This window comes from Nocardia aurantiaca (assembly GCF_009708175.1).
GTDB classification, from domain to species: Bacteria; Actinomycetota; Actinomycetes; order Mycobacteriales; family Mycobacteriaceae; genus Nocardia; species Nocardia aurantiaca.
Map to the genome: position 1 here is coordinate 1 of NZ_WMBB01000015.1, position 57,038 is coordinate 57,038.

Sequence of the window (57,038 nt, forward strand, 5' to 3'; positions counted from 1 at the left end):
GCGCAGCAGCCGCTCCTCCGGAGTCAGCTCGGTCTCACCCTTCGGGGTGACCTTGCCGACCAGGATGTCACCGTCACGGACCTCCGCGCCGATGCGCACGATGCCGCGCTCGTCGAGATCGGCGAGGACCTCGTCGGAGACGTTCGGGATGTCCCGGGTGATCTCCTCGGCACCGAGCTTGGTGTCACGAGCGTCGATCTCGTGCTCCTCGATGTGGATCGAGGTCAGCACGTCGTCCTCCACGAGACGCTGCGACAGGATGATCGCGTCCTCGTAGTTGTGACCCTCCCACGGCATGATCGCCACGAGCAGGTTCTTACCCAGCGCCATCTCACCGTTCTCGGTGCAGGGGCCGTCGGCGAGCACATGCCCGGCCTCCACGCGCATGCCCTCGTCCACGATCGGACGCTGGTTGGCGCAGGTGCCCTGGTTCGAACGCTCGAACTTACGCAGCCGGTAGCTGCGACGGGTGCCGTCATCATGCATAACGGTGATGAAGTCGGCCGAAACCTCTTCCACCACACCGGGTTTCTGGTTCACGACCACGTCGCCGGCGTCGACGGCGGCGCGCAGCTCCATGCCGGTGCCGACCAGCGGCGACTCGGAACGGATCAGCGGCACGGCCTGACGCTGCATGTTCGCGCCCATGAGGGCACGGTTGGCGTCGTCGTGCTCGAGGAACGGAATCATGGCGGTCGCGACCGACACCATCTGGCGCGGCGAGACGTCCATGAAGGTCACCTCGGTCGGCGAGACGTACTCCATCTCCTCGTTGCCGCGGCGCGCGAGCACCCGGTCCTCGAGGAAGTTGCCGTCGGCGTCGATCGGCGAGTTGGCCTGCGCCCGGACGTGGCGGTCCTCCTCATCGGCGGTCAGGTACTTGACCTCGTCGGTGACGCGGCCGTTCTCGACCCGGCGGTACGGGGTCTCGATGAAACCGAACGGGTTGACCCGCGCGTACACCGACAGCGAGCCGATCAGACCGATGTTGGGGCCTTCCGGGGTCTCGATCGGGCACATGCGGCCGTAGTGCGAGGGGTGGACGTCGCGGACTTCCAGGCCGGCGCGCTCACGGGACAGACCACCCGGACCCAGCGCCGACAGACGACGCTTGTGGGTCAGACCCGACAGCGGGTTGTTCTGGTCCATGAACTGCGACAGCTGCGAGGTGCCGAAGAACTCCTTGATCGCCGCCACGACCGGGCGGATGTTGATCAGGGTCTGCGGGGTGATGGCCTCGACGTCCTGGGTGGTCATGCGCTCACGCACGACGCGCTCCATGCGGGACAGGCCGACGCGGATCTGGTTCTGGATCAGCTCGCCAACCGTCCGCAGACGACGGTTGCCGAAGTGGTCGATGTCGTCGACCTCGACCGGAACCTCGACGCCGCCGGGGACGGTCATCAGCTTGTCGCCCTGGTGCAGGCGGACCAGGTACTCGATCGTCGCGACGATGTCTTCCTTGGTCAGCACCGAACCCTGGACGGGCACGCCGGCATTGACGCCCAGCTTCTTGTTGACCTTGTAGCGGCCGACGCGGGCCAGGTCGTAGCGCTTCTCCTTGAAGAACAGGTTCTCCAGCAGGGTCTGCGCGGACTCCTTGGTCGGCGGCTCGCCCGGACGCAGCTTGCGGTAGATGTCCAGCAGCGCCTCGTCCTGACCCGGGGTCGAGTCCTTCTCGAGGGTGGACATCATGATCTCGGAGAAGCCGAAGCGCTCGGTGATCTCCTCGGTCGTCAGGCCCAGCGCCTTCAGCAGCACGGTGACCGGCTGACGACGCTTGCGGTCGATGCGGACGCCGACGGTGTCGCGCTTGTCCACGTCGAACTCCAGCCACGCGCCGCGCGACGGGATGACGCGCACGGAGTGCAGCGTCTTCTCGGTGGACTTGTCGATGGACTCGTCGAAGTACACGCCCGGCGAACGGACCAGCTGCGACACGACGACGCGCTCGGTGCCGTTGATGATGAACGTGCCCTTGTCGGTCATCATCGGGAAGTCACCCATGAAGACCGTCTGAGACTTGATCTCACCGGTGTTGTTGTTGATGAACTCCGCGGTCACGAACAGCGGCGCCGCGTAGGTCATGTCCTTGTCCTTGCACTCTTCGATGGAGGCCTTGACCTCTTCGAAGCGCGGGTCGGAGAAGGACAGCGACATGGAGCCGGAGAAGTCCTCGATCGGAGACAGCTCCTCGAGCACCTCCTCGAGGCCCCCGACAGGGTTGGTGACGTCGCCGCGCGCGGTGGCACGCTCACGCCAGTCTGCTGAACCGACCAGCCAGGCGAACGATTCGGTTTGTAGATCGAGAAGTCCGGGAACCTCCAGGGGCTCACGAATCTTCGCGAAAGACACCCGCTTCGGGGCTCCGGGGATACCGGCCTTGGTCTGGGTGGAGACTGCCAAGATGCGTCCTTCCAGCACCTCACGCGCGTCGCGTGGTGGTCCGCGACCGTCGCTTGTCTGCTACGAATTCCGCTGGTTACGACCCGAACGAAACCCAAACAGCGAACAACGGAAGTAACACCTGAGGGTGGAACTTTCGTGATGCGATCGAGGTATGGACAGGAGGCAGCCAGCGCAACGTCCAAAACTACACCCAAACCTACGGGGGTGTCAAAGTACCACCCGTGGTGATCCGTGGGCGGCAACTTCGCCCTGGTGTGTCTGTGTCGATATCCGGGCGATCAGAGCGCCGATACCAGCACAGCCGAGTGACGGTCTCCACACGGATTTCCGGCTGGGCCGCAGAGTCCGCTGGCTGCGTTCACAAGGCCCTCGCCGGCGTTCTGTCCCTGTGACAGCCGCCGCTGTTGTGAATAGCGTGACGGGTCGGACGAAACTCGTCAAGTGGCGGTCCGAGTTGACAAATCGCGAGATCGCCTGTCCCGCTACAAGATCACTGTGCTCACCTGCCCTTCGCTTCGCTCCGGGCTGTTCGCGGCCCCTTCGGGCCTCGATTCCTCCCTCCGCTCCGCCGAGGCGCGGGTCTATGCAGACCCGTCTCGCTTCGGGGCGCAGGTCCATCGACCGCGGTCCGGGATCGAGGCGGGGCCGCGAACTCCGTGGTCGGTGCGTCCGAGGGGTGGAGGACTCGGGCTATTTGTCGGTGATCTCCGCAGCGAGCCAGTGGCCGTCGACCTTCTGCATGCGCAGCACGATCGGTCCCGAGGCGAGGGGCTCGGGCTTGCCGTCCTTGACCGAGGAGATGTTCAGGTTGACCAGTAGCTCGGCGCGGTCGCCGGTGAGAAGGGTCACGCCGATCGGGTCGGTTTTCACGTCGGTGTCGGTCTGGGTCTGCTTGATGGTGTCGACCGTGGTGTCGACGTACTTGGCGAAATCCTTCTGCATCTTGTCGGTGAGCACCGAGTTGACCGCGGCCTTCCACTTGTCGATCTCGGCGGCCTTGTAGCCGTAGAGCGTGGTGAGGGCGTGGTCGGCGGCGGCCTTGACCTCGTCGGTGGCCTTGTTGTCGACGTAGGCGAGATTGCCCGAATCCGAATTCGGCTTGCTCACCCAGTGATTCACCGCACCGGCGATCGCGAAGGCGAGCAACAGCGCCGACAGCACCCCGCACAGCACGGCGACACCCCAGTTACGCCAAAACGTGCCCCAGCCCGACTGCTTGGAATACTGTTGTGAGGCAGGGTCTTTGGACAGGCCCGGACCGCGCGGCGGAGTGGTGCCCGACGCGGTCCGACCCGCTCGCTCGGAGGTGGACCGAGCGTTCACGGTGGTCTTCCGCTCGGTCCCGGTGGCCTGCACGTCCGCGGCGGTGGTGCGCGACGCGGTGCCGCGTTGGGCAGCAGGGCGGCGCGGGGTGACGCGGTTGACGGGTCGTTTCCGGTTGGCCATGGTCACTCCCTCCTTAGTTGCCCGGCTTGGGGGTGGGCTGAGTCGACGTCGGTTGCCGCGCATCCTGTTGGGCGCCGCCCGAGCCCAGGGGCACCGGCTCGCCGAGATTCTGGGCCTTCTCGGCCTTCCAGGTGCTGCCGACCTTCACCATGTCGAGGGTCCACAGCTGGCGGAAGGTGGCGGGCTGGCCGCCGGGCCAGCTGCGGGTGATCTTCAGCACCGCGAAGGCGGAGGCGTGGTCGAGTTCGCTGTTGAGCGAGGTGAGCGTGATGCCCTCGACAGCGGCTTGGATGCGGGTCTTGGAGTCCTGGGCGGTCTGCTTGAGCTGATCCTGCCCGTCCTCCTGCTGCTTCAGCAGCTCGCCGGTCATGGATGACCGGATGTTCGCCAGCGACCCGTCGATATCGTCCGGGTTGATGGACATGAGATTGACCGCGGCCTGGCGGCCATCGGTCAGGGCGGCGTCGCGGGCTTCGGCCCGGGTCTCGTCCTTGGCGTCGCCGAACCAGACGAAGCCGACCACGGCCGCCACGACGGCGGACACGGCCAGCAGCGCGACCGCGCCGAGCTTCCGCATGTCCCGGCCATTCGCCGAGGCCGGCTCGGGTGTCTTTGCGGTGGCCGGCTCGGCGGGCTTGTCCAGCACAACGGTCGGCTCGGCCGCCGACCCGGCCGTGTCCGCTCCCGATGACGTGGCATCGGCGTCGGCGGATATGGTCGCGGCGTCTGCCCTGGACGCGTCCGGGGTTGTATCGGGAACCGGCGTGGTTGCCGGCTTCTCGAGGTTCGCCCCCGATTCGCTGTCCTTGTGCTGACTCACGCCGCCACCATACTTTCCTCTCTTCGCGCCCTAGCCGGGACCGTGTGCCACATCGCTACCCGAATCCGATCAGTGCTTGGGCGTGATGCCCATCAGCGTGGCCAGCTGGGTGGCCACCGGGTTCAGGTTGAGCTTGTCCGGGTCGTACTTCGGCTTGTCGTCCCACGGCTGCCCGACACTCGGATCGGCCAGCTCGGCGCGGTTGGCGCCGCGGACGTCGGTCTCGCTGCCCTGCGGGACATTGCAGCCGGCTTCGGTATTGAACGGGAAGTCGTCACGGCTGTCGTCGAAGCTGGGGTTCTGGGCCTTCATCTGATCCAGAATCCGTTGCGTGCCTTCGTATCCCAGCGTGCAGGCGGGCGGGTTGTTGGTCTCCAGGACCAGGCCGAAGTGGGTGGTGCCGTCACCGGGCGCGGTGGACGAACCGCCCAGCGGCAGCAGCGGCAGCATCTGCAGCACCGGGCCGAGGGCGTAGAACTTCGGCGAGATGGCCAGCAGCAGGACCCGCAGGTTGGTGAGGTCCTTGGTGAGGGCCGGGCCGCTCTCGGTGAGCAGGCGCTGGATCGCCGATCCGGCGTCCTTACCCGTGCCGATGAGGCGGCGGATGTCCGGGTCGTTGGACTTCAGCTGCGCGGTGAGCTTGTCCAGGCCGTCGCTGAACTGAAGGATCGCCGGTGACTGCTCGGCCTGGGTGCCCAGCACGGTGCGGGCGGACCGGAGCAGCGCCAGGGTCTGCGGCAGGTTGTCCGCGGCCGTCGCGCTGAACTGGTTGAGCGAGTCGACCAGGATCTTGAGGTCGTCACCCCTACCGTCGAAGGCCTTGCCCAGCTCGGTGATGGTGGTGGACACCGCCTTCAGGTCGGTCGTACCGGCGAAGTGGTCGACACTGGAGAGCAGGTCCTCCACGTGAATGGGCACCTGCGCTCCGACGATGACCGAGCCGTCCTTCAGGTAGGGCCCGCCGTCGCCGGTGGGCTGCAGATCCACGTACTGCTCACCGATGGCGGAACGGTCGGCGACCACGGCCTTGGCATTGGCGGGGACCTTGGGCTTACCGGAGTTCATCTCCAGGGTGATGAGCACGCCGTCGGGGGTGACGTCGAGGTCGCCGACCCGTCCCACGGGGACGCCGCGGTAGGTGACCTCCGCGCCCTTGGACAGGTTGCCGGTCTCGGCGGCCTGCACCTTCACCTTGTACAGCCCGAAACCGAGCATATTGTCCAGCCGCACGTATTTTGCGCCGACGAAGACGACGCCGATCACGGCGATGAGCGCGAAGGCGATCAGCTGATTGCGTACCAGACGTGTCATCGCGGACCACCCACTCCCAGCTGCTCGAGGATCGATCCGAGCGGATCGGTCGGTCCCGGCCCGGTCGGCTTGGCCACCGTGTTCGGCAGCGGCAGCAGCGAGACGGTCGGCCAGCCGCCGCGCGGCCCGTTGCCGTTGTAGTACGGGTTGGTCGGGTCCACGTTGACCTGGCGGCCGCTGGGCGGCACATACTGCGGATCCGGTTTGCCCACACCGAGATTCGACAGCAGGGTGCCGATCTGCAGGTCCACCGAGAGCCAGGTGTTGACCTGCCCGCCGAACGCCGACTTGATGGCCTCGTCCGGGAACGGGTAGGTCGGGATGAGCGGGAACGCGGTCACCAGGTCACCGGCCGACGACCCCAGCGCCTGCAAGGTGGGCCGCAGTGAGGACAGGTCGGTGATCAGATTGTCCTTGGACTTGTTGAGCACGTCGAAGCCGGCCTGCCCCAGCCGATCCAGCTGGCTCAGCAGCTGAATCAACTGCGGCCGTTGCTCATTGAGGATCTTGATGCCGCCCGGCAACTCGTCGAGGATCTTGGAGATCTGCTCGGTCTGCTGCCCCACCCGGCTGGTCAGCGTGTCGAGGCTGTCCAGGGCGCGGGTGATGTTGTCGACCTGGTCGTCGAGACCCTTGATGAGAATGTCGGCCTGGTTCAGCAGGTCCCGCACCTTCCCCTCGCGACCGCCCAGCGTCTTGTTGAGCTCCACCACGATCGGCTGCAGTTGCGCCACGCCGCCGCCATTGAGCAGCAGCGACAGCGCGCCCAGCACCTGTTCCACCTCGGTGGCGGTGCGGGTGTTCTCGACCGGGATCCGGGCGCCGTCCTTCAGCCGCGCGGAATCGGCATCCTTGGCGGGAGCGGACAGTTCGATGTACTTCTCACCCAGCAGGTTGGTCTGCTTGACCTCGGCGCGAGCATTGGCGGGCAGGTTCACGCTGTCGTTCACCAGCACCTGCACGCTGGCTTCCCAGGCGTTGTCGGGCGCGATGCGGATCTTGTCGACCCGGCCCACGGCCACGCCGTCCACCTTCACCGTCGACTGCGGGACCAGGTCCAGCACGTCGGCGAAGCGGATGTCGAGGTGCAGTGGGTGCTTGCCCACGTTGGGGCCGCCGGGCAGCGGAATGCTCTCCGCACCGCAGCCCGCGGCCGCCAGCGTCACCGCGCTCAGCGAGGTGGCCAGCAGAGCGGCGCGCTTGACCCGGCCGCCGCGAATCCGGTTGGCGCTCATCGCTGCCCACCTTCCTGCTGCGACGGCGGCAGCTGATCGGACGGGTTTCCGGGCACGCTGCCGGGCACCGGATTGCGCTGCTCGTTCTCGCCGCTGAGGATGCCGAAGGGCAGCACCAGCGTCGGCGTCTTCACGCCGGCGGTGAGCTGATCGGTGATCACCTTGCAGTTGTTCAGGATCGGCTGCAGCTGCCGGGAGATCGCGTCGAACTTGGGGTCACCGGGACGCAGCTTGCCCAGGTCCAGCATCTTGCAGATGACGCCGAACGGATCCTGCAGGTCGGGGAAGTTCGGGCGCATGTCGAGCGTGCCGGTCTCACCATTGTGCACATTGATCAGGTTGCTCAGCGCGGTCGGGATGAGCGGCAGCGCCTTGGCCAGATCGTCACGCTGATCGGCGAGGGTCTGGGTGAGCTTGGTCAGCGCATCGGCGTTGGACTGCACCAGGTCCCGGTTGTTGTCGATGAACCGGGCCACATCGCCGAGTGCGACCGAGAGCAGGTTCAGCGCGTCGCCGAGGGTCCGGCGCTCGTCGGACAGGAACCCGGCCAGCGAGGCCAACTGGGTGTTGAAGGTCCGCACCTGCGCGTCGTTGTCGGCCAGCGTCTGCACGAAGGTCTGCAGGTTCTTGACCGTGTCGAAAATGTCGGTGCGCGAATCGGAGAGCGCGTGCGCGGCCTTGGACAGCTGCGTGAAGCTGTTGCCCAATGCCTCACCGTTGCCGGAGAGGTTGTCCGCGGAGGTGCGGGCCAGCTGGTTCAGCGCCCCGTCCTTGTTGGCGCCGTTGGGGCCCAGCGCATCCGAGAGTTCGGTGATGCTCTTGTAGAGCCGGTCCACCTCGACCGGGGTCGCGGTGCGCTCCTTCGGGATGGTGGCGTTGCGCCCCATCTTGGGCCCGCCCTTGTAGGCGGGCGCGAGCTGGATGTACCGATCCGACACCACCGAGGGGGTGATCTGGGCGGCCTTGGCGTCGGCGGGGATGTCGTAGTTGCGGTCGACCTTCATGACGACCTCGACCACGTCGCCCTTCGGCTTCACCGAGTCCACCCGGCCCACCGGCACACCCAGGATCCGGACGTCCGAACCCTTGTAGATGCCGATGGACTTGTCGAAGTACGCGGTGATCGTCGTCGTCTGGAGACGGTCGAAGCCCCACCATGCGACGCCCGCGAGCACCACCGCGAGGGCGGCCACCGCGGCGATGATCTTGCTCTTACGGCTGGTGCCGCGCAGGGCGGTCAGCGGATTGCTCGCCACGAGTCAACCTCCCAACTTTCGGATCGGCTGGCGCTCACCCGGGATGTCCGGCAACGCGGGCGGAATCAGGTTCGTGATGACGGCGTCGAACCAGCGACCGTTGCCCAGCACATTGGAGTAGAGCCCATAGAAGGGCGCGGCCAGCGAGAGGGTCTTGGACAGGTCGGCCTGGTGGTCGTTGAGCAGCTCGATGGTCTTGTTGAGATTGGTCAACGCCGGGCCGATCTGTTGCTCGTTGTCCTTGACCAGCGCGGTCAGTTCCGCCGCAACGGTTTTCGCGCCGGTGAGCAGCTGGTGGATGGCCTGCTGGCGCACGTTCAGCTCGGCCAGCAGCTGGCCGCCGTTGGCAAGCAGCCGCTCGAACTCCTGGTTCCGGTCGGCCAGCACCTTGGTGGTGGTCTTGGTGGCGGCGAACAGCTTCACGAGCTGATCGTCGCGCTTGGCCAGGGTCTCCGAGAGCCGAGCGACGCCGTCGATGGAGCCGCGCAGTTCCGGCGGCGTGGCCGAGAAGGCGTCCGACAGCACCTGGAAGCTCTGCGCCAGCTGCGCGGTATTGGTCTCCTCGATGTTCTTGGCGGCATCGCTGAAGGCGTCCACCACGTCGTAGGGAGACACGGTGCGCGACAGCGGGATCCGGTCCGAGGGGTTCATGGTCTTGGAGCCCTTGGGGTCCAGCGCCAGGTACTTCTGCCCGAGCAGGGTCTTGATCTGGATCGAGGCGGTGGTCTCGTTGCCGATCCAGGCGTCCTGGGTGCGGAAGTCGACCAGCACCTTGTCGCCGTCGAGGCGGACATCGGACACCGCGCCGACCTTCACGCCGGCGATGCGCACCTCGTTGCCCTTCTTCAGCCCCGCGGCCTCGGAGAACTCGGCGGTGTACTTGGTGCCGGCCCCGATCAGCGGCAGCTTGTCGAGGTTGAAAGCGGACATGGTCACCAGCAGCACCAGGATCAGGCCCAGTCCGCCCATGAACGCCGGACTGCGCTTGCCCAATACGACGCGGTCGTCCATCAGCGGCCTCCCTTCCCATGGCAGCGCGGCGCCGGATTCGTATAGATCGGCTGATTCACGGTCGGCATGTTCTGCAGTGCGGGCGGGAAGTTCAGCTGCGGCGCGTCCTTGGTGCCCGGTCCGGCGACGATGTCGATGCCGCACAGATAGAACTGGAACCAGGAGCCGTAGGACGCCGCGCGGCCCAGCTTCTCCATCTTGATGGGCAGGTTGGTCAGGGCTTCGTCGACCTCGTCCTTGCGGTCGTTGAGGGTTCCGGTGAGCTGGTTCAGACCTGCGATGGCGCCCTGCAGGTTCGGCCGCACCGGGACCAGCAGGTCGGCGGTGGCCGAGGTCAGCTTGCCCAGCGAGGTGACGGCCGAGCCGATGGTGCCGCGCTCGGCGTTCAGCCCGGTGACCAGCGCCTCGGTGTTCACGATCAGCTGATCGAGCTGGTCGCCGCGCGAATTGATGCTGTCCAGCACGGCGTTCAGGTTCTTGATCAGCTCACCGATCACCGCATCCTTGTCGGCCACCTTGTTGGTGAGCGAGGCGGTATTGGCCACCAGGTCCGCGATGGTGCCGGATTCGCCCTGGAAAACCTGAATGATCTCGTAGGACAGCTTGTTCACGTCCTCGGGCGTGAGCGTCTGGAACAGCGGCCGGAACCCGTTGAACAGCTCGGTCAGATTGACCGCGGGCTTGGTGCGCTCCAGCGGGATGGTCGAGCCCTTGTTCATCTTGCGGCCCTGCTGCCCGGCGCCCTGCTCGAGCGCGATGTAGCGCTGGCCCACCAGGTTCCGGTACTTGATGGTCGCGGTGGTGGAGGCCGGCAGCCAATCCCGGTCGGTCAGTTCGAATTCCACATTGGCCAGGCGCCTGTCCACGATGGACACCTTGGTCACCTTGCCCACGCGCACACCCGCGATGCGCACCTCGTCACCCTTGTTCAGCGAGGTCACATCGGTGAACCGGGCATTGAACTTGGTACCGCCGCCACCGTAGTTGGCGATGGTCAGCGCCAGCACGCCCGTCAGGAAGACCGTGACGAGAATGAAGGCGATCAGTTTGGTCAGCGTCGGCCCCAGGCCGCGCAACAGATCCTTCACTTGACGCTCACCTCACTGCCGCGGAACGCCGGCGCGGCGATCTTGGTGACCCAACCGGGCACCTCCTCGGGCGAGACACCGTGCGCCGCACCGTAGATCGCACCCAGGGCCTGAGACTCCTGCGGCGAGTAGGCGGTGGTCGGCGCCTGCGGGCCGTACACCTTGTACTGCGGCTCCGGCATCCGGCCGACGTTCTGGTCGCCCGGGTTGCGGCTCGGCGGCTGATAGGAGCCGTCATTGGCGGAGCCGTCGGTGTACTGGCCGGGGTCGGTGAACGGCGGATACATCGGAATGCACAGCGGCCCACGCGTATCGAACCAGCGCGGCTCGTCCTGGTTGGGCACGTAGCGGCCGCGCGGGTTCACGATCTGCACGGTCACCCGCGAGCCCGGCAGGTCGGTGCCCTTGCCGAAGATCTGGTCGATGCGCGGCTTCAGCTCCGCGAAACCGGCCAGCGCGCAGCTGTAGCTGGGCGAGTACTTGGCCAGCGCCTCCAGCGCGGGCCGCGAGTCCGCCGCCACATCGATGATGTTGTCGCGGTTGGCCACTAGGAAGTCGGTGGTGGTCGACGCGCTCGGGGTGAGCGTGGCCAGCAGGGCGTCGACCTGCGAACGCTTCTGCACGATGGTGGCATTGGTGGTGCGCAGGTTGTCCAGCGCTGACACCAGTTGTGGAGCGGCATCGGCGTAGGTGGTCGCCACATCGGCCAGGCTCTTCAGATCCTGTTGCAGCGTGGGCATTTCCCCATTGACCTGGGTCACGATGTCGTCGAGCCGGTCGATTGTCTTGCCCAGCTCCTCACCCCGCCCCTGCAACGCGTTGGACAGCGCGCCCAGCGTGGAGGACAGATACTGCGGCGGAATCGCCTGCAGCAGCGGCAGGATGTGGTCCAGCAGCTGGCTCACCTCGACGGCGTTGCCGCTGGTGTCCTGCTGCAGGGTGACGCCCGCGGCGAGATGGCCCTGCGGGCTCTCCGGCCACACCAGGTCGATGTAGCGCTCACCGAACAGCGTCTTGGGCAGCAGCCGCGCCGTCACATTGGCCGGGATCTCGCCCGCCTTGGACGGGTCGATGGCCAGATCCAGGGTGACGTGTTTGCCGTCGTAGCTGCTCGAGCGCAGCTCGCCGACGGTGACGCCGCGGACCTTCACATCCGCGTTGCGGGTCAGCGCGTTGCCGACGGTGTCGGTGATCAGCTTGACCCGCACCGTGTCCACGAACTGCTTGTTGTAGATGGCGATGGTGGTCCACAGGAACAGCGCCACCAGCACGAAGAAGAGCACGCCGAGGGTCCGGTTGCGCAGCTTCTCGGTGGAACGCCAGAACTGCACACGCTGTGGGTCGCTCATGCTGCCTCCATTCCGGATGAGCGGGGAGCCTGCGTGGTCACGCAAGCCGCCGCCTCCGGCCCCTGACCGCTCATCCGGCCACCCGCACCGTCGTGGTCGTTCCCCAGATCGCCAGGGACAGGAAGAAATCGAGCACGTTGATCAGCACGATGGCGGCGCGCACCGCGCGGCCCACAGCCACGCCCACGCCCGCGGGGCCGCCGCTGGCGTTGTAGCCGTAGTAGCAGTGCACCAGGATGATCACGAACGCGAAGACGAGCACCTTCACGAACGAATAGAGCACGTCTTCCGGTGGCAGGAAGAGGCTGAAGTAGTGGTCATAGGAACCACTCGACTGCCCGTTGAAGTAGATGCTGATCGACCGTGAGGCCAGGTAGGTGCCCAGCAGGCCGACCACGTACAGCGGAATCACCGCGAGGAACCCCGCGATGGCGCGGGTGGTCACCAGGAACGGTACCGACGGCACCGCCATCACCTCGAGCGCGTCGATCTCCTCGGAGATCCGCATGGCGCCCAGCTGCGCGGTGAAACCACAGCCGACCGTCGCCGAAAGCGCCAGGGCCGCAACCAGAGGCGCGAGCTCGCGGGTATTGATGTAGCCGGTCAGGAACCCGGTGAGCACGCCGGAGCCGAGGGCGTCGAGGGCCTTGAAGCCCTGCAGACCGACGACCACGCCGACCGAGGCCGACATGAACACGATCACGCCGATGGTGCCGCCGATGACAGCCAGCGCACCCGAACCGAAGGTCACCTCGGCCAGCAGCCGCATGACCTCCTTGCGGAAGTGCACGATGGTCTTCGGGATGGCCCCGATCGCCCGGGAGTAGAACGACATCTGGTCCCCGGCCCTGTCGACCAGGTTCACCGGGGCCATCAGCGCGGGCTTCAGCCGGCGCGCCGACCGGGAGAAGGCGGTGGAGCGCAGCGAGATAACCATGGGTCACGCGCCCTTTGCGGGGACGACCTGAAGGTAGATCAGGGTGAGGATCAGATTCAGGAAGAACAGCACGAGGAACGTGATCACCACGGATTGGTTCACCGCGTCACCCACTCCTTTCGGTCCCCCCTTCGGATGCAGGCCCTTGTAGGCGGCGATCACGCCCGCCACCACGCCGAAGATCAGGGCCTTGATCTCGCCGATGACCAGGTCGGGGATCTGCGCCAGGGCGGAGAAGGACGCCAGGTAGGCGCCCGGGGTGCCGCCCTGCAGCCCCACGTTGAAGAAGTAGCCGCCGCAGATGCCGACCACCGACACCAGGCCGTTGAGCAGGAAGGCGACCAGCATCATGCCCAGCACGCGCGGAACCACAAGGCGCTGAATGGGATCGATGCCGAGCACCTCCATGGCGTCGATCTCCTCGCGGATGGTGCGCGAGCCGAGATCGGCGGCCACGGCCGAACCGGCGGCTCCGGCGATGATCAGTGCGGTCACCACCGGGGCGGCTTGCTGAACGGTCGCCAGAACACTGGTCGCACCGGTGAAGTTCTCCGCGCCCAGCTGCTTGATGAGCGAGCCGGTCTGCAGGGCCACCACCGCACCGAACGGGATTGCCACCAAAGCGGCAGGGAGGATCGAGACACTCGCGATGAACCACGACTGTTCGATGAACTCCCGCCACTGGAAGGGCCGGCGGAACGTCTTCCGGAGCACGTCCAAAAACAGTGCGAAGATGTTGCCGGCCTGGGCAAGTCCCGACTCGACCGGGGTGCGCAGTCGCGTCAGGGTGGGATTCACGCCGCGTATGTTACCCGTTAGTCAGGTTCTGTCGAACCGTGGAGTCGTAGCCGCCCTGATATGCGGGCATCACCTGCGTGTCGGCCTCATCGCCGTTCTGCGACATGGACTCCCGAATGGCCTCCTGAGCGGCCGGGGGCAACGTGTGCATGATCTGACGGACCCGCTCACGCCGCCGGTGCACGGCACCGCGGACGGGCATGCCCGGGGTCGCCCGCATCTGCGGAATGATGCCCTCGATCTCCTCGGCGCCACCCGCGTGGTGACCCGAGTCGAACATGGCCTGCTCGCGGGCCATCTGGGCCTCGTCCTTCTCCTCGGACATGCCGATCGGACCCTGCATGCGGCCGTTGAGGAACTGCTTGACCACCGGCTCCTCCGAGGTCAGCAGCACCTCACGGGGACCGAACATGACCAGGTTGCGGCGGAACAGCATGCCGATGTTGTCCGGCACCGTACGGGCCAGGTTGATGTTGTGCGTGACGATCAGGATCGTCGCGTCGATCTGCGCGTTGATATCGATCAACAACTGCGAAAGATAGGTGGTGCGAACGGGATCCAGACCCGAGTCCGGCTCGTCGACCAGAATGATCTGCGGGTCCAGCACCAGCGCGCGGGCCAGGCCGGCGCGCTTGCGCATACCGCCGGAGATCTCACCGGGAAGCTTGCCCTCGGCGCCGAGCAGACCGGTCAGCTCGAGCTTCTCCATGACGATCTTCTTGATCTCGGATTCGCTCTTCTTGGTGTGCTCGCGCAACGGGAAGGCCGTGTTGTCGAACAGGTTCATGGACCCGAACAGCGCGCCGTCCTGGAACAAGACGCCGAACAGCTTGCGGATCTCGTAGAGCTCTTTGTTGGAGCAGGTCGTGATGTCGGTGCCGTCGATGTAGATCGAGCCCTTCTCCGGGCGCAGCAGACCGATCAACGACTTCAGGAAGACGGACTTACCGGTACCGGATGGGCCGAGCAGAGCGCTGACTTCCCCCGGCGGCAGCGTCAGCGTGACGTCCTGCCAAATACGCTGCGAACCGAATGACTTCGTGATGCCTTCGGTCCTGACCTCGACGCCCACGCCAACCTCCACTTTCTCCGACGAGCGCACTACGTGTGACTACGGGCCACGAATTTCGCGCGGTGTGGCGCATCACAGTAGGTCCGGTCACTGTATCGCATATGCACCGTCTCGGACACCGGGACCTGACTGGTCGGTAGGAACTTTCGTAACGAATTACCGATTACGCGCCAATCACAGCGGCACACTACGCGAAAAGGGTGGTCCCACAATGGGAACCACCCTTGTCACAATCACAGCGCCGCCGCCGGGAGATGGGGTTGGGAAAGTTCCCAATCACCGCTCAGGAGGCGAAGTCCGCCGCCCGTTCGGGATGCGGGGCGAAGCCCCGCGTCCCTCCCTTTCGGGGGCGTCGGGGGCTTGCCCCGACACAATCCCGTCTTACTTGACGGAGACCTTGGCGCCGGCCTCTTCCAGCTTCGCCTTGGCGGCCTCGGCGGCCTCCTTGGCGACCTTCTCGAGGATCGGCTTCGGGGCGCCCTCGACCAGGTCCTTGGCTTCCTTCAGGCCCAGGCCGGAGACGATCTCACGGACGACCTTGATGACCTGGATCTTCTTGTCGCCGGCACCCTCGAGGATGACGTCGAACTCGTCCTGCTCCTCGGCGGCCTCGGCCGGGGCAGCGCCACCGGCGACCGCGGCGACGGCGACCGGAGCAGCGGCGGTGACCTCGAACTTGTCCTCGAACGCCTTCACGAACTCGGACAGCTCCAGCAGGGTCATGCCGGCGAAGGTCTCGAGCAGCTCATCAACGTTGGCCATTGATATTTCCTTTCGGTAGTTCCGTCACCGCGTGAACGGGGACGAAGAGGTTTGGGGTAGTGACTTATTCGGCGTCCGCGGCCGGAGCTTCGGCGGCGCCACCCTCGGCGCGCTTCTTCTCCTCGAGGGCCGCGGCCAGGCGGGCGATCTGCGAGGCCGGGGCGGCGAACAGCCCGGCAGCCTTCGACAGGTTGCCCTTCATGGCGCCGGCCAGCTTGGCCAGCAGCACCTCGCGCGACTCCAGGTCGGCAATGCGCTCGACCTCGGACACGGACAGCGCGGTGCCGTCCATGTAGCCGCCCTTGATGATGAGCGCCTTGTTGTCCTTGGCGAACGCCTTGAGCGCCTTCGCGGCGTCGACCGGTTCACCCTTGATGAAGGTGATAGCGGTCGGACCGACGAACAAGTCATCCAGGCCTTCCACGCCCGCCTCGGCGGCAGCGCGCTTGACCAGGGTGTTCTTGGCGACGGAGTAGGTAGCGTTCGCGCCGAGGGCACGACGCAGCTCAGTGATCTTGCCGACGGACAGGCCACGGTATTCCGTGACGACAGTCGCGGTGGACGACTTGAACTGCTCAGCGATCTCCGCGACCGCGGTGACCTTCTCAGGCTTTGCCATACTTCGCCTCCTCTCTGGATGGTCGGTTCTCGAATGAACTACCGAGTTCCGCCACAGGGGCCGGCGACAAAGCAAACGCCCCGGACGCAAGGTGGTCCCGGGGCGCACAAGAAACACGATGCGAGCTGAGCTCGCCAGTTTCCCTTACCTCGGCTCTCCCTGCGTGGGCCGCCGGCAATATCGCCGGACCTTCGACTGCCCGAGGGCAGCAACCAACGGTCTTCGGTAGAACGATTGGGGGTGATCATCGGCCGAATCTCCGAGGAGCACGTCGATGACCGTCGTCCAATATAGCGGACACGCATCCATCCGCCAAAACGGGGTCGGCCCCCTCGGGCGCAAGACTATGAAACTTGGGCATTTCAAAATGGTGAGCGGCTCGGTAGGTTCCTACGCATCCCAGCCCTGGAGGTAACCCCATGAGTCGGCTGCTCACCAAAACCCTTGCCGCCGTGACACTTTCCATCGCACTAGCGGGCGCCGCCGCTCCGGCGAACGCCGATGTCCCACTGCCGCCGCGGGGCACGGGCTCTTCCCTGGTAGACGGCGGCTCCTCCCTGCTCCAAACCGGTTCGACCATCTTCGTCAACCCGCTGCCAGCGCTGATCGGAGGGTTCCTGTGCTCCCTGAACCCCGGCAGCGGCCTCTGCAACCTCCGCGACCTCTGACGAACACAGCGAAGGGCCGGTACGAATTTCGTACCGGCCCTTCGGGCTTCATGCGTTGCCATCTTGGCGGTACTAGGTGGCGGGCTCGATTCGATTCACCGTCTCGACCTTGCTGATTCCCTTGTCGAAAGACACGATGCTCGATTCCGGTACAGCTTCGGCGAGGGCGACCAGATAGGCGTCGGCGAAGGACAGCCGATAATGCTCGTACACGTCGATCGCCCTGATGAGCAGAGCCGGATCGTCGGTAACGATGTTCCGGGAGCTGACCAGGACGCGCGCCAGCGCCGCGAGTCGAGGTCTCTCGACCCGATAGACGCTCTGCAACACGTAGATTGTCTCGGCCAGGATCAGATCCGCAAGGTGCAACGAATCAGATTGCGCGAGAAAGGCTGTCGCCCGCCTGCCCATATCCGGCGGATCCTGCGTGAGGTGGCGGATCAGGATGTTCGTGTCGAGGAAGACCGTCACGGTTCACCTTCTCGCCACTGCGCCGCCCACGCGGCATCGCGAATCTCTTCCCAGGACTTCCCGCGCACCTGCGGCGGCACGGGCACGCTACCGGCCAGCTCGAGCAGATCCGGGGTTCGGGCCAACACGACAACCTGCCCCTCAACCCGGAAGAGCACGTTGTCGCCGACATGCAGGTCGAGCGCATCACGGATCGCCTTCGGCACCGTTAGCTGCCCCTTCGATGTCAGCCGCGCAACCGCGTCCATGACCTCTCCTTACTTCGAGCCCCTGGTAAGGATACGTCGACCGGCGCTGAACAGTCGAAGGGCCGGTACGAATTTCGTACCGGCCCTTCGGGCTTCATGCGTTGCTACGCGCTACCGCGTCGGGAATCAGTCTTCCTCGGCGAAGTTGCGGGTGCGGTTCGGATCCACCGGGATGCCCGGTCCGGTGTTGGTCGAGAACGTCACCTTCTTGACGTAGCGGCCCTTCGCGGTGGAGGGCTTGACACGCAGGATCTCGTCGAGCGCGGCACCGTAGTTCTCGGCCAGCTTCTTCTCGTCGAAGGAGGCCTTGCCGATCACGAAGTGCAGGTTGGCCTGCTTGTCGACGCGGAAGTTGATCTTGCCGCCCTTGATGTCCTGAACAGCCTTGGTCACATCGGGGGTGACGGTGCCGGTCTTGGGGTTCGGCATCAGACCACGCGGGCCCAGGACACGCGCGATACGACCGACCTTGGCCATCTGGTCCGGGGTGGCGATGGCGGCGTCGAAGTCCAGCCAGCCGCCCTGGATGCGCTCGATCAGGTCCTCGGCGCCCACGGCGTCCGCACCGGCGGCCTCGGCCTCGGCGGCCTTGTCACCGACGGCGAACACGATGACGCGGGCGGTCTTACCGGTACCGTGCGGCAGGTTGACGGTGCCGCGGACCATCTGGTCGGCCTTGCGCGGGTCCACACCGAGACGGACAGCGACCTCGACGGTGGCGTCGGTCTTGGTGGTGGAGGTCTCCTTGGCGAGCCGAGCGGCGGCCAGCGGAGCGTAGAGAGCCGAGCGGTCGACCTTGGCGGCCGCCTCGAGATAAGCCTTGCTTCGTTTTGCCATGATTCTCTGTCCTTGTCTAAGTCAGAAGTGGTGCGGGACAGGCGGTCCCTTCCACGAGAGCTCTGTATCCAATTGCGGCGATCGCGGGCCTTGCGTGGTTACGCAGGCAAACGCGGAGAGGCGAAGCGGCTCCTCCGGGTCTGACGCGCCCGCCGCGGAGAGCCCTACTCCGCGATGGTGATACCCATCGAGCGGGCGGTACCAGCGATGATCTTCGCCGCGGCGTCGATGTCGTTGGCGTTCAGGTCTTCCTGCTTGGTCTTGGCGATCTCACGGATCTGGTCCATGGTGACCTGCGCGACCTTGGTGCGGTGCGGCTCGGCGGAGCCCTTCTGCACACCCGCGGCCTTCAGCAGCAGACGCGCGGCCGGCGGCGTCTTCAGCTTGAAGTCGAACGAGCGGTCTTCGTAGACCGTGATCTCGACCGGGATGACGTTGCCACGCTGCGACTCGGTCGCCGCGTTGTACGCCTTGCAGAACTCCATGATGTTGACGCCGTGCTGACCCAGCGCCGGACCGACCGGCGGAGCCGGGTTGGCCTGGCCGGCCTGGATCTGGAGCTTGATGAGCCCAGCGACCTTCTTCTTCTTCGGGGGCATCTTTCTTCCTTGGGTTAGGTTCCTTACGGATTCCCGTAAGCCTTCTCCGGACCGTGCGCCCGAGCGCGGACGCCCGAGGCACAACCCGTCAAGTCTATGCGAACGCGAAAAAGGCGGTGACACCGGCCTGTAAGGGCCGGGCCACCGCCCTGACGCACTTAAATCTTGGCGACCTGCGTGAAGGCCAGCTCGACCGGAGTCTCACGGCCGAAGATCGAGACCAGCACCTTGAGCTTCTGCTGCTCGGCGTTGACCTCGGAAATGCTGGCCGGGAGGGTGGCGAAGGGGCCGTCCATGACGGTGACCGACTCGCCGACCTCGAAGTCGACCTCGATGGCCGGCTTCGCGGACGGGGCCTCGCCGCCGGTGGCCGCGGCGGCGGAAGCGGCGGCCGCCGGGGCGGCCTTCTTCTGCTGCGCGGCCGGCACCAGGAACTTCACCACTTCGGGAATAGTGAGCGGCGAGGGACGCGAGGTGGCGCCGACGAAACCGGTGACACCGGGGGTGTTGCGCACCGCGCCCCAGGACTCGTCGTTCAGCTCCATGCGGACCAGGATGTAGCCCGGCAGCACCTTGCGGTTGACGTTCTTCTTCTGGCCGTTCTTGATCTCGGTGACCTCTTCGGTCGGCACCTCGACCTGGAAGATGTAGTCCTCGAGACCGAGGTTCTGCACGCGGGTCTCGAGATTGGTCTTCACCTTGTTCTCGTAACCGGCGTAGGAGTGGACGACGTACCAGTCACCGGGCGCGCGTCGGAGCGCGGCGGTCATCTCGGCGACCGGGTCGGCGGGCTCATCGGAGAGCTCGGCGGCGGGCCGCGCGGCCTCGTCTTCCTCGGCGTCGGTCTCCGCGTCAGCGGCAAAGCCCTCGGCCTCGTCGGCGAAGCCCTCAGCGTCCTCGACGGTGGTCTCTTCGGTCACCGCGTCATCCACCGGGAATTCCTCGGTTGTGCCGTTCTCCGGGGTGCTCACTGGGGCACTCGCTTCCTTAGTCGTCACGTAATCCTCTGCGCGCCGGGGCGATAAGCCCGGCGGATGGTCCCGCTCCCCGCCTCTGCCCGGGGGGCCGGTCACCGGCCGCGACGGTCAGACGCGGTCATCGTGCCGCCTAGCCGAAGAGCCAGTTGACACCCTTGATGAATGCCAGATCCAACCCGCTGATGTACGCGACGATGAAAATCACGAACACCAGAACAACGCTCGTATAGGTGACCATCTGCTTGCGGTTGGGCCAGATGACCTTGCGAAGTTCCGCGATGACTTCCTTGAGGAACTTCGCCAGACTCTTGATCGGATTGCCCGAACCGCCTTTTCCGGCCTTCTTTTCTTTGCCGGACTGCTTGGTGGCTGCCTTGGCCGAGTCCGACGGTCGTTCGATCGTCGCGACGGCGCTCGACGACGCGGCGCGGGCACGCCGAGCGGACCGCTTGCCGCTCGGCCGAGCCACCGCGGCGGTGTCGTCGCCATCTCCGTGGCGAGTGTCCCGCTCGTCGCTCACGCTCACTCCTCGCTTCGCTCGTCATGAGCATGCACGATGCGCGCTATGCCTATGGCTCGCCCGCTTCGCTCGCTCACGTCGATCCTCTCTACGTCGGCATCCAGGGCAGGGGCGACAGGACTTGAACCTGCAACCTGCGGTTTTGGAGACCGCTGCTCTGCCAGTTGAGCTACGCCCCTTCGGCTGGACGGGGGTTTGAGTCCAACCACTGTTCTCTTCAGTTGTACTACGGGTTTTCACAAACACGCGCGCCGCTCCTCGGAGCAGCGCGCATCGGCTGGTAACCCCAGATTCCCGAGTGTACGGCACCCCGCGTGGCGACCGCTAATCGGGGTGTCGCAGCGTACGTCGGGTCGACGGTCAGGCCAGCTGGACCGTTGCGGTGGCGCGGCCGAAGATCTTGCGGCCCTCGGACTTCGCCACGATGGCGATGACAGCGGTGCGCGTCTCGGGGTCGACGGACTTGACCTTGCCGGTGTACTCGATCTCCGCGGGGCGGTCGACCGGCACGTAGACCGGACTGGTGAATCGGACGTTGTACTCCTTGACCGCACCCGGATCGCCGAGCCAGGAGGTGACGAAGCCGCCGCCCAGGCCCATGGTCAGCATGCCGTGCGCCACAACGTTTTCCAGGCCCACCAGCTTCACGACATCATCGCTCCAGTGGATCGGGTTGGCGTCGCCCGAGACGCCGGCGTAGTTCACCAGGTCGCCGCGGGTGAGACGAACGACGCGCGGAGGCAGTTCGGCGCCGGCGGTCACATCCGCGAAGCGGATGCAGTGCTTGCTCGCCACCACGGCGCCGGCGGCCTCGACCCGGACCGGCGGCGGGGGCGGCGGCACGTCGACGGTGCGCAGGTGGTGCTGCTCGGGAAGCTCCTCCGGGCCCACGCCGTGCATGAGCACATTGCGCACGGCCTGACCGATATTGGGATCGATGTCACCGCCGCTGCGGCCGATGAGAGTGGTGTACGTGGTGAGAACCAGCTCGTCGTTCTGTGCGACCACGTCGTTGCGGGTGACGATGATGTCGCCACCGAATGCCTGGCGGAACGAGTGCAGGTAGACGATGCAGGACAGTCGGTCGCCGGCCTTGATGGGCCGATGGAACTCCAGGATCTGATCGGTCTGCATGATCTGGCTCAGGTCGTAGCCGGTGACGATCTGCTCGAAAAGCCTGCGCTGAGCCAGGATTCCGACCAGCGAAATGAAGGTGAGGGGGGCGACCAACCCATCGTGACCGTAGCTCCGGGCGATCTCCTCGTCCCAGTGGACCGGGTGATAGTCCTGCACCGCGCGGGCGTACTCCCGCACCTTCTCACGGCCGACCTCGTAGTAGTCGTCGACGCGGTAGTGGTGGCCGACCATGGCGGCGGCGTGTGCGGCGGGGTCGAAAACCTCGCTGGAATCGACCATGTCGGCCTCGGTGTCAATCTCGGAGTTGATCGTCACGGCAGGAAGTCCCTATCTGACCCCGGAACGGGATCGGGCGAGAGCGCTGAACCATCGCTATATACGCCAAATGCCGGACCGGGGCCACTGTCTCTTTTCAAGAGACGAAGTGACCTGCCGATCCGGCACTGTCATCCACGCGGGTAGTTCGCGCGGGGTTAAGTTAGCGAGACTCTCGGTGCGCCCGGTGGGTACCGCAGTTCGGGCAGAACTTCTTCAGCTCGAGACGGTCCGGGTCGTTACGCCGGTTCTTCTTGGTGATGTAGTTGCGGTGCTTGCACTGCTCGCAGGCCAAGGTAATCTTTGGCCGGATATCAGTGGACTTCGCGGCCACGATTTGCCTTCTTTCCGGTCAGCCTGATGTCGGTAATCAGTATGTAGCGATGGCCGGACTCGAACCGGCGACACAACGATTATGAGTCGTTTGCTCTACCGCCTGAGCTACACCGCCTTGATAGCGGGATTGGCGTAGTGGCGGCCCGGTCATTCTCTGGGGAGTGCCGAGTCGGTCACCACCGGCAATCCGGCGAGCCCCCTAACGGAATCGAACCGTTGACCTTTTCCTTACCATGGAAACGCTCTGCCGACTGAGCTAAGGGGGCATGTCTACCTCGCTCCGGTCTCGGCCGGGGCGCTGATGACTCGAACGAGATTACACACAACCTCACCGACTATCCAAACCGTGTGGTCAGAGCAGGTTTTGAACACGATCAAGGTTCGCGGCGCAAGCAGGGAGTCGGAGCGCTCGTTCTGGACTGCGGCTCGAGAGAACTCCGCCTCGGAGCGGAGGAGCGAACGGCTCCATGGACCTGCCCCCCCAGAGGAGCAGAGGCGGGAAGCGCCGAGACCTTCAGCGCCTCGAACCCGCCGGAGCCCAGGCCAAACGCACAGAGCCCCGTGGACTCTGGTCCACAGGGCTCTCTGGTGGCGGATGAAGGATTTGAACCTCCGAAGCATTACGCGGCTGATTTACAGTCAGCTCCCTTTGGCCGCTCGGGCAATCCGCCGGGGTACGCCTTGCAGCGCTCCAGCAGAATACAACGAACCCACGCCCAGAATGCAAACCGGCTGGATACAGGCATGCCGGAGCGGCTAGCGTCGGCGTGGAAGATCCCGAATATCCGATCTCGGACAGGAGAAGAGTGTGGCGGATTCGTCGTTCGATGTCGTCAGCAAGATCGATCGCCAGGAGGTGGACAACGCCCTCAACCAGGCCGCCAAGGAGCTGAGCCAGCGCTACGACTTCCGCGGCACCGGAGCGAGCATCGAATGGTCGGGCGAGGACAAGATCATCCTCAGCGCCGAGTCCGAGGACCGCGTCAAGGCGGCCCTGGACGTGTTCAAGGAGAAGCTGATTCGCCGCGACATCTCGCTCAAGGCGTTGGACGCGGGTGATCCGCAGGCCTCCGGCAAGGTGTACAAGATCACAGGAACCCTCGTCCAGGGCATCTCCTCGGAGAATGCGAAGAAGATCGCCAAGAAGATCCGCGACGAGGGCCCCAAGAGCGTCAAGGCGCAGATTCAAGGCGAGGAGCTGCGCGTCACCAGCAAGAGCCGCGACGATCTGCAGGCGGTCATCTCGCTGTTGAAGGGTGGCGACTTCGACATCGCCCTGCAGTTCGTGAACTACCGCTAAAAGCGTACGGCGGGGGCTTCGCCCCTACGAGAAGGGGAACCGGGGGCCGTGCCCCCGGACCCCCATTCAGTAGCGCCGCCGGCCGCCTGCCAACTCCTCGAGGCGGGCGATACGCTCCGCCATCGGAGGGTGGGTGGAGAACCAGCGCGCCATGCGGTCGCCATTGCGGAAGGGGTTGGCGATCATCAGGTGCGATTGAGCCGTCAGTTGCGGTTCGGGGGGCAGCGGGGCGGCCTGGGTGCCGCGTTCGAGCTTGCGCAGGGCCGAGGCGAGGGCCAGCGGGTCGCCGGTGAGTTCCGCGCCGTCCTGGTCGGCCTGGTATTCGCGGGAGCGGGAGACGGCTAGTTTGATGAGCGTGGCCGCGATCGGGCCCAGCAGCGAAACCAGCAGGATGCCAATGATATTGGGCCCCTCGCCGTCGCGGCTGCCGCCGAAGGCGCCGGCGAAGAAGGCCAGGTTCGCCAGCCCGGAGATGACCGAGGCGAGCGCGCCCGCGACCGAGGAGATCAGGATGTCGCGGTTGTAGACGTGCGAGAGTTCGTGCCCCAGCACCGCGCGCAGCTCCCGCTCGTCCAGGATCTGCAGGATGCCGGTGGTGCAGCAGACCGCGGCATTGCGCGGATTACGACCGGTGGCAAAGGCATTCGGCGCGTTGGTCGGGCTGATGTAGAGCCGCGGCATGGGCTGGCGTGCGGCCGTGGCCAATTCGCGCACGATCCGGTACATGGCGGGCGCTTCCAGCTCCGTGACCGGCTGCGCGTGCATGGCCTTGAGCGCCAGCTTGTCGCTGTTGAAGTAGGCGTAGGCATTCATGCCGACGGCCAGCAGGATCGACAGGATCAGGATCGTCGGATTGCGGAACAGCGCCCCGGCGAACACGATCAGAGCCGACATGCCTACCAGCAGGCCGAACGTCTTCAACCCATTCGCGTACCTGTGCATATTTGCCCTCCGCTTCGCTCCGGGCGGGTTCGCGGCCCCGAGATCTCGGTTCTTCCCTCCTCCGCTTCGCTCACCCGCTCCACGCGCGGGGAGGCGAGCGCAGTCCAGAATCGAGACGGCCGCGAACCATGATCGGCTTATCTCGATTGCCGGGCTTGCACCAGGTCAACGACGGAGCGGCGGGTTGGAGTTCCCAGTTGTTCGACTGATCAGTTTCGGATGGGGTGCGCGGCGCGGCCGCGCATTCCATCAGCCGACGCGTTCGATCGTGTAGCGAACCAGGTGTTCCAGGGCCTCGTTGGCGGGGCCACCGGGAAGAGCGGCGAGTTCGGCGTGGGCGATATCGGCATAGCCGTGCAGCTTCTCCTTGGCCAGCACCAGACCGCGCGACCGGGACAGCAGGTACAGGGCCTCGTCGACCTCGGCATCGGTCTCCAGCGGGCGGGCCAGCAACGTGCGCAGGCGGTCGCCCTCGGCGCCCTCGTCGCGCAGGGCGTAGAGGACGGGCAGGGTGTGGACGCCCTCGCGCAGGTCGGTGCCGGGGGTCTTGCCCGACTGCTCGGACACCGAGGAGATGTCGATGATGTCGTCGGCGATCTGGAAGGCGGTGCCGACCGCGTCGCCGAGGCGGGCCAGCCGTTCCACGTGATCACGGTCGGCGCCGGAGAAGGTGCCGCCGAAGCGGCCCGCGGCGGCGATGAGCGAGCCGGTCTTCTCCCACACCACGCGCAGGTAGTGCTCGACCGGGTCCTGCGACTGGCGGGCGCCGATGGTCTCGCGCATCTGACCGGTGACCAGTTCGGCGAAGGTCTCGGCAATGATGCGGACCGCGTCCGGGCCGAGAGTGGAGACCAGGCGGGAGGCGTGCGCGAAAAGGTAGTCACCGGCGAGAATGGCGACGCTGTTGCCCCAGCGCGAATTCACGCTGGGCGCGCCGCGGCGCATGGAGGCCTCGTCCATGACGTCGTCGTGGTAAAGGGTGGCCAGGTGCACGAGTTCCACCACGGTGCCGGCGACGACCAGGTCGGGGCTGGTCGGGTCCGGGCCCAGCTGACCGGTGAGGATGGTGAACAACGGGCGGAACCGCTTGCCGCCGGCCTTGGCCAGGTGCAGGGCCGCCTCCTGCAGGAACTCCTCGCCGTCGGACAGCTCGGTGATCAGCAAGTCCTCGACCTCGATCAGGCCCGTGCGCACGGTCGCCGCGAGCTCGGGATCGCCGAGATCCACCCCCGCGACGACGGTGCTCTCATCGCTCACAGCTGATGCGCTCATTTCATCTCCCAGTGCCGCGTCCGACCCCACGCCAAAGAACCTAGCGTGTGGACCGATCACCCCCTATGGACACCACCGTAGTGCGACGCACGAAACACTGCTGTGTCTAATTGCCCTCCGCTTCGCTCCGGGCGGGTTCGCGGCCACGGCGCAGGTCTTATGAGCCGCGGTCTCGATTTTTCCGCCTCCGCTCCTCCCAGGCGCGGGTCTGTGGAGCCGTGCGCTCGCCCGCTCCAAGCGCGGGGAGGCGGAGCGCAGTCGAGAATCGAGACGGCCGCGGAGCTTTGAGGATTCCCGGCTCGGCGGGGCGGCGGTGAAGGCGATCCACGGTGAATGGGATCCGCTCCGAGGCGATCCGTACCGGGCGAGATCCACGCCCAAGACGATCCACGCCCAAGACGATCCGCACCGAGCGTGATCCGCGTTGAAGGTGATCCGCGTCGACGGTGTTCGTGATGTGCTGCGAGTATTGATCGCATGGGTTCACCGGAAGTCGCGCCCGAGCAGGGGAAATCGTCGGATGTTCTGCCGGCGCATGCCGAGGTTGTGGTGGTCGGCGCGGGTCCGGCCGGGTCCGCGGCTGCCACCTGGGCGGCACGCGCGGGACGCGATGTGCTGCTGACCGACTCGGCGGTGTTTCCCCGGGACAAGACCTGCGGTGACGGGCTGACGCCGCGCGCGACCGCCGAACTCGAGCTTCTCGGGCTGGGCGATTGGGTGCGGGCGCACACGGTCAATCGCGGGCTGCGCATGGCGGGGTTCGGGCGGGAGGCGCTGCTGCCCTGGCCGGACGGGTCGTTCCCGACCTATGGAAGTGCGGTTCCGCGAACCGAACTCGACGACAAGCTGCGCGAGACCGCGGTCAAGTCGGGGGCGCGGATGGTGGACGGGGCCAAGGTGGTGGAGGTGGCCCGCGAGGGCGACCGGGTCACCGGGGTGACCATCAAGACCGACGCCGGACTGCGGGCGGTGTCGTGCGACATCCTCATCGTGGCCGACGGTGTGCGCTCCCCCGTCGGAAAGCTGCTGGGCCGCACCTGGCATCGCCAGTACGCGTACGGGACCGCGGCGCGGGCCTACATCAAGTCCGAGCGCAGTGACGACGAGTGGATCACCTCACATCTCGAATTGCGGGATGCGAACGGGGAATTGATTCCCGGCTACGGCTGGGTTTTCCCGCTCGGCAACGGCGAGGTGAACATTGGCGTCGGCTCGCTGGCCACCGAAAGACGGCCCTCCCATATCGCGTTGAAACCGCTTCTGCAGCACTATGTTTCGGAACGCCGCCCGGAATGGGAATTCGAGGGCGAGGCGCGGGCGGTGGCATCGTCGCTGCTGCCCATGGGCGGTGCGGTGTCGAATGTGGCCGGGCGCAACTGGGTGCTGGTCGGCGATGCCGCCGGCTGCGTGAATCCGCTCAATGGCGAGGGTATCGACTACGGCCTGGAAGGCGGGCACATGCTCGCCGGGATCCTCGACCAGCCCGATCTGACCCGCATCTGGCCGGACATGTTGCGGGAGCGCTACGGCCGCACCTATTCGGTGGCGCGGCGGCTGGCGGCGCTGGCCACCCATCCGCGCGCGGTGCCGCTGGGCGGTCCGCCGGTCATGCGGTCGAAGCTTCTGCAGCGCACGGCCGTGCGGGTGATGGGCAATCTGGTCACCGACGAGGACGTGGATCTGACCGCCCGACTGTGGCGGGGAGCCGGCCGCGCCTCCATGCGTTTCGACAAGCTGCGGCCGTTCTCATGACTGCCCGGCCGGTTCCGGCGGGGCTGCTGCCGCATCTGCGGCGAGCGCGGGATCTGGCCGACCGGCATTACGCGCAGCCGCTGGACCTGGACGGTTTGGCGGCGGCAGCAGGGGTGTCGAAGTATCACTTCCTGCGATGTTTCGCCGCGACCTACGGCAAGACCCCGGCGGTGTATCTCGCCGAGCGCAGGATCGAGCGGGCGCAGGATCTGTTGCGCGCCACCAACGTGACCGTGACCGAGGCCTGCATGCTCGTGGGCTACCGCAGTCTCGGTTCGTTCAGCCGCAAATTCACCGAACTGGTAGGGATGTCGCCCTCGGAGTATCAAGCGAAGTTCGCTGCCGAGGGCGCACCCCATATTCCTGGTTGCTACATCTTCATGCACGGTCTCTCCGATCGGAAACGCACACCATGACGTAAACCCGTCGCCCACGGCGTCGCGGGGAATTCATCTGGGCGAAGACCTCATCGAGTCGGCAGCGCGCGTACGCCGGTCTTGTCGGTGAAGAGGGCCGGCGAGCTGATGTACCGGATTTCGCCCCTTTCCGTCCCGGCAGCGCCGAGGCGATCGTGTCCGGGCCTCGCACTACACGCCGGTGACGACGCAGGTCAGGGCGTCGCCCGACGGGTTGCCGTGCTCGTCGTGCATGGGCGGCTCGATGCCGTCGCGGTCACTGCGCAGGTAGTCGCTGCCCTTGGTCAGGATGGCGGTCAGCGAGGTGGCGAGCATGTGAACTCAGCTATCCGGACGTGAATTCCGCAATTTCGGAGAAGCCCGGACGGTCGCGGTGTCCATAGCCTTGTCGGTATGACGATCATCACCAATGTCTCGCTTGTGACCGTGTATGTGACCGATCAGACCGCCGCCAAGGAGTGGTACATCGACAAGCTGGGATTCGTGGAGGCCAGCGATGTCACCATGGGCGACAACGGCTTCCGATGGGTAACCGTGACGCACCCGAACCACCCGGAGCTCGAGGTCACCCTGATGATCCCGGGCCCCCCGCTGGATGACGATCTGGCCGAGGCCATCCGGCGCTCCATGGCCAAGGGCACGCACGGCGCGCTCGGCCTGCGAACCGACAACTGCCAGAAGGCTTTCGAGGAGCTGACCGCCAAGGGCGTGGAGTTCGTGCAGCCGCCGTCGGAGCGGCCCTACGGCGTGGAGGCCATCATTCGCGACAACTCGGGCAACTGGCTGGTCCTGATCGAGGCTGTATAGATTGCCCTTCGCTTCGCTTCGGGCGGGTTCGCGGCCACGGCGCAGGTCTATGGAGCCGCGGTCTCGATTCTTCCCTCCTCCGCTCCTCGGAGGCGCAGGTCTATGGAGCCGTTCGCTCCCCCGCTCCAAGGCGGAGGTCTCTCGAGCCGCAGTCCAGAATCGAGACGGCCGCGAACCTTTGAGGATTCTCGGCTCGGTGGGTCGGCGTTGAAGGCGCGATCCGGGGCCTCTGTGGGTGGACCGTTCCGGGGCCTCTTTCGGTGGATCGTTCCGAATCCTTTGCATGGATCGTGGTGGATCATGCCGAATGTGGACGCGGGACCACTCCCGCATCCGCATTCCCGGGATCAGGCGTTCTGCGCGGCGAACCAGGATTCGACGGACTTGCGCTCGCTGTTCAAGACCTTTTGGAGCAGGTTCTCGACCAGCGGTTCGATGGCCCCGCCGACCAGCGGGACCTTCACGTCGACCCTGCCGGTGACCTCGATCACGGAACCCTCGGCGGTGGGCCGCAATTCGAACGTGCCCGCCATCTCGGTGGTGATGCCGCCGGAGCGGCCGGTGAAGCCGCCCTTGGCGACGCCGTCCTCGAGCGGGCCCCAGGTGTCGGTGCGCTCGAGCATGAGTTCGCTCTTGAGGGCCTTCCTGACAATGCCGGGAACCTGGTCCGCGGGCGGCTTTTCGGTCATCTGGATCCGGATGGTGCCGGGCCCGTCGGGGTGGGTGAGCTCCAGCGTGGCGGTAGCCGCTTCTTCGAAGCGGCTTTGCCACATCTCATCGGTGGTGAGTGCCCGGTGAAGATCTTCGACCGGAACGCTGTACTGCACGGTGAAGCTGAATTTTCGGGACATGGCGAAGACCGTAGCTCAGCGATGGAATAGCCTGCTGAAGTGTCGGAAACTAGCCAGTCTGATAGCGCCGCGCCGCGCAGCGACGATCGGACGCAGCGCGCAGCGCAGGTGACCGACGGCCGGGCACAGCACACGACGCAAGGGACCGACAGCCGGGCACAGCACCCTGAACCGCGGCGGGCGGTGCGGTTGCGGCGGGCGCGGATCGGCGTCGTGATCGCGGCCGCCGCCTTCAGCTTCCTGGCCGCGCTGCTGGTGCTCGCGGCCTGGCGCGACGACCATCTGATCAATTCCGATAAGGGCGTGACCAGCGCCGAAGTCCTCTCGGCGGGCACGCTGCGGTCCGCGGTCATCTTCGTCACGCCCGACGGCGAGACCCACAATCCGAAGACCGGCGTGCTGTATCCGACCAAACTGACGGTCGGCGAACGCATCAATGTCGAATATCGGCGCAGCGATCCCGATCTCGTACGGGTGGCGGGCCGCGACGCGCGGGTCGCGATCATCCCGGCACTGTCGGTCATCGTGGTCTCCTGGACCATCGCCATCCCGGTGCTCTGGTTTCTCGGCTCACCGCCGACCCGGTGGCTGGGCGCGCTGCGAGCCCGCGCGCGAACCAGGCTGCGGCCGTAGGCCGTCCCGGCCATCCACACCCATGGTTCGCGGTCCGAGCGCGGGAAGGCGGAGCGCTCGTTCTGGACTGCGGCTCGAGAGACCTCCGCCTCGCAGCGGAGGAGCGAACGGCTCCATAGACCTGCGCCTCCGAGGAGCGGAGGAGGGAAGAACGAGACCTCCCGGGCCGCGAACCCGCCCGGAGCGAAGCGGAGGGCACAATGAACACCGTGAAATTACGGCAGCGGGAATCATTTCGGGCCCAGCTGGACAAGCAGCCGCGCGACGTCGCGTCCATGTTCGACGGGGTCGCCAAGCGGTACGACCTGACCAATACGGTGATCTCCGTTGGGCAGGACCGATATTGGCGGTGGGTGACGCGTAGGGCGCTGGATCTGCGGCCCGGCGAGCGGGTGCTGGATCTGGCGGCAGGAACCGGCGTCTCCACCCTGGACCTGGCCAAATCGGGTGCGTGGGTGCTGGCTGCGGACTTCTCCCAGGGCATGCTGGCGGCCGGACGGCACCGCAATGTGCCCATGGTGGCCGCCGACGCCATGGCGCTGCCCTTCGCCGACGACTCCTTCGACGCGGTGACCATCGCCTACGGCCTGCGCAATGTGGCCGATCCCGATCTGGCGTTGCGCGAGATGCTGCGGGTCACCAAGCCCGGTGGGCGGCTTGTGGTGGCGGAGTTCTCCACGCCCACCTGGGAACCGTTCCGGACCATCTACATGGAGTACCTGATGAAGGCGCTGCCGCGGGTGGCGCAGGCGGTCTCCAGCAATCCGGACGCCTACGTGTATCTGGCCGAGTCGATTCGGGAGTGGCCGAATCAGCGGCAGTTGGCATTGCGGATCGCCAACGCCGGCTGGTCGTCGGTGAAGTGGCGCAATCTCTCGGGCGGGGCCGTGGCCCTGCACCGCGCGTACAAGCTGGGCTGAACGACGCGCGCCGGACCGGGGGCGGGCCGCTGACCTGTGCAGGTTCTCACGGTAGCTCCCCGACCCGGGCCTCACAGTCGCGGGAAACAGCTGTGAGGTGGATTGTCATCTGGCGATAACGTTCGGTAAATCCCCCGCAACTCGGGGTGGCTTAACTCGGAACCATGCCGGAACAGCCCACTCCCCCGCCGAGCACCCGGACCGCGTGCTCGTACTGCGGGGTGGGCTGCGGCATCACGGTCGAAACCCGGCCTGACGCACGCGGGCTGCCCCTGATCGTCAAGGTCAAGGGCGACAAGGACCACCCCGTCAACGCCGGGCGGCTATGCACCAAGGGCGCTACGCACGCCGAGCTGATGGCCGCACCCGGGCGCATGGAGACCGGCTACCGGCGGCCCGAACGCGGGCGGCCGCCGGTTCCCGTGCCGGTCGACGAGGCGATTCACGAAGCCGCCCAACGTCTTCGCGTGATTCTCGACACGGACGGACCGGACGCTATCGCGCTCTACGTGTCCGGCCAGATGTCGATCGAGGCCCAGTACCTGGCGACGAAGCTCGCCAAGGGCCACCTGCGCACCGTGCACATGGAGGCCAATTCGCGGCTGTGCATGGCCAGCGCGGCAGGCGGCTACAAGCTGTCGCTGGGCGCGGACGGGCCGCCCGGGTCCTACGACGACCTCGACCACGCCGATCTGTTCTTCGTCATCGGCGCGAACATGGCCGACTGCCACCCGATCCTGTTCCTGCGCATGGCCGATCGGCTCAAGTCGGGCGCGAAGCTCATCGTGGTGGACCCGCGGCGCACCGACACCGCGGCGCGCGCCGACCTGTTCCTCCAGATCAGACCGGGCACGGATCTCGCGCTGCTGAACGGGCTGCTGCACCTGCTGGTCGAGAACGGCGACATCGACGCCGAATTCATCGCCGAGCACACCGAGAACTGGGCGGGAATGCCCGAGTTCCTGGCCACCTACACCCCGGACGCGGTCGCCGAGATCACCGGCATTCCGGAATCCGATATCCGCACCGCCGCCGAGTGGATCGGCGCGGCGGGCGAATGGATGTCGCTGTGGACCATGGGCATCAACCAGTCCACGCACGGCACCTGGGCCGCCAATGCCCTCATCAACCTGCACCTGGCCACCGGCGCCATCTGCCGCACCGGGAGCGGGCCCTTCTCGCTCACCGGGCAGCCCAATGCCATGGGCGGGCGCGACATGGGTTACATGGGTCCGGGACTGCCGGGCCAGCGCAGCGTGCTCTCCGACACCGACCGGGCCTTCGCGGAGTCCGTGTGGGGGCTGGAGCCGGGCACCATTCGCGCCGAGGCCGGGCCCGGGTCCATCGAGATGTTCCGGGGACTGGCCGACGGCAGGATCAAGGCGTGCTGGATCATGTGCAGCAATCCCGTTGCCTCCGTGGCGAATCGGCGCACCGTGATCGCGGGGCTCGAGGCCGCCGAGCTGGTGATCGCCCAGGACGTCTACACCGATACCGCCACCAACGCCTACGCCGACCTGCTGCTGCCCGCCGCCCTGTGGGCCGAGGCCGAGGGCGTACAGGTGAACTCGGAACGCAATCTGACGCTGTTGCGGCGATCGGTGGATCCGATCGGCGACGCCCGACCGGACTGGCAACTCATCGCGCAGATGGCGACGGCGCTCGGATTCCCCGGCTTCGACTACGCCTCCAGCGCCGAGATCTTCGACGAGATCCGGCGGTTCACCAATCCGGCCACCGGCTACGACCTGCGCGGCATCGACTATGACGTGCTGCGAGCCGGGCCAGCGCAGTGGCCGTGCCCCGATCCCGCCCAACGCCGCAATCCGATCCGCTACCGCAACGACGGTGTCAGCCAGACCCGGTACACCGACGAGAACGGCAACACCCCGCGCCTGGCCTTCGCCACGCCCAGCCGCAAGGCCGTGTTCTTCGCGCGGCCGCACCTACTGCCCGACGAGATGCCGGACGAGGACCACCCGTTCGTGCTCAATACCGGCCGCCTGCAGCACCAGTGGCACACCATGACCAAAACCGGGAAGGTGGCGAAACTGAACAAGCTCAATGGCAAGCCCTTCCTGGAAATCCACCCCGAGGACGCCGCGCGCCTCGAGGTGCGCGAGGGCGACCAGCTGGAAATCACCTCCCGCCGCGGCCGCGCCGTGCTGCCCGCCCGGGTCAGCGACCGCGTTCTTCCCGGCACCTGCTTCGCCCCGTTCCACTGGAACGACGAGCAGGGCGAATACCTGACCATCAACGCCGTCACCAACGACGCCGTCGACCCCATTTCCCTGCAACCCGAGTTCAAGGCGTGCGCGGTGCGGCTGCGGAAGGTGGCGGCCCTGAGTCCGGGAACGCCTGGTCGATCGCATGGCGGCGACCCCGCCGTATTGCTGGAATCGGGTGCCGTCGACGGGATTTCAGCCGCGCCGGACTACTCTGCGCCCGGTGGACCGATCGGATCGGGTTCGCGCGCGGTCGATTCCGCGGCGATTCCCGGCCGCCACTCCGGAACGCCGCCCGGTTCGCCCACCCCGTACGGCGGTACCCCCAACGCGGGTGAGGGAGCCGGAATGCCGGTGTACGCCGAAGCGATCGGTGGTGGAGACATCGGCGGGCGAGGCGGAGGCGCGGCTTCGGCCGGGCCGCATCCGCTGGCGGTGATGCTCGGTGTGGACAGTGCCACCACGCCGACGCTCAGCGAGGTCGAACGCGTCTACCTCGGTGGATATCTCGCGGCGCTGCAAAGTCTGCCGGTGAACGGCGTGCCCGTGCTGCCGGAGACCGCGCCGATCTCAGAGCGCGGCCGGTTGTGGATCGACGGGCTGCTGGGCGGGATGTACTCCCGTGGGGCGCAACACTACTCACCGTCGCTCGACGGCGCGGCAGGTTGGGCCGACGGCCCGTCGGGCACGGAGGGCGCGGCGACGCGCACGGTGAACGTGCTGTGGGCATCGCAGACCGGTACGGCGGAGGAGCTGGCCGCCGCCTTGGCGACCTCTCTGGCCGATTCCGGTTTCACGCCGCGCCTGCTGGACATGGACTCGGCCGAGTTGTCTGATCTGACAGGTGATGTGCTGGTCATCAGCAGCACCTTCGGTGACGGCGGTCCACCGGACAACGGCGCTGATCTCTGGGAACGTCTGAACGACAGCGCGATTCGGCTGACCGATATGAGGTACGCGGTCTTCGCGCTGGGCGACTCCTCCTATGACGACTTCTGCGGTCACGGGCGCAAGCTGGACGAACTCTTCGCCGAACGCGGTGCCGCCCGCCTGCTTCCGCGCGTGGACAGCGAGCCTGATCACGAGGACCTGTCCGCGGCCTGGTTCGACGCGGTGGCCGAGGCCCTCACCGACGGCATGGACGATCTCGCCGCCTCCGCTCTCCCCGGGGCGGGCAGTGCGGCCGGCGATTCCCAGCCCCGCGGCGAGCTCTCCCACCCGGCCGCGAGCGGCGAATCCGCCCTGTCCGGGTGGGCCGACGAGCGCACGGCCGGACCGGGATCCTCTGGGACCGCTGTCGGCGAGACCGGCAATAAGGCGGGTATCCACGCCGGGGTCTCCCTGCCCTTCGGACCCTCCGGTGGCTACGGCACGCGCAGCGATGCCGGCGCCGCGAGTTCTCCAGGGCGCGGTGCGACGGGCGGCCTCGGCGGCACCCGTGCCGCGACCGCGATCATGCCGGGCCGCGCACGCGGCGCTACGGCGCCCTTCACGCGCAATTCGCCGGTGCTCGCGACACTGGTGCGCAATGAGTTGCTTTCGCGGGACGGTTCCGGGAAAGAGGTGCGTCATTTCGGGTTCGATCTGAGTGATCTGAACGCGACCTACGAGGTCGGGGATTCGCTCGGTGTGCGGCCCCAGAACTGTGCGGCACTGGTGGCGGAATGGCTGGAGGTCACCGGGCTGGAGGGGCGGCGGCTCATCGAGGTCGAGGACGGCGAGGTGGCGCTGGCGGAGGCGCTGCGCACGCATTACGACATCACCCGGGTGAGCACGGATCTGCTGTCGTTCGTGGCGGAGCGCAATGCCAGTCCGCGGCTTGCCAAGCTGCTGCGGCGGGACAATCGCAATGAGCTGGACGGCTATCTGTGGGATCGGCAGGCGGTGGACGTGCTGCGCGATTTCCCGGTGCGGGCCGATCTGGTCGAGTGGCTGGGCGCGCTGAAGAAGCTGCAGCCGCGCCAGTATTCGATTTCCTCGAGTCCGCTGGTCAGCCCGCGCGAGGTGCAGCTGACGGTGGGCGTGGTGCGCTACGGCGATCCGGCGGCCATCGGTTCGGCGGCCCGGCGCGGCGGGGTGAGCTCGACCTTCCTGGCCGATCGCGCGCATGCGGAGGTTCCGATCTTCCTGCAGCGCGCGCCGCATTTCCGGCCGCCGCTGGACCCGAACGCGCCGATGATCATGGTGGGGCCGGGCACGGGCATCGCGCCATTTCGCGGTTTCCTCCAGGAGCGTCGCGCGCTCGGCGGTCAGGGCCGCAATTGGCTGTTCTTCGGCGATCAGCACGCCAAGGACAACTTCTATTACCGGGCCGAGCTCGAGGACATGTTCCGTTCCGGTTTCCTGACCCGGCTGGACCTGGCCTTCTCCCGCGATCAGCGCGAGCGGATCTATGTGCAGCACCGCATGATCGAGCACGGTGCGGAATTGTGGGCGTGGCTGTGCGAGGGCGGCCATTTCTACGTCTGCGGCGATGCCGCGCGCATGGCCAAGGATGTGGACGACACCCTGCTGAAGATCGCGCGCATTCACGGCAAGCTGAGCGAGGACGGCGCGCTGGCGTTCAAGAAGCAGCTGGTGGCCGAGAAGCGCTATGTCCGCGACGTGTATTGATCCTGATTCCGGCACCACCAATGTGAAAACGTGGTATTTGTAACTCGCCCGTCCAGTCTCACGCGCACGGGCGAGCCGTCATCGGGACGGCTGCCAGGAATGCGGAGGGCGGGAGCTTGAACCGTCGAATCAGTCGAATCACCGGACGATTGACGGTAGCGGTCCTCGCCGCCGCCGCGACACTGGGCCTGGGCGGCCCACCCGCCCGCGCGGACACTCCGGCCGCGCCCGGCGTCACGGTCCCGGACCTCAAGACCGACGACGGCTCCTTCATCCAGAGCGTGGGCGTCACCGACGACCGCCACGTCACCTTCACCGTCTACTCCGCCGCCATGAAGCAGACCTTCCCGGTCGCCGTGCTGCGCCCCGAGGACACCTCCGAACCCCGCCCCACCCTCTATCTACTCAATGGCGCGGGCGGCGGCGTGGACAGCGCCACCTGGCAATTGCGCACCGACGCACTCGATTTCCTGAGCGACAAGAACATCAATGTCGTGCAGATCATCGGCGGCGCGTTCAGCTGGTACACCGATTGGCTCCAGCCCGACCGCGAGCTCGGGGTCAACAAATGGTCGACCTACCTCGGAAAGGAACTGCCGCCGCTGATGGCGGCCGCACTGGGCAGCAATGGCGCCAATGCCATCGCCGGCATCTCCATGGCCGGTCTGCCCGTGCTGAATTCGGTCATCTTCAATCCCGGGCTGTTCCGCAGCGCGGCCGTGTACAGCGGCTTCTTCCAGACCACCACGCCGCTGGGCCGGGAGTCCATCAAGATGGTCACCGAGCTCTACGGCGGCGGCAAGGTGGAGAACATGTGGGGCCCCGAGGGCGGCCCGCTGTGGGTGGCCAACGATCCCACCCTCAATGCCGAGAAACTGCGCGGCACCAACCTTTTCATCTCCACCGGCAACGGCATTCCCGGCGCCTTCGACGTGCCCGGCGCGCGCGGCCGGATGGAGGCGCCCGCGGACACCGCCAAGACCGTGGCGCTGGGCTCCTTCATCGAGGCGAACGTGGAGCTGTCCACCGTGATCCTCCAGAAGCGCCTGGAATCCCTGCACATTCCGGCGACCTTCGAATTCCGCAGCAGCGGCACCCATATCTGGGGCTACTGGCAGGACGATCTGAAGACCTCCTGGCCGGTGCTCGCACAGGGTCTCTTCCCGCCCCCGTAACCCTCTACACGACAGGAGGATTGAGCCGGGCGAAGTCCGGCAGCCGGTAGTACGGGTAGTAGGGATAGGGCGGAGTGACCGCGCTCGCCTTGTCCAGCCGGGCGATCTGGTCGGCCTCGAGACGCCAGCCGACCGCGCCCAGGTTCTGGCGCAACTGCTCCTCATTGCGTGCGCCCACGATGACCGTGGCCACGGTCGGGCGTCGCAGCAGCCAGTTGAGGGCGATCTGGGGAACGGTGCGGCCGGTTTCGGCGGCGATGTCGTCGAGGACGTCCACCACGTCGTAGAGGACCTCGTCGTTCACCGGCGGACCCGCCGCGGCCGTCCTGTGCAGGCGGCTGCCCTCCGGAAGCGGTTGTCCGCGACGGATCTTGCCGGTCAGGCGACCCCAGCCGAGCGGGCTCCAGACCACCGCGCCCACACGCTGATCCAGGCCGAGCGGCATCAGCTCCCACTCATAATCGCGGCCGACCAGCGAGTAGTAGACCTGATGGGCGACGTAGCGCGGAAAGCCGTACCGGTCTGCGGCGGCAAGGGATTTCATGAGCTGCCAGCCCGCGAAGTTGGACGCGCCGACATACCGGATCTTGCCGGAGCGCACCAGGTCGTCGAGCGCCGCGAGGACCTCCTCGACGGGTGTGCCCGCGTCGAAGGCGTGCAGCTGGAACAGGTCGATGTGCTCGGTGCCGAGCCGCCGCAGCGAGCCCTCGACGGCCGAGATCAGCCGGGCGCGACCGGATCCCGCGTCGAACGGGCCGGGACCGGTGGGCAGTGACGCCTTGGTGGAGAGGAGCAGCTGATCGCGGCGGCCCCGAATCGCCTCCCCCAGGACCTCTTCCGAAGCCCCATCGGAGTAGACGTCGGCGGTGTCGAACAGGGTGATGCCCGCGTCCAAGCCGACGTCCACCAGGCGCCGGGCCTGGCGGGCGTCGGTATCGCCCCAGGCGGAGAAGAGTTCACCGCGGCCGCCGAAGGTGCCCGCGCCGAAGCTCAATGCCGGAACCAGCAGGCCCGAAGCCCCGAGCCGACGATATTCCATGACCAACTCCTAACGGAACTGTCGTTTCGTTAACGGCATCGACGCTACACTGGTTCGGTCACAAATGGAACTGGAGAACCGTTATGGGCCATACAGGGGCCGCCGAGGACACCGCCGCATCGGACCACGCCTCAGATCCCACCCCGGGCTCGATCCGCCCAGGCGGACGCACCGCACGCGTCCGCGAGGCGGTGCTGCGCGCCGCCGGCGACCTGCTCGCCGAATACGGCTTCGCCGCCCTCGATCTGGCCGAGGTGGCCGCCCGCGCCGAGGTCGGCAAGACCACCGTCTACCGCCGTTGGCGCAACCCGGCGGGACTGGTCGCCGACCTGCTGGTCGATATGGCCGAGACCTCACTCCCCCACAGCGACACCGGCAGCCTGCGCGGCGATCTGCTCGCCAATGCGCGGCTGGTCGGGAAGACGCTCACCGATGCCCGGCAGGGCCGGCTTTTCCGAGCCATCATCGCCGCCGCCACCAGCGACGACACCGCCGCCGCGGCCCTGCGCGCCTTCTACGACACCCGCCTGGCCGAATGGTCCCCCTGTGTCGAGGCTGCCGTCGCCCGCGGCGAGGTTCCGCCCGGAACCGACCCGCGCGCAGTGCTTTCCGCCGTCTCGGCCCCGCTCTACTACCGCCTGCTGGCCAGCGGCGATCCTGTCGACGAGGCGGCGGTCAGCACCGCGGCGACGGCCGCCGCGCTCGCCGCCGAACAGGGCGTATTCATCTCCGGCCCAGCGCGATCCACGCGCTGAGGCCCGCGCGCCACCCCTCGCCGCGCGCGGGCCGCATCCCCGATGCGCGAATCAGTCCCGGGCCCAGGACGGATCGCGGCCCGTCAGGCCGAGCACCCGATCGAACAGGGGCGCCTCGGCGGGAATGTCGACGACGGGTCCGAAGAGTCCCGGGATCCCCTCGCGGGGCGTATCGCGCAGCATGCCGAGCAGCACGGCCAGGTCCGCCGGGTCCGGGTCGTAGGACTGCCCGGTCGCGCGAGCCAGGTCCCAGCCGTGAATCACCAACTCGTCCAAGGCGAACACCGCCATCTGCGGGGCGGTCCCGAGTACGCCGCCCACCTCGGTCTCACCGGCCCACGCCGCCGGTTCGCGCCAGGCCGCCACCAGGGATTTCAGCTGCGCGGGAATGCGGTCGCGCCAATCCTCGGGGAGTGTCCCGGCCCCGTGCACCGGTGGCTGGGAACGGCCGATCATCTCCTTGGTGGCGCCTTGCCGGAAGCCCTCGGTGAAGCCCAGCACATGGACCAGCATGTCGCGCACGCTCATCCCGGACGGCGTGCGGCTGTCGAAATCGGCCTCGGAGATGGCGGCGACGACCGCCTCCACCGCGCCCGCGGCGGCTTCCAGATCGAATGCCGGAGTGGTCATGATTCCTCCCGGAGGACATGCCGAACCATCCGTGCGGCCCGGTCACCGATAAGGACGGAGCGGGGCCGCGGAATTCACCGCAGTCGCCCGGAGTGTATCGGCCGCACCGCGTCGCAACCGGTTCGTTAGGCGCTATCAGGGGCGAAAGACGCTGGTGGGGAGGAGAATTGAGAGATGAAAGGCGATCGTGTGGAGATCGTCGTCGACACCGGCGACGGATCCCGGAACTACGAGATCATTGCGACCAGAGCGGGCCGCCGCATCGAGACGCGCGTCGCGCGCGGCATTGTCGAGGTCAGCGAGGTGACCAGGACCGGGAGTTCCGTACGGACCGCCCGATTCATGGCCGGGCGGGTGCTGGCCCTGGTCGAATACCCCGCCGACGACGCGGCGCTGCCCGGCGAATGAAGCTGGACGCTTGCCGATCGGGGTGAAACAGGGGCATCCTCGGAAGTGCCCGACTGCACGGCCCGTCCACCCCGGCAGAGAGGAGCAAGCGATGACCGATCGCATCGACGCAGACGCAGTGCCCGAGGCCGACTACGTGGAGCAGAGCACTCCCGCCTATCCGGCGCAGGACGTGGACTCCGAGACCCCCGACACGGATTCCGAGGTCGCCCCGCTACCCGCCGACGACAATGGCTGGACCGCCTCCGAAGCGGACCTGGCCGAACAGGCGATCTCCGTCCCCTTGGACGACGACGACTATGACGACAGCTCCGACAGCGGATACTGACCGACGACGTTCGCGTACCTAATTCGACACGCCGGCCCGCACCGTGGCGTGCAGTTCACGCAGGCTCGACCGCTCGGTCGCGACCTCGAGCACCCGGATGCCGTGCGCGTTGGCGGTCAGTTCGACCGCCAGCTCCGCCGGATCGACCTGGCGGTGCGGAACGCGATAGGCGGCGCACAGCGCGGCCAGGTCCATCCCGTGCGGGGTTCCGAAGACCCGCTCGAACACGCCCGCGTACTGCGGATCGCCCTGCTCGAGCAGTTCGAAGATGCCGCCGCCGTCATCATTGGCGACCACGATGGTGAGGTCCTCCGGCCGCGGCTCGCCCGGGCCGATGAGCAGGCCGGACGCGTCGTGCAGGAAGGTCAGATCACCCATGAGCGCGACCGTGCGGCCCGGATGGGTGAGGGCCGCGCCGACCGCCGCCGAGACGGTGCCGTCGATGCCGGCCACGCCGCGATTGGACAGCACCCGGACCCCGGGCCGCGGCTGCGACACCAGCGCCGCGTCGCGGACCGGGTTCGAGGCGCCGAGCAGCAGCTGATCACCCTCGTGCAGGGCGTCCATGACGACGGCCGCGACATGCAGGCCGGTCGGCTTGGGGTGTCCGGCCAACTCGGCACGGACGACCTTGACGGCCTTCTCGTTCAGATCGCGGCACAGCTCCAACCACTCCCGGCGAGGGGTGCCGCGGGTGACCGCGCGAGTGCCGGTGCCGACCACATTGCCGGATACATCGGGCCAGCGCGGACCCGTGGTCAGCGCGTACACGGTGACCTCGGGATCCGACAGCACCCGCGACACCTGCCGGTGCAGGGTGGGCCGTCCGGTGATGATGGCCTGCTCGGGTTTCAGCAGCGGCAGCGCCAGCGGATGCAGAGCCGGGCCGTGTACAGGCGCGGTCGGTTCGGCGACCGTGGGCAGCGCCGCGAGTTCGGGCCGATGGCCCGCGCCGTGCCCGGAGATGACCACGGTGTCCGGGGTCAGATCGATATCGAGCGGCACATCCAGGGTCGCGTATTGCGTTGCCGTCCAGGGCCGTTCGTTCTCCCGGCCGGGCGGTAGCGCGTCACCGGCGGCCAGGTCCGGCACCAGCGGTTCGCGCAGCGGAATATCGAAATGCACGGGACCGGCATTGCCGGAGCGGGTGCCGCGGGCGGCGGCCAGCACCCGGCACACGGCCGAGCGCCAGACGCTGTTCTGCTTCGAGTAGCGATCGTCGCCGGGCTCCTCCTCGGCGAGGCCGAGGCTGATGGCGGCACGCACCTGGCTGCCGAAGAGACCGAACTGCTCAACTGTCTGATTCGCGCCCGTCCCCAGCATCTCGTAGGGCCGGTTGGCGCTCAGCACGATGAGCGGGACGCGGGCGTAGTTGGCCTCGAGGACGGCCGGGCCCAGATTGGCCACGGCGGTGCCGGAGGTCATGACGACGGGCACCGGACAACCGCCGGCGGCGGCCAGGCCGACGGCGAGGAAACCCGCGGTGCGCTCGTCGATGCGCATGTGCAGCCGGATCCGCCCGGCCTGGTCAGCGGCCTGTAATGCGAAGGCCAACGGGGCATTTCGCGAACCGGGGCACAGGACCACGTCCCGCACTCCACCGCGTGCGAGCTCGTCGACGACAACATGCGCCTGTGCAGTCGAAGGATTCACGCCTCCAGCCTCTCAGACAGCGGTCGACCGCGCTGCGTCGGCCCGCTCACACCCGCGCGTCAAGTTAGGGTTTGCTAACCTAAGCCGCATGGCGAAGCGCAGCAAACATGTCAAGCCCGAACACCGCGAGATCCTGACCGCGGAGGTCCTGGCCAGCACAAGAATCAGCCCCCATTTCGTCCGCGTCACCCTGGGCGGTCCGGGCCTGGCGGGATTCACCGCCATGGGATTCGACCAGTGGTTCCGGCTGTTCATGCCGGGGCGCGACGGCAATCTGAAGCTGCCCACCTCCGCCGGCAATCTCGGCTGGTTCGCGCAGTACCTGATGATGGGCAAGGAGCACCGGCCGCTGGCGCGCAACTACACGGTGCGTGACTACCGCGCCGCCGGCCTCGGGCAGTTCAGCAGCACCGCCGAGATCGACATCGACTTCGTCTCGCACGGCGAGGACAGCCCCGCCTCCACGTGGGCGAACAATGCCACCCCGGGCTGCGAGGTCGGACTGCTCGATGAGGGCATCACCTATCAGGCTCCCGACCACTGCGACTGGACCCTGCTGGTCGGCGATGAGAGCGCGCTGCCCGGCATCGCGGGCGTGCTGCGATCGCTGCCGCGCGAGACGAAGGGCGCGGTCTACCTCGAGATTCCGTGCGCCGAGGACGAGCAGGAACTGGGCGAACCCGAAGGCGTGCAGGTGAATTGGCTGGTCCGCACCGAACCGCACGGCGAGGTGGGCGCGCTGGCGGCCGAGGCCGTGCGCGAGGCGGACCTTCCCGGCACGGGCGTCTACGCCTTCGTCGCGGGTGAGCAGAAGCTGGCCGCGGGCGTGCGGCGGCACCTGTCGCAGGAGCGTGAAATCCCCAAGGCGGACATCACTTTCACCGGCTACTGGCGAGTCGGCAAGTCCCAGGGCCCTGCCTGAGGCGCGGGTCCATGGAGCCGTTCACTCCCCCGCTCCAGGCGCGGGGAGGCGGAGCGCTCCAGAATCGAGCGCTCCGCCTCCCCGCGCTTGGCCGCGAACCTCGAGGTTTCTGCCCCAGGGTTTGCGGCCCGTCGTCACAGCGACCGGTCGGTCTAACCAGCGTGCCGCTGAACCAGGTCACCCAGGCGCGGAAGGGCCTCGGCGACATGCTTCTTCGCCGACGAGCGCATGGAGTTGTAGACCTTGGTCAGCGCCGGACGCGAAGACGCCTCGGCCCGCGCGTCGGTCACCGACAGCAGGGCATCGGCGACCTCGTCCTGCTTGGAGACCAGCAGATCGGCGAACGAACCGGCGCCACCGTTCTTGTACTCGACCCAGTACGGCTCCAGCTGCTCGACGAACTTGGGCGCGAAGGACTCCAGCGCATCACTCACGATGGACGGGCTGACCTTCTTGATCGCGGCATAGCCGCCCTTGACGACGAGGCCCGACGCGCCGCCCTTGTCCGACACCTCCTCGTCCAGGACCTTCTCCGCGTCGGCGATGAAGGCGGGACGCTTAGCGTCATCGAGCAGGGATTCAGACAGTGCTGCAACCACTTTCAGGTTCCTCCGGATAGTTTTCGATCAACGAGCGCACGCAACTATACGCACCTGTGCCCCCGCACACACGATGCCAATGCGCCGCTACTGCCACAGCAGCAACAGCACTGTAAGCCCTCCGCAATCGATTGGCAGGGTGTTCGATTGCCCTCCGCATCGCTCGAGGCGGGTTCGCGGCGCTGAAAGTCTCGTTCTTCCACCTCCTCTCCTGCGCTTCCCTCCCTCCGCTGCAAGGCGTAGGTCTCTCGAGCCGCGGTCCGGAACGAGACGCGCCGCGAACCTCGCAGGCATTTCCGAATGTCGGTCGGGCGTCCGGAATTCGCAGCCGCTAACGATCAGCGCTCTTGTCGGATGGCCGAATTCCGCTGTCGAGAATTCGCGTGACGCACAAAACACCGCGCCGAACTGCGGTGGGCCTCCACCACGACGCGAGCGCGAGAAGTATGTTCAGACCCGTGACCTTCAATGCGACACTGTGGCGGCCCGTCCCGGGATTCGAGAACCTCACCGACATCACCTACCACCGGCACGTCGAGCAGGGCACGGTACGGATCGCCTTCGATCGTCCAGAGGTACGCAACGCTTTCCGGCCGCACACCGTCGACGAGCTCTACCGCGCCCTCGACCACGCCCGCATGAGCGCCGACGTCGGCGCGGTCCTGCTCACCGGGAACGGCCCCAGCCCCAAGGACGGCGGCTGGGCCTTCTGCTCCGGCGGCGATCAGCGCATCCGCGGACGCAGCGGCTACCAATACGCCTCCGGCGACACCGCCGACACCATCGACGCGGCCCGCGCCGGGCGACTGCACATCCTCGAGGTGCAGCGGCTCATCCGCTTCATGCCCAAGGTGGTCATCGCCCTGGTCAACGGCTGGGCCGCGGGCGGCGGCCACAGCCTGCACGTCACCTGCGACCTCACCCTGGCCTCACGCGAGCACGCCCGGTTCAAGCAGACCGACGCCGATGTGGGCAGCTTCGACGCCGGCTACGGCAGCGCCTACCTGGCGAAAATGGTGGGGCAGAAGTTCGCTCGCGAGATCTTCTTCCTCGGACGGCCCTACACCGCCGAGGAGATGCACCAGATGGGTGCGGTCAACGCCGTCGTGGACCACGAGCAGCTCGAGGATGTCGCGCTCGAGTGGACCGCCGACATTCTCGGCAAGTCGCCACAGGCCATTCGAATGCTGAAATACGCCTTCAACCTCACCGACGACGGACTGGTCGGTCAGCAGCTTTTCGCCGGAGAGGCAACGCGCCTGGCCTACATGACCGACGAAGCCGTCGAGGGCCGCGACGCCTTCCTCGAGAAGCGCCGACCCGACTGGAAACCCTACCCCTGGTACTTCTGAACGTTCCGGACTCGGGGCTCGACCTTCCCGCACCCGGACTTCGCACCCGAACCCCAACTGGGCTTCGCCCCCGAACCTCCCTGTGCGGCAAACGGCAAGCTGTCATGCTGCACTCATGGAGATACTGAGCAGTCGGGTAATCCTGCGGCCGCGCGACTACGAGCGGACGCTGGAGTTCTATCGCGACGCGCTGAAGCTGGCCATTGCCCGCGAGTATCCCGGTGGGACGGTCTTTTTCGCGGGACAGTCGCTCATCGAGGTGGCGGGGCACGGGCACAAGCACGACGGTCCGCCCGGCTTCGCGGGCGCCCTCTGGTTGCAGGTGCGCGACTGTGATGAGGCCGCCGCGGAACTCGCGCTGCGCGGGGTCGCCATCGACCGTGCGCCCGAGCGCGAGCCATGGGGCCTCATCGAGATGTGGATCCACGATCCCGACGGGGTGCCGATCGTCCTCGTGGAGGTGCCGGCGAATCACCCACTCCGGCGCGATATCCGGGGCGACTGAGTGCGGCCGATACCGGCCCGGCCCGGGCGCACCACTCCTTAGCACGAAGGTAACTGTGAAATGCGTCCGGGGGCACCGGTTAACGGAGCGTAAAGGGTATGCCGCAAACTGATCGGTGTGTCTGCCGAACTGCTCGTTCTGCTGATCGTTGTTTGCACAGCCTTGGCATTCGACTTCACCAACGGATTTCACGACACCGCGAACGCGATGGCCACCTCCATCGCCACCGGTGCCCTCCCCCCGCGTACCGCCGTACTCCTGTCCGGAGCACTGAATCTGGTCGGCGCGTTCCTCAGCGTCGCCGTCGCCGCGACGGTCGCCGAGGGAATCGTCGATCTATCGGAGGTGAGCGGCCGAGCCCTGCTGGACATCGTCTTCGCCGGTCTCGTCGGAGGCATTCTGTGGAATCTGTTCACCTGGTTGTTGGGTTTGCCATCGAGTTCCTCGCACGCTCTGTTCGGCGGAATCATCGGCTCGACCATCGCGGCGCTGGGCTGGCACGGGGTGATCTGGACCGCGGGCAGCAAGGGTGTGCTCGCCAAGATCATCGTCCCGGCCGTGCTCTCCCCGGTGGTCGCGGCGCTGGTGGCTTCGATCGCCTCCTGGGTGGTGTACCGGATCACGCGGGGCACCAACGAGAAGACCGTGTCACGCGGCTTTCGGATCGGACAGATCGGCACCGCCTCCCTGGTCTCGCTGGCGCACGGCACCAATGACGCGCAGAAGACCATGGGCATCATCTTCCTGGCCCTCATCGCGCACGGTTCGGCCAAGGCCAGCGATCCGCTGCCGCTGTGGGTCATCGTGTCCTGCGCCATCGCCATGGCCGCCGGCACCTGCCTGGGCGGCTGGCGCATCATCCGCACCCTGGGCAGGGGCCTGGTCGACATCGCGCCGCCGCAGGGCTTCGCCGCCGAATCCACCAGTGCGGCGATCATTCTCACCTCGGCCCACTTCGGCCTGCCGCTGTCCACCACCCAGGTGGTGACCGGATCCATCCTCGGTTCCGGCATCGGACGTCCGGGCGCGGAGGTGCGCTGGGGCGTGCTGGGCCGCATGGTGGTGGCGTGGGTGCTGACGCTACCGCTGGCCGGCGTGGTGGGCGCGATCTGCTGGGCCATCCTGCACGGCATCGGCGGCACGATCGGCGTGCTGGTGGTGCTCGCGCTGCTGATCGCCATGGCCGCGCTCATCTGGTTCCGGTCCAAGCGCGCGGTGGTCAACTCGCGCAACGTCACCGACGAATGGGATGCCCCGGCGACCCCGGCCACCCCGAATCACCGCAATGACGACACCGCGGTTCACCGCAATGACGACACCGCGGTTCACCGCAATGACGACACCGCGGTTCACCGCAATGACGACACCGTCGGAATCGGCTAGGAGACAGCGATGCACACCCTGCTGCACAACCTCTCCGACCTGTGGCGAGTCATGCTGGCCGCCTTGATCTTCGGGGCCGGGCTGCCGACCGTCTTCGCGGTCGGAATCCGCTTGCGGGCGCAGGTGGACGACGGCGCGCGCGGCGCCGGCCGCACCGCCGCGCTGTTCGCGTCCACCGTCTGCTTCGCCCTGGTCATGATCGCGGTGGTGGCCGGTGTGCTCTTCATCGCACGCGGCTTCCTGGCCTCCCGACTCGGTATTCACCTGCTCGGCGCGTGACGCCGCCTGACCGAAAGGCACGCTCGTGAGCACCCCCGAACACACCGACAAAACGACGACCGAACCCGCCCGCACCCCGCATCCGCGCGCCAACGTGCTGCAGAAGGTGCTGGACTGGCTGAAAGCCGGATATCCGCAGGGCATTCCGCAGTCGGACTACGTCGCGCTGCTCGCGGTGCTGCACCGGCGGCTCACCGATTACGAGGTGCACCTCGTGGTGGAGGAGCTGATCCGCGAGCGGGTGGCGAGTTCCGACATCGACCGCGCCGACATCGAGGCGGCGATTGCCCGAGTTGCCAAGGAGCAGCCCGGCGAGGACGATATCGCTCGGGTGGCCTCCAGGCTCGCAGCCGGTGGATGGCCGCTGGCGACACCGACGTCCGACTGACCGCACGAGACCCGCAGCATCGACACCCGGCCGCCGACCCCAGCGCGCGCCGCCGTCCCACGGAATGACACGATCGCGAACGTGAGCAATACTCTCCGAATCCTTCCCATGCCCACCGGCGCAGCGGTGAGCGATGTATTGCCGCATCTCCGAGAAGCCTTGGAGGGCAACGGCCCGGCCTGGCTTCCGGTCCCCACCGCCGACCGCCGCGAGACTCAGCGCCTGAGCGGCAGCCTGCGTCCCGGCGAGGAGATCGACGACGACGTGGCCCTGGTGGTCACCACCTCCGGCACCACCGGAAATCCCAAGGGCGCCATGCTCACCGCGGCCAATCTGCGGGCCAGCGGCGACGCCACCCATGAGCGACTGGGCGGTCCCGGGCAGTGGCTGCTGGCCTTGCCCACCCATCACATCGCGGGCATTCAGGTCCTGCTGCGCAGCATTCTGGCCGGGACCGAGCCCGCCGTGCTGGACGTCTCCGGCGGCTTCCTGCCCGAGGCCCTGGTCGGCGCGATCGCCGGCATGCGCGGGCCGCGCCGCTACACCTCGCTGGTGCCGACCCAGCTGATCAAGGCCCTCGACGAGCCGGCCGCCACCGCGGCGCTGGCCGACCTGGACGGCGTGCTGGTCGGCGGCGCGGCCACCCCGAAGCCGGTGCTGGACCGGGCCCGCGCGGCGGGCATCACCGTCTTCCGCACCTACGGCATGAGCGAGACCTGCGGCGGCTGCGTGTACGAGGGAGTACCGCTCACGGGCACCAAGGTACGCATCGAGGATGGCCGGGTGCTGCTCGGCGGCGACACCGTCGCCAAGGGCTACCGCAATATCCCCGACCACCCGGCCTTCGCCGAGCCGGGCTGGTTCCGCACCGAGGACGCCGGCCACTTCGACAATGGCGTGCTGACCATCACCGGCCGTCTCGACGAGGCCATCATGACCGGCGGCCTGCTGGTCATCCCGCAGGTCGTCGAGGCCGTCCTCATCAACCACCCCGCCGTCTCCGAATGCGTCGTGCTCGGCCTGCCCGACGACCGCCTCGGCCAGCGCGTCGCCACCGCCATCGTCCCGGCCCAAGGCGCGGCCGCCCCCACCCTCGACGAACTCCGCGACCACGTCGTCGCCGAACTCGACCCCATCGCCGCCCCCCGCGAACTGGCCGTCCTCGACGAACTCCCGCTCCGCGGCCCGGGCAAACCCGACCGCGCGAAGCTGCGCCAACTCCTCCTGGCCGCCTCGCCGCACTGAGCCGACCGACAGGATGTGGGACCCCGCGGGGCCCACATCCTGTCGAAGCCGAGTGCGCGGCCCGCGCGTCTCGATGCGGCGGCAAATCCGCCTGTGGCCTCGGGGTGCGTCACGCGCGAGTGCCGACACCGCCCACTGCGGCACGGCGGAGGCGCACCCAGCCCGTGGCCGATCCACGGCGATGCGGTCGACCGAACCATCGATCATGTCCAGCAGGGCCGCCACGATCATCACGATCGTGGCGGCCCCGACGCCCGGGACTTGCGGGGTCCGAGGCGCAGTCCCGACGGTCTCGAGGGGTTCGGGGGCGCAGTCCCCGAGACTTACGAGCAGCGTTGTTCCTCCCCTCTTGCGTGAGCCGCGCAATCGCCGTGCAAGGGAGGTGCAAGCCGAGCCCCGCAGGCTGTAGCCATGACTTCTTACACACCTGCCGAGACTCTCGCCATCGAGGCGGACGGCTTGGTCAAGGTCTTCGGGGAGCAGCGGGCCGTCGACGGCGTGAGTCTCGCGGTGCCGCGGGGGGCCGTCTACGGCGTGCTCGGACCCAACGGCGCCGGCAAGACCACCACGATCCGCATGCTCGCGACCCTGCTGCGCCCGGACGGCGGTAGCGCCCGCATCTTCGGCCGCGACGTGGTGGCCGAGCCGACCGCGGTGCGCTCGCTCATCGGCGTCACGGGCCAGTACGCGTCCGTGGACGAAAAGCTCACGGCCACCGAGAATCTGGTGATCTTCTCGCGGCTGCTGGGACTGTCCCGGACCGAGGCGCGCCGCAAGTCGGTCGAGCTGCTCGAGGAGTTCGGCCTGACCGAGGCCGCCGACAAGGCGCTGGAGAACTTCTCCGGCGGCATGCGACGCCGCCTGGATCTGGCCGCCAGCCTGATCGCGCATCCGCCGCTGCTGTTCCTGGATGAGCCGACCACTGGACTCGACCCGCGCACCCGCGCACAGATGTGGGACACCATCCGGCGGCTGGTGCGGGAGGGCTCGACCGTGCTGCTCACCACCCAGTACCTGGACGAGGCCGACCAGCTGGCCGACCGGATCGCGGTCATCGACCGCGGGAAGGTCATCGCCGACGGCACCTCCGACGAGCTCAAGTCCTCGGTCGGCCTGTCCGCGCTGCAGCTGACCCTGGCAGACCGCGACCGCATCGAGGCGGCCCGCATCCTGGTCAGCGAGGTCCTTTCGCGTGCGGCGGGCCGGATCGTCGAGGCCACCATCACCCCCGAGGCGGGCCGCATCACCGCGCCCCTGCCCGATCCCAGCATCACCACCGACATCCTGATCCGGTTGCGCGAGGACGACATCCGGGTCGACGAGATCAATGTCGCCAAGCCGAGCCTGGACGAGGTGTTCTTCGCGCTCACCGGGCACGCCGCCGAGGACGACGAGAGCGAACGGAGCGCCGCATGACCACCACCCTCACCGCCCCCGCCGGGCGGCACGCGGCGACGGCCGCACCGATCCCCGATGTGAGCAATCACATTCCGTTCAGGCAGACCGTGGCGAACTCGTTCACCATGGCCTACCGCGGCATCCTGAAGATCAAGCACAATCCGGAGCAGCTGTTCGACGTCACCATTCAGCCGATCCTGTTCACGGCCCTGTTCGCGGGCATCTTCGGCGGCGCCATGGCCGGCAGCGTGAGCGCGTACCTGCCGACCCTGATTCCGGGCCTGCTGGTGCAGACGGTGGTACTGACCTCGGTGGTCACCGGCACCCAGCTGCGCGAGGATATGGACAAGGGCGTCTTCGACCGCTTCAAATCCCTTCCCATCGCCCGTATTTCGGCACTGTCGGGCGCGCTGCTGGCGGACATGGTCCGCTACGGTCTGGCCACGGTGCTGACGGTGGCGATGGGCCTGATCCTGGGCTACCGCCCGGAGGGCGGATTCGCGGCCGTGGTGGTCGCGGGTTTGCTGGTGGTGTTCTGCTCCTTCGCGATCAGCTGGATCTGGGCGCTGATCGGTATCACCGGTAAGAGCGCGCCCGCCGTGCAGGGCATGTCGATGATGATCATGTTCCCGCTGACCTTCATGTCCGGCGCATTCGCTCCGGTGTCCACCATGCCGGGCTGGCTGCAGGGCATCAACAAGGCCAACCCGATCTACTACATGGTCAATGCGGCCCGAGAACTGATGAACAGCAATGTCTACAGCTCCAACCTGGTGTACTCCGTGATCGGCTCGCTGGTCGTGATCGCGATCTTCGCACCCCTCGCGGTGAAGGCGTACATGCGGCGCGCGTGATGCGCCCGTACCGCCCCGCGATTCGAGCGCCCGCCCACCGACTGTCGGTGGGCGGGCGTTTCGCGCACCAGGCACGCTTGCCGGGAAACGCCGGGTGTGCTCGCCTGGCGACCACTGGGCACGGATCCGCCGGAAGCCGGCCCGCTCGACCCGCCGACACCGTCCGAATCCGACGAGACCGCCTCGGCCGAATCTCGCTGCGACGCAGGCGGCATCGGCGCTACGGAAGCCCGACCGCCTCGATCGGTCCGTCACCCTCGTCGCCGGTGATCTCGCGCAGATGGCTCATGATGCGCTCGGCGGCCTGACGGCGGCCCAATCCGGCCACCGCCGCCAGGGCCGCGGATATCCGCTCCTCCCCCAGCATCGGGCGGTGCAGTTCCAGGTGCCGCCGCCACTGCATGGACGGATAGTCCTGGCGGCCGAGGACTTTCGGCGTCAGCACCACCAGCTCCAGCGCCCGGTCCGGATGCCGTCCCGTGGCCAGCAGATAGGTTCCGGTCGCACAGCTCACCACGCCGATCTGCGGCAGATCCCAGTACTGTCTCAGCATGCGGTGCCCGACGCGGGCCAGCTCCGCGGCCGTCCGCGCGACATCCTCGGCGCGGCCGTGGAGTACGTACGCGTCGACGAGGGCCGCGACCAGGATCAAGGTCCCCGGTCCCGGGACGCCGACATCGCGCGGCCAGTTCATGAGCGCCGGTATCCGGTGCAGGCGACGCAGCCCGGTCTCGACATCCCCTTCCGCAAGTTCGACTTCCGCCAGTCCGGCCGACACGGTCGCGAGCCGGTGATTCGGCTGCGTTACCGGAGTATCCAGCGAAAGGCCGCTGCTGAACGCCCCGAGGGCGGGTTCGAGAGCGCGCCGAGCCGCCGCCGGCTTCCCGGTGCCCGCCAGCGCCACGGCCAGATAGCTGCGCACCTCGGCGGCCTCGTCCCAGGCCCGGAGTTCCTCCATCCGGTCGACAGCCCGCCGGTAGTAGTCGACCGCCGCGGCATAGCGCGCCGACTGGCCGTGCATGCTGCCGAGATGCTGGCAGGTCATAGCGGTGCCCCAGGCGTCCTGATCGCCGTTGATGCGCATGGCGAGCTCGGCGTCCCGGATCGACAGGTGGATCAGCCCGTCGTTCTCGCACATGTTCGCACGCAGCAGCAGAGCCGCCACCTGGGTCTGCGGGTCGGGCGAGCGAACGCCCGCGCTCAGCTTCCGGCCCAGCTGGGTGGCGTTCCGGGACTGGGTGACCAGCTCACCGAGGAAACGGCAGACCGGGCTCATCGGTGCTCCGGAGGCCAGGATCCGGCGGATGGTGATGCGCACCCGGATCACCCGAATGTCCTTGCCGCTGAACATCATGTGCAGGCCGATCATCAGCTGGCCGATGAGGTAGAGGTCGGTCTCGTCGGCGACCGCCGGAAATCGGCGCGGCGGGACGGCCAGAATGCGGGGCGCCCAGCCGATCAGTTCGGCATGCGCACCGCGCAACACCCACAGGCTCGCCAGGATCGGGAAGACCGTGTGCACGGTCGCGATGTCGTCCCGCTCGAGTGCGTGACGCAGCACCGCGACCAGATTGTCCCCCTCCGCACCCAGGTCCAGAGCCGCCCGGACCTGTTCGGCCGTGTGGTATCGGCGCGCCGTATCCAGCGCGAAGTCCCTCGCCCAGTCCGACATCCGGTCCATCACCAGCTCGGCGTCCCCGGAGAGGGCGAGCTGCTCCTCGCCGAATTCCCGCACGGTCTCGAGCATCCGGTAGCGGGTGCCGCCCTCGTCGTCCTCCAGCACGGTCAGCAACGACTGACCCACCAGCCCGTCGACGGCCGTCGCGGGATCGTCCATCTCGGTTCCGGCGAGCACGGTTTCGGCGGCGGCGAGGGTGAAACCCGCCGGGAACCGGCATAGTCGGCGCAGCGCGACCCGCTGGGGTTCGTCGAGCAGGTTCCAGCTCCATTCGATCACCGCGTGCAGGGTGCGATGCCGCTGCGGAGAGCTGCGATCGCCGCTGCGCAGCAGGGCGAAGCGGTGATCGAGGCGGGAATCGATCTCCTCCACGCTCATGGTGCGCACCCGCGCCGCCGCCAACTCGATGGCCAGCGGCAGCCCGTCGAGGGTACGGCAGAGCCGGGCCACCACCTGCCGGTCCAGCCGCGCCGACGGCCGCACGGCGCGAGCCCGCGCCTCGAACAGATCGGTGGCGGGTGATCCGGCCGCGTCAATGGTCAACGGCGGCAACGGATAGACCGCCTCGGCCATGATCTCCAGCGGTGCGCGGCTGGTGGTGAGCACGGTCAGCTGATCGCTCGCCCCGACCAGATCCGACACCACCTCGGCCACGCCCTCGATGAGATGCTCGCAGTTGTCCAGGATCAGCAGGGTCGGCCGCATCCCGAGCGCCTCCCGCAGCTTCTGCCGGACATCGCGGCCCGGCACCTGCCGAAGCACGTTCGTCTCACGCACGACGTCGGCCACGCCGAGGGTGGTCGCGATCGCGGCCTCGATCTCGACACGGGTCTCCGCCGCGCCCTGCGAATCCGCCCGCAGCGACGCCAATTCCACCAGCGTCACCGCGGTGTGGTGCGCCAGCCGTGCGCCCAGTTCATTGGCGATCCGGGTCTTGCCGGTTCCGCCCGGCCCCAGCACGGTGGTGACCCGGGAGGCGCGCAGCATCTCCTCGAGCGCTTCCAGATCGGCTTCCCGCCCCAACAGCGGATTCGGCGCGGCCCGCAATCCGATCGCGTTCTCGCCCATCAACTCTCGCGCCTCGGCCGCCGCAGCGCCCCCGGCCGTCCGGCGTGAGAAGCGCGGCGGACCGGGGCCGTCCGAGCCGGGCACGGGCCCGTCGGCGGGCGAATCCCGGTGCGCGCGAACAGCTCCCACCGCTCCGAGTGCATGGCGATCGATCGAGGGGACCCGACCGTTCGTGTCCGGGTCGGGCACCGCGGACAGTCCTCGCGCCGTTGTTGCGGCCGCAACGCCGGGCTGACTCCGGATGCCGCTGTAGGCCGCGGGTGCGAAAGCGCCGGACTCGGGTGATATCACCGGATATCCGTGCGCCGCGGCGCTATCCATCGGCGCGCCGACGTGGTCCGAGCGCGCGCCGCGCACGATCCCCGAGGTCGGCTGCCCGGGCAGTGGTTCGCCGCGCAGGATGGCGGTGTTCAAGGCGACCAGCGCGGGGCCGGGGTCGGCGCCGAGCTGGTCGACCAGCCGGGTGCGCAGGGTGGCGAAGACGTCGAGGGCCTCGTTGGTGCGACCCGCCGCGGCGAGCAGGCGCATCAGAGTCGAGTGCGCGGGCTCGTCCAGCGAATCGGCGGTCACGGCGCGCTGCGCCAGTTCGATGGCGGCGGGCAGATCGCCAACGGCCTCCCGCACGGTCAGTTCCAGGGCGTCCAGGGCGCGGCGGCGGGTGGCGGCCAGCGCGCCGAGTTCCTCGCCGACCGGACCGGGCGGAAGGTCGGCGCCGGGTTCGCCGCGCCAGAGGCCGCGAGCGGTGGCCAGCAGATCCAGGCAGGCGGTGTCGTCGCCGATCGTATGAGCTTGGCGGGCTTGCTTTTCCAGCTGGTGGGCAAGGGTCAGGTCGACCTGCTCGGGGGCCAGGACCAGCCGATACCCGGCGGGGCCGATCTCGAGCGCGCCCTCGGGCAGCGCCGAGCGCAGCCGCGAGACCTGCGTGTGCAGCGCGTTCATGGGCGCACGTGGCGGGTCCTCACCCCACACGTCATCGATGAGCGCTTGCGCGCTGCGGCTGCGGCCGGGACGCAGCGCCAGCGTTGCCACCAGCAGCCGGGCTCGGGCGCCCGGTACCGCGGTGAGCGCGCCGTCGCGGCGCAGTGCGATCTCGCCCAGCAGGGCCACCAGTGTCGAGTCGACCACGTTCGCCACCCGCGCGCTTCCCGTGCTGCTCGAACTGCCTTCTTCCGAATTCATTCCTTACCAATCGTAGGTGAGCGACCGAGCCGCCGCCGGATCCGCCGGGCCCGGTGTCAGCAGGTCGCACCGGATCGGCTTACCCGATACGCCGAGCTCGGCTCAACCGGATTTGTCGAGGGCGGGCCATCGGGGGTCCGCAGCGCCTGCGCTCATGCCCTGGCCGCGTTCGACATTCACCGGGAAACAGTCATCAAGGCCGATCTCGCACAGGTCCAGGCACTCGTCGACGACTTCCACCGGTGGCGCAAGCGGTCACCCTGGGAGGACACCGACCCAGCCACGGAGCGCATCTCCAGTGGCATCGGGGCAGGCCGCGGCGATGTGGAGATCACCTCCTGCGCTTCGCAGAAGCCGTGGTAGGCGACCGACCAGGGTCACCGTCGAATTCCGCCCGCGGGGCGATAGCACCGTGGTGACCTGGCGCATGACCGCCGCGCAGAACGGCGTGATGGCCGTCACCGGCAAGCTGTTCGGAATGGATCGCCTGGTGCGCGAGGACTTCGAGAAGGGGCAAGCCCAGCTCGAGGCCGCGGCCGAAGACCGTCCGCGGCTCGGCCCGGCAACGCCGGACCCTCGGACGGGCGCGCCCGCCGAGCCTCGCACTAGGCTGCGAAGCATGGCTACAGCAGCACAGTGGATCGAGGGCGCTCGGCCGCGCACCCTTCCGAACGCCATCGCCCCGGTTCTGGCGGGCACGGCAGCGGCCGCCTCGGTCGGCGGGTTCGTGTGGTGGAAAGCGATTCTGTGCCTGCTGCTTTCGGTGGCGCTCATCATCGGCGTCAATTACGCCAACGACTACTCCGACGGCATTCGCGGCACCGATGACGAGCGGGTCGGTCCGCTGCGCCTGGTCGGTTCCAAGCTGGCGGCCCCCGCCGCGGTGCGCAATGCCGCCATCGCCTGCCTGACCGTCGGCGCGGTGATCGGCCTGGTGCTGGCGATCACCAGCGCCTGGTGGCTGATCTTGGTCGGCGCGGCCTGCCTGGCCGGAGCCTGGTTCTACACCGGCGGCCGGAACCCGTACGGCTACAGCGGCTTCGGTGAGATCGCGGTCTTCGTGTTCTTCGGCCTGGTGGCGGTGCTCGGCACCGAGTTCGTGCAGGCCGGGCGGGTGGATTGGGCCGGACTGGTGTGCGCGGTGTCCGTCGGCGCCTTCTCCAGCGCCGTGCTGGTCACCAACAACCTGCGCGATATCCCCACCGACACCGAATCCGGCAAGCTCACCCTGGCCGTGCGGCTGGGCGACGCCCACACCCGCACCCTGCACATGGTGCTGATCCTGATCCCGTTCCTCGCGCTGGCATTGCTGGTCTGGCGCAGCCCCTGGACCCTGGCCGCGCTGGTGGCGCTGCCGCTGGCCATCCGTGCCAACGAGCCGGTGCGGACCGGCAAGAACGGACCGGGACTCATTCCCGCCCTTGCCGGTACCGGTCAGGCGATGCTGGTGTGGTCGGCCATCGTGGCCGTGGCGCTGGCCGTCGGCTGAGTTCAGTCCTCGTCGGGGACGAGGACTCCGAGCACCCAGTTCACCACCGAGATGATGATGCCGCCGAGCACCGCGGCCCAGAATCCGTCCACGCGCAGGCCGTAATCCGTGGTGCCGGTGATCTTCGCCGTCAACCACAGCATGAGGGCGTTGATCACCAGCAGGAACAGGCCCAGCGACACCACGATGAAGGGGAATGAGAGCACCTTCACTATCGGTTTCACCAGCATGTTCACCAGGGCGAACACCACGGTGATAGCCGCGATCACCAGGATCTTGCTCTGGGTGGTGTCCTCGGGGGTCTTGATCTCGATGCCGTTCACCCAGGCGGCGGCCAGCCAGATGGCCACCCCGTTGATCAGCAGACGTATCAGTAGCGTCATGCCCCGATCGTAGGGCGAGATCGGGTCTCGGGCCGGACATCTCGATCGGGCCGAATACGCCACTGGCCGATCAGGCCGCGCGATCGAGGTAGCCGGACACGGCGTCACGTAGATTCCGCACCGCGGTCTCGTCGCCGAGCAGGCGCTGGGTGATGGGGTTGGGCGCGCGGAGCACCGCCAGCACCATGTGACCGGCCTCGATGCGATCGTCCTTGCGCGACAGCGCCTCCCGCAGCGAGAGCTCGATGACCTTCTTGGATTCCTTGGTGAATGGAATGTGGCCGCGCGGGCCGCCTTCCGCACCCCAGTACTTCCCCCAGCGCGATCCCGCGACCGGCACCGCGGCCCGGTCGAGGGCGTTCTCGCCGAAGGTGGC

55 protein-coding genes and 4 tRNA genes (1 of these 59 running past the window's edge) are annotated in these 57,038 nt (G+C 67.5%); 22 read left to right on the forward strand and 37 right to left on the reverse strand.

What is annotated here, in order from left to right; genetic code table 11:
• From rpoB to rplJ, 14 genes are all read right to left on the reverse strand, one after another.
• Positions 1–2,424, reverse strand: a 2,424-nt coding sequence (gene rpoB / locus GLP40_RS27355; RefSeq protein WP_328290727.1) for a DNA-directed RNA polymerase subunit beta, incomplete at its 3' end; no start/stop codon positions are given.
• 675 nt (positions 2,425–3,099) lie between these two features.
• Positions 3,100–3,855, reverse strand: a complete 756-nt coding sequence (locus GLP40_RS27360) for a hypothetical protein (RefSeq protein WP_154790912.1) — start codon at positions 3,853–3,855, stop codon at positions 3,100–3,102.
• A 13-nt stretch (positions 3,856–3,868) separates the two neighbouring features.
• Complete coding sequence (locus tag GLP40_RS27365; RefSeq protein ID WP_154790913.1) at positions 3,869–4,675, reverse strand: hypothetical protein; 807 nt, start codon at positions 4,673–4,675, stop codon at positions 3,869–3,871.
• A 69-nt stretch (positions 4,676–4,744) separates the two neighbouring features.
• Complete coding sequence (locus GLP40_RS27370; RefSeq protein ID WP_154790914.1) at positions 4,745–5,986, reverse strand: MCE family protein; 1,242 nt, start codon at positions 5,984–5,986, stop codon at positions 4,745–4,747.
• The gene (locus tag GLP40_RS27375) at positions 5,983–7,221 is read right to left on the reverse strand and encodes an MCE family protein (RefSeq protein ID WP_154790915.1); all 1,239 of its coding nucleotides are present in this window, start codon (positions 7,219–7,221) and stop codon (positions 5,983–5,985) included. Before GLP40_RS27375 ends, GLP40_RS27370 begins: the two co-directional genes overlap by 4 nt.
• Positions 7,218–8,477, reverse strand: a complete 1,260-nt coding sequence (locus GLP40_RS27380; protein ID WP_328290728.1) for an MCE family protein — start codon at positions 8,475–8,477, stop codon at positions 7,218–7,220. Before GLP40_RS27380 ends, GLP40_RS27375 begins: the two co-directional genes overlap by 4 nt.
• A 3-nt stretch (positions 8,478–8,480) precedes the next feature.
• Positions 8,481–9,488, reverse strand: coding sequence for an MCE family protein (locus GLP40_RS27385; protein ID WP_154790916.1), 1,008 nt, complete (start codon positions 9,486–9,488; stop codon positions 8,481–8,483).
• The gene (locus GLP40_RS27390; RefSeq protein WP_154791052.1) at positions 9,488–10,564 is read right to left on the reverse strand and encodes an MCE family protein; all 1,077 of its coding nucleotides are present in this window, start codon (positions 10,562–10,564) and stop codon (positions 9,488–9,490) included. The genes GLP40_RS27385 and GLP40_RS27390 overlap by 1 nt, the downstream gene beginning before the upstream one ends.
• An 8-nt stretch (positions 10,565–10,572) precedes the next feature.
• Entirely contained in the window at positions 10,573–11,925 is a 1,353-nt protein-coding gene (locus GLP40_RS27395) for an MCE family protein (protein WP_154790917.1), read from the reverse strand.
• A gap of 70 nt (positions 11,926–11,995) precedes the next feature.
• Complete coding sequence (locus GLP40_RS27400) at positions 11,996–12,799, reverse strand: MlaE family ABC transporter permease (protein WP_230330013.1); 804 nt, start codon at positions 12,797–12,799, stop codon at positions 11,996–11,998.
• Between the two features lie 66 nt (positions 12,800–12,865).
• Positions 12,866–13,660 carry an MlaE family ABC transporter permease gene (locus GLP40_RS27405; protein ID WP_328290729.1) on the reverse strand — a complete coding sequence of 265 codons (795 nt, stop codon included), beginning with the start codon at positions 13,658–13,660 and terminating at the stop codon, positions 12,866–12,868.
• Between the two features lie 10 nt (positions 13,661–13,670).
• Positions 13,671–14,732, reverse strand: coding sequence for an ABC transporter ATP-binding protein (locus tag GLP40_RS27410; RefSeq protein ID WP_328290730.1), 1,062 nt, complete (start codon positions 14,730–14,732; stop codon positions 13,671–13,673).
• Between the two features lie 381 nt (positions 14,733–15,113).
• Positions 15,114–15,494 carry a 50S ribosomal protein L7/L12 gene (rplL, locus tag GLP40_RS27415; RefSeq protein WP_154790919.1) on the reverse strand — a complete coding sequence of 127 codons (381 nt, stop codon included), beginning with the start codon at positions 15,492–15,494 and terminating at the stop codon, positions 15,114–15,116.
• Between the two features lie 64 nt (positions 15,495–15,558).
• Complete coding sequence (rplJ, locus tag GLP40_RS27420; RefSeq protein ID WP_154790920.1) at positions 15,559–16,113, reverse strand: 50S ribosomal protein L10; 555 nt, start codon at positions 16,111–16,113, stop codon at positions 15,559–15,561.
• A gap of 419 nt (positions 16,114–16,532) precedes the next feature.
• Here rplJ and GLP40_RS27425 point away from each other — a divergent pair, with 419 nt between their 5' ends.
• Complete coding sequence (locus GLP40_RS27425; RefSeq protein ID WP_154790921.1) at positions 16,533–16,781, forward strand: hypothetical protein; 249 nt, start codon at positions 16,533–16,535, stop codon at positions 16,779–16,781.
• A gap of 72 nt (positions 16,782–16,853) precedes the next feature.
• Here GLP40_RS27425 and GLP40_RS27430 read toward each other — a convergent pair whose 3' ends face one another.
• The 12 genes from GLP40_RS27430 to GLP40_RS27485 form a co-directional block, all read right to left on the reverse strand.
• Complete coding sequence (locus GLP40_RS27430) at positions 16,854–17,252, reverse strand: PIN domain-containing protein (protein WP_328290731.1); 399 nt, start codon at positions 17,250–17,252, stop codon at positions 16,854–16,856.
• A complete protein-coding gene (locus tag GLP40_RS27435) occupies positions 17,249–17,500 on the reverse strand; it encodes an AbrB/MazE/SpoVT family DNA-binding domain-containing protein (protein ID WP_154790922.1) in 252 nt (83 codons plus the stop codon). The genes GLP40_RS27430 and GLP40_RS27435 overlap by 4 nt, the downstream gene beginning before the upstream one ends.
• 126 nt (positions 17,501–17,626) lie before the next feature.
• Entirely contained in the window at positions 17,627–18,337 is a 711-nt protein-coding gene (gene rplA, locus GLP40_RS27440) for a 50S ribosomal protein L1 (RefSeq protein WP_154790923.1), read from the reverse strand.
• 164 nt (positions 18,338–18,501) lie between these two features.
• On the reverse strand, positions 18,502–18,936 hold the full coding sequence (gene rplK, locus GLP40_RS27445; protein WP_040862031.1) for a 50S ribosomal protein L11: 435 nt from the start codon (positions 18,934–18,936) through the stop codon (positions 18,502–18,504).
• 158 nt (positions 18,937–19,094) lie between these two features.
• Complete coding sequence (nusG, locus tag GLP40_RS27450) at positions 19,095–19,907, reverse strand: transcription termination/antitermination protein NusG (RefSeq protein WP_328290732.1); 813 nt, start codon at positions 19,905–19,907, stop codon at positions 19,095–19,097.
• 136 nt (positions 19,908–20,043) lie between these two features.
• Positions 20,044–20,433, reverse strand: coding sequence for a preprotein translocase subunit SecE (secE, locus tag GLP40_RS27455; protein WP_328290733.1), 390 nt, complete (start codon positions 20,431–20,433; stop codon positions 20,044–20,046).
• Between the two features lie 106 nt (positions 20,434–20,539).
• A tRNA-Trp gene (locus GLP40_RS27460) sits at positions 20,540–20,612 on the reverse strand.
• A gap of 181 nt (positions 20,613–20,793) precedes the next feature.
• Positions 20,794–21,849, reverse strand: coding sequence for a fused (3R)-hydroxyacyl-ACP dehydratase subunits HadA/HadB (locus GLP40_RS27465; protein WP_154791056.1), 1,056 nt, complete (start codon positions 21,847–21,849; stop codon positions 20,794–20,796).
• Positions 21,850–22,048: 199 nt separating this feature from the next.
• Positions 22,049–22,219 (reverse strand): 50S ribosomal protein L33, encoded by a 171-nt coding sequence (gene rpmG / locus GLP40_RS27470; protein WP_029925945.1) that lies wholly within the window; start codon positions 22,217–22,219, stop codon positions 22,049–22,051.
• Positions 22,220–22,263: 44 nt separating this feature from the next.
• Positions 22,264–22,336: transfer RNA gene (locus tag GLP40_RS27475), tRNA-Met, on the reverse strand.
• A gap of 78 nt (positions 22,337–22,414) precedes the next feature.
• Positions 22,415–22,487, reverse strand: a tRNA-Thr gene (locus GLP40_RS27480).
• 320 nt (positions 22,488–22,807) lie between these two features.
• A tRNA-Tyr gene (locus GLP40_RS27485) sits at positions 22,808–22,892 on the reverse strand.
• 137 nt (positions 22,893–23,029) lie between these two features.
• Between GLP40_RS27485 and GLP40_RS27490 the strand changes: the two genes are divergently transcribed.
• Positions 23,030–23,521, forward strand: a complete 492-nt coding sequence (locus tag GLP40_RS27490) for a YajQ family cyclic di-GMP-binding protein (RefSeq protein ID WP_328290734.1) — start codon at positions 23,030–23,032, stop codon at positions 23,519–23,521.
• Positions 23,522–23,587: 66 nt separating this feature from the next.
• Here GLP40_RS27490 and htpX read toward each other — a convergent pair whose 3' ends face one another.
• Together htpX and GLP40_RS27500 are read right to left on the reverse strand one after the other, a co-directional pair.
• Positions 23,588–24,463 carry a zinc metalloprotease HtpX gene (htpX, locus tag GLP40_RS27495; protein WP_154790924.1) on the reverse strand — a complete coding sequence of 292 codons (876 nt, stop codon included), beginning with the start codon at positions 24,461–24,463 and terminating at the stop codon, positions 23,588–23,590.
• Positions 24,464–24,712: 249 nt separating this feature from the next.
• Complete coding sequence (locus GLP40_RS27500) at positions 24,713–25,735, reverse strand: polyprenyl synthetase family protein (protein WP_154790925.1); 1,023 nt, start codon at positions 25,733–25,735, stop codon at positions 24,713–24,715.
• A 477-nt stretch (positions 25,736–26,212) separates the two neighbouring features.
• Between GLP40_RS27500 and GLP40_RS27505 the strand changes: the two genes are divergently transcribed.
• Together GLP40_RS27505 and GLP40_RS27510 are read left to right on the forward strand one after the other, a co-directional pair.
• A complete protein-coding gene (locus GLP40_RS27505; protein ID WP_154790926.1) occupies positions 26,213–27,487 on the forward strand; it encodes a geranylgeranyl reductase family protein in 1,275 nt (424 codons plus the stop codon).
• A complete protein-coding gene (locus GLP40_RS27510; RefSeq protein WP_154790927.1) occupies positions 27,484–27,903 on the forward strand; it encodes a helix-turn-helix transcriptional regulator in 420 nt (139 codons plus the stop codon). The genes GLP40_RS27505 and GLP40_RS27510 overlap by 4 nt, the downstream gene beginning before the upstream one ends.
• 171 nt (positions 27,904–28,074) lie before the next feature.
• Here GLP40_RS27510 and GLP40_RS27515 read toward each other — a convergent pair whose 3' ends face one another.
• Positions 28,075–28,218, reverse strand: coding sequence for a hypothetical protein (locus GLP40_RS27515; protein WP_154790928.1), 144 nt, complete (start codon positions 28,216–28,218; stop codon positions 28,075–28,077).
• A gap of 84 nt (positions 28,219–28,302) precedes the next feature.
• Here GLP40_RS27515 and GLP40_RS27520 point away from each other — a divergent pair, with 84 nt between their 5' ends.
• Positions 28,303–28,710 (forward strand): VOC family protein, encoded by a 408-nt coding sequence (locus GLP40_RS27520; protein WP_328290768.1) that lies wholly within the window; start codon positions 28,303–28,305, stop codon positions 28,708–28,710.
• 347 nt (positions 28,711–29,057) lie between these two features.
• Here GLP40_RS27520 and GLP40_RS27525 read toward each other — a convergent pair whose 3' ends face one another.
• Complete coding sequence (locus GLP40_RS27525; protein WP_154790930.1) at positions 29,058–29,561, reverse strand: DUF2505 domain-containing protein; 504 nt, start codon at positions 29,559–29,561, stop codon at positions 29,058–29,060.
• Positions 29,562–29,744: 183 nt separating this feature from the next.
• Between GLP40_RS27525 and GLP40_RS27530 the strand changes: the two genes are divergently transcribed.
• The 4 genes from GLP40_RS27530 (at position 29,745) to GLP40_RS27545 (ending at position 37,127) form a co-directional block, all read left to right on the forward strand.
• Positions 29,745–30,194 (forward strand): DUF3592 domain-containing protein, encoded by a 450-nt coding sequence (locus GLP40_RS27530; protein WP_328290769.1) that lies wholly within the window; start codon positions 29,745–29,747, stop codon positions 30,192–30,194.
• A gap of 200 nt (positions 30,195–30,394) precedes the next feature.
• The gene (locus GLP40_RS27535) at positions 30,395–31,114 is read left to right on the forward strand and encodes a demethylmenaquinone methyltransferase (RefSeq protein WP_154790931.1); all 720 of its coding nucleotides are present in this window, start codon (positions 30,395–30,397) and stop codon (positions 31,112–31,114) included.
• A 164-nt stretch (positions 31,115–31,278) separates the two neighbouring features.
• On the forward strand, positions 31,279–35,952 hold the full coding sequence (locus tag GLP40_RS27540; protein ID WP_154790932.1) for a molybdopterin-dependent oxidoreductase: 4,674 nt from the start codon (positions 31,279–31,281) through the stop codon (positions 35,950–35,952).
• 149 nt (positions 35,953–36,101) lie between these two features.
• Complete coding sequence (locus GLP40_RS27545; protein ID WP_154790933.1) at positions 36,102–37,127, forward strand: alpha/beta hydrolase; 1,026 nt, start codon at positions 36,102–36,104, stop codon at positions 37,125–37,127.
• Positions 37,128–37,131: 4 nt separating this feature from the next.
• Here GLP40_RS27545 and GLP40_RS27550 read toward each other — a convergent pair whose 3' ends face one another.
• Entirely contained in the window at positions 37,132–38,166 is a 1,035-nt protein-coding gene (locus GLP40_RS27550; RefSeq protein WP_154790934.1) for an aldo/keto reductase, read from the reverse strand.
• Between the two features lie 83 nt (positions 38,167–38,249).
• On the opposite strand from GLP40_RS27550, the gene GLP40_RS27555 reads away from it, so the two are divergent.
• On the forward strand, positions 38,250–38,921 hold the full coding sequence (locus tag GLP40_RS27555; protein ID WP_154790935.1) for a TetR/AcrR family transcriptional regulator: 672 nt from the start codon (positions 38,250–38,252) through the stop codon (positions 38,919–38,921).
• 51 nt (positions 38,922–38,972) lie between these two features.
• Here GLP40_RS27555 and GLP40_RS27560 read toward each other — a convergent pair whose 3' ends face one another.
• The gene (locus GLP40_RS27560; RefSeq protein ID WP_154790936.1) at positions 38,973–39,551 is read right to left on the reverse strand and encodes a TIGR03086 family metal-binding protein; all 579 of its coding nucleotides are present in this window, start codon (positions 39,549–39,551) and stop codon (positions 38,973–38,975) included.
• A 174-nt stretch (positions 39,552–39,725) separates the two neighbouring features.
• Here GLP40_RS27560 and GLP40_RS27565 point away from each other — a divergent pair, with 174 nt between their 5' ends.
• Positions 39,726–39,959 (forward strand): hypothetical protein, encoded by a 234-nt coding sequence (locus GLP40_RS27565; RefSeq protein WP_154790937.1) that lies wholly within the window; start codon positions 39,726–39,728, stop codon positions 39,957–39,959.
• A gap of 91 nt (positions 39,960–40,050) precedes the next feature.
• The gene (locus GLP40_RS27570) at positions 40,051–40,287 is read left to right on the forward strand and encodes a hypothetical protein (protein WP_154790938.1); all 237 of its coding nucleotides are present in this window, start codon (positions 40,051–40,053) and stop codon (positions 40,285–40,287) included.
• A gap of 18 nt (positions 40,288–40,305) precedes the next feature.
• Here GLP40_RS27570 and menD read toward each other — a convergent pair whose 3' ends face one another.
• On the reverse strand, positions 40,306–41,940 hold the full coding sequence (gene menD, locus GLP40_RS27575) for a 2-succinyl-5-enolpyruvyl-6-hydroxy-3-cyclohexene-1-carboxylic-acid synthase (RefSeq protein ID WP_328290735.1): 1,635 nt from the start codon (positions 41,938–41,940) through the stop codon (positions 40,306–40,308).
• Between the two features lie 88 nt (positions 41,941–42,028).
• Here menD and GLP40_RS27580 point away from each other — a divergent pair, with 88 nt between their 5' ends.
• On the forward strand, positions 42,029–42,862 hold the full coding sequence (locus GLP40_RS27580; RefSeq protein WP_154790939.1) for a siderophore-interacting protein: 834 nt from the start codon (positions 42,029–42,031) through the stop codon (positions 42,860–42,862).
• A 152-nt stretch (positions 42,863–43,014) separates the two neighbouring features.
• Here the strand turns inward: GLP40_RS27580 and GLP40_RS27585 are convergent, their stop codons facing one another.
• Positions 43,015–43,461, reverse strand: coding sequence for a DUF6918 family protein (locus GLP40_RS27585; protein WP_328290736.1), 447 nt, complete (start codon positions 43,459–43,461; stop codon positions 43,015–43,017).
• A 458-nt stretch (positions 43,462–43,919) separates the two neighbouring features.
• Between GLP40_RS27585 and GLP40_RS27590 the strand changes: the two genes are divergently transcribed.
• The 8 genes from GLP40_RS27590 (at position 43,920) to GLP40_RS27625 (ending at position 50,865) form a co-directional block, all read left to right on the forward strand.
• Entirely contained in the window at positions 43,920–44,813 is an 894-nt protein-coding gene (locus tag GLP40_RS27590) for a 1,4-dihydroxy-2-naphthoyl-CoA synthase (RefSeq protein ID WP_328290737.1), read from the forward strand.
• A 115-nt stretch (positions 44,814–44,928) separates the two neighbouring features.
• Positions 44,929–45,318: a VOC family protein gene (locus GLP40_RS27595; RefSeq protein ID WP_154790942.1), complete on the forward strand. Its 390-nt coding sequence runs from the start codon at positions 44,929–44,931 to the stop codon at positions 45,316–45,318.
• Positions 45,319–45,435: 117 nt separating this feature from the next.
• Complete coding sequence (locus GLP40_RS27600) at positions 45,436–46,701, forward strand: inorganic phosphate transporter (protein WP_328290738.1); 1,266 nt, start codon at positions 45,436–45,438, stop codon at positions 46,699–46,701.
• A gap of 9 nt (positions 46,702–46,710) precedes the next feature.
• Positions 46,711–46,980, forward strand: coding sequence for a hypothetical protein (locus GLP40_RS27605; protein ID WP_154790943.1), 270 nt, complete (start codon positions 46,711–46,713; stop codon positions 46,978–46,980).
• Positions 46,981–47,005: 25 nt separating this feature from the next.
• On the forward strand, positions 47,006–47,368 hold the full coding sequence (locus GLP40_RS27610; protein WP_328290739.1) for a DUF3349 domain-containing protein: 363 nt from the start codon (positions 47,006–47,008) through the stop codon (positions 47,366–47,368).
• A gap of 108 nt (positions 47,369–47,476) precedes the next feature.
• The gene (gene menE, locus GLP40_RS27615; protein WP_154791059.1) at positions 47,477–48,613 is read left to right on the forward strand and encodes an o-succinylbenzoate--CoA ligase; all 1,137 of its coding nucleotides are present in this window, start codon (positions 47,477–47,479) and stop codon (positions 48,611–48,613) included.
• 411 nt (positions 48,614–49,024) lie between these two features.
• Entirely contained in the window at positions 49,025–50,029 is a 1,005-nt protein-coding gene (locus GLP40_RS27620) for an ATP-binding cassette domain-containing protein (RefSeq protein WP_154790944.1), read from the forward strand.
• A complete protein-coding gene (locus GLP40_RS27625) occupies positions 50,026–50,865 on the forward strand; it encodes an ABC transporter permease (RefSeq protein ID WP_154790945.1) in 840 nt (279 codons plus the stop codon). The genes GLP40_RS27620 and GLP40_RS27625 overlap by 4 nt, the downstream gene beginning before the upstream one ends.
• Positions 50,866–51,085: 220 nt before the next feature.
• Here GLP40_RS27625 and GLP40_RS27630 read toward each other — a convergent pair whose 3' ends face one another.
• Positions 51,086–54,790, reverse strand: a complete 3,705-nt coding sequence (locus tag GLP40_RS27630) for a BTAD domain-containing putative transcriptional regulator (protein ID WP_154790946.1) — start codon at positions 54,788–54,790, stop codon at positions 51,086–51,088.
• A 619-nt stretch (positions 54,791–55,409) separates the two neighbouring features.
• On the opposite strand from GLP40_RS27630, the gene GLP40_RS27635 reads away from it, so the two are divergent.
• Complete coding sequence (locus GLP40_RS27635; protein WP_154791060.1) at positions 55,410–56,279, forward strand: 1,4-dihydroxy-2-naphthoate polyprenyltransferase; 870 nt, start codon at positions 55,410–55,412, stop codon at positions 56,277–56,279.
• A 2-nt stretch (positions 56,280–56,281) separates the two neighbouring features.
• On the opposite strand, the gene GLP40_RS27640 is transcribed toward GLP40_RS27635, so the two are convergent.
• Together GLP40_RS27640 and GLP40_RS27645 are read right to left on the reverse strand one after the other, a co-directional pair.
• Positions 56,282–56,662 (reverse strand): phage holin family protein, encoded by a 381-nt coding sequence (locus GLP40_RS27640; protein WP_154790947.1) that lies wholly within the window; start codon positions 56,660–56,662, stop codon positions 56,282–56,284.
• Between the two features lie 70 nt (positions 56,663–56,732).
• Positions 56,733–57,038 carry the 3' portion of a Clp protease N-terminal domain-containing protein gene (locus tag GLP40_RS27645; protein ID WP_154790948.1) on the reverse strand. 285 nt of this gene lie beyond the right edge of the window, so the window shows 306 of its 591 coding nt (coding positions 286–591); its start codon lies beyond the right edge, outside the window; the stop codon is at positions 56,733–56,735.

Coding starts and splice junctions, on each gene's coding strand:
- GLP40_RS27605 (WP_154790943.1), top strand. CDS start 46,711: ATGCACACCCTGCTGCACAACCTCTCCGACCTGTGGCGAGTCATGCTG.
- GLP40_RS27635 (WP_154791060.1), top strand. CDS start 55,410: ATGGCTACAGCAGCACAGTGGATCGAGGGCGCTCGGCCGCGCACCCTT.
- menE (WP_154791059.1), top strand. CDS start 47,477: ATGCCCACCGGCGCAGCGGTGAGCGATGTATTGCCGCATCTCCGAGAA.
- GLP40_RS27500 (WP_154790925.1), bottom strand. CDS start 25,735: ATGAGCGCATCAGCTGTGAGCGATGAGAGCACCGTCGTCGCGGGGGTG.
- GLP40_RS27505 (WP_154790926.1), top strand. CDS start 26,213: ATGGGTTCACCGGAAGTCGCGCCCGAGCAGGGGAAATCGTCGGATGTT.
- rplK (WP_040862031.1), bottom strand. CDS start 18,936: ATGCCCCCGAAGAAGAAGAAGGTCGCTGGGCTCATCAAGCTCCAGATC.
- GLP40_RS27555 (WP_154790935.1), top strand. CDS start 38,250: ATGGGCCATACAGGGGCCGCCGAGGACACCGCCGCATCGGACCACGCC.
- GLP40_RS27375 (WP_154790915.1), bottom strand. CDS start 7,221: ATGAGCGCCAACCGGATTCGCGGCGGCCGGGTCAAGCGCGCCGCTCTG.
- GLP40_RS27625 (WP_154790945.1), top strand. CDS start 50,026: ATGACCACCACCCTCACCGCCCCCGCCGGGCGGCACGCGGCGACGGCC.
- GLP40_RS27525 (WP_154790930.1), bottom strand. CDS start 29,561: ATGTCCCGAAAATTCAGCTTCACCGTGCAGTACAGCGTTCCGGTCGAA.
- GLP40_RS27620 (WP_154790944.1), top strand. CDS start 49,025: ATGACTTCTTACACACCTGCCGAGACTCTCGCCATCGAGGCGGACGGC.
- GLP40_RS27370 (WP_154790914.1), bottom strand. CDS start 5,986: ATGACACGTCTGGTACGCAATCAGCTGATCGCCTTCGCGCTCATCGCC.
- GLP40_RS27540 (WP_154790932.1), top strand. CDS start 31,279: ATGCCGGAACAGCCCACTCCCCCGCCGAGCACCCGGACCGCGTGCTCG.
- GLP40_RS27360 (WP_154790912.1), bottom strand. CDS start 3,855: ATGGCCAACCGGAAACGACCCGTCAACCGCGTCACCCCGCGCCGCCCT.
- GLP40_RS27465 (WP_154791056.1), bottom strand. CDS start 21,849: ATGGTCGATTCCAGCGAGGTTTTCGACCCCGCCGCACACGCCGCCGCC.
- GLP40_RS27595 (WP_154790942.1), top strand. CDS start 44,929: ATGGAGATACTGAGCAGTCGGGTAATCCTGCGGCCGCGCGACTACGAG.
- GLP40_RS27435 (WP_154790922.1), bottom strand. CDS start 17,500: ATGGACGCGGTTGCGCGGCTGACATCGAAGGGGCAGCTAACGGTGCCG.
- GLP40_RS27395 (WP_154790917.1), bottom strand. CDS start 11,925: ATGAGCGACCCACAGCGTGTGCAGTTCTGGCGTTCCACCGAGAAGCTG.
- GLP40_RS27535 (WP_154790931.1), top strand. CDS start 30,395: ATGAACACCGTGAAATTACGGCAGCGGGAATCATTTCGGGCCCAGCTG.
- rplA (WP_154790923.1), bottom strand. CDS start 18,337: ATGGCAAAACGAAGCAAGGCTTATCTCGAGGCGGCCGCCAAGGTCGAC.
- GLP40_RS27570 (WP_154790938.1), top strand. CDS start 40,051: ATGACCGATCGCATCGACGCAGACGCAGTGCCCGAGGCCGACTACGTG.
- GLP40_RS27400 (WP_230330013.1), bottom strand. CDS start 12,799: ATGGCCCCGGTGAACCTGGTCGACAGGGCCGGGGACCAGATGTCGTTC.
- GLP40_RS27565 (WP_154790937.1), top strand. CDS start 39,726: ATGAAAGGCGATCGTGTGGAGATCGTCGTCGACACCGGCGACGGATCC.
- GLP40_RS27640 (WP_154790947.1), bottom strand. CDS start 56,662: ATGACGCTACTGATACGTCTGCTGATCAACGGGGTGGCCATCTGGCTG.
- rplJ (WP_154790920.1), bottom strand. CDS start 16,113: ATGGCAAAGCCTGAGAAGGTCACCGCGGTCGCGGAGATCGCTGAGCAG.
- GLP40_RS27515 (WP_154790928.1), bottom strand. CDS start 28,218: ATGCTCGCCACCTCGCTGACCGCCATCCTGACCAAGGGCAGCGACTAC.
- rplL (WP_154790919.1), bottom strand. CDS start 15,494: ATGGCCAACGTTGATGAGCTGCTCGAGACCTTCGCCGGCATGACCCTG.
- GLP40_RS27550 (WP_154790934.1), bottom strand. CDS start 38,166: ATGGAATATCGTCGGCTCGGGGCTTCGGGCCTGCTGGTTCCGGCATTG.
- GLP40_RS27425 (WP_154790921.1), top strand. CDS start 16,533: ATGAGTCGGCTGCTCACCAAAACCCTTGCCGCCGTGACACTTTCCATC.
- GLP40_RS27630 (WP_154790946.1), bottom strand. CDS start 54,790: ATGAATTCGGAAGAAGGCAGTTCGAGCAGCACGGGAAGCGCGCGGGTG.
- GLP40_RS27560 (WP_154790936.1), bottom strand. CDS start 39,551: ATGACCACTCCGGCATTCGATCTGGAAGCCGCCGCGGGCGCGGTGGAG.
- GLP40_RS27385 (WP_154790916.1), bottom strand. CDS start 9,488: ATGGACGACCGCGTCGTATTGGGCAAGCGCAGTCCGGCGTTCATGGGC.
- GLP40_RS27580 (WP_154790939.1), top strand. CDS start 42,029: ATGGCGAAGCGCAGCAAACATGTCAAGCCCGAACACCGCGAGATCCTG.
- GLP40_RS27510 (WP_154790927.1), top strand. CDS start 27,484: ATGACTGCCCGGCCGGTTCCGGCGGGGCTGCTGCCGCATCTGCGGCGA.
- htpX (WP_154790924.1), bottom strand. CDS start 24,463: ATGCACAGGTACGCGAATGGGTTGAAGACGTTCGGCCTGCTGGTAGGC.